The 55,634-nt window shown below is 64.6% G+C and carries 55 protein-coding genes, 1 tRNA gene and 2 pseudogenes (2 of these 58 running past the window's edge); 35 read left to right on the top strand and 23 right to left on the bottom strand.

Going from position 1 to position 55,634, the window contains the following annotated elements:
• Together cruF and CP556_RS25985 are read left to right on the top strand one after the other, a co-directional pair.
• On the top strand, nucleotides 1-565 hold the 3' portion of the coding sequence (cruF, locus tag CP556_RS12515; protein WP_098727392.1) for a bisanhydrobacterioruberin hydratase. The gene continues 278 nt to the left of window position 1, outside the view; only the last 565 of its 843 coding nucleotides appear in the window; its start codon lies off the left edge, out of view; its stop codon occupies nucleotides 563-565.
• A gap of 93 nt (nucleotides 566-658) precedes the next feature.
• On the top strand, nucleotides 659-820 hold the full coding sequence (locus CP556_RS25985) for a hypothetical protein (RefSeq protein ID WP_176548183.1): 162 nt from the start codon (nucleotides 659-661) through the stop codon (nucleotides 818-820).
• A gap of 263 nt (nucleotides 821-1,083) precedes the next feature.
• On the opposite strand, the gene CP556_RS12510 is transcribed toward CP556_RS25985, so the two are convergent.
• Nucleotides 1,084-2,034 (bottom strand): phytoene/squalene synthase family protein, encoded by a 951-nt coding sequence (locus tag CP556_RS12510; protein WP_098725925.1) that lies wholly within the window; start codon nucleotides 2,032-2,034, stop codon nucleotides 1,084-1,086.
• A gap of 406 nt (nucleotides 2,035-2,440) precedes the next feature.
• Between CP556_RS12510 and CP556_RS12500 the strand changes: the two genes are divergently transcribed.
• The 13 genes and pseudogenes from CP556_RS12500 to CP556_RS26640 all read left to right on the top strand — a co-directional run.
• Complete coding sequence (locus CP556_RS12500) at nucleotides 2,441-2,683, top strand: hypothetical protein (RefSeq protein ID WP_098725923.1); 243 nt, start codon at nucleotides 2,441-2,443, stop codon at nucleotides 2,681-2,683.
• A gap of 174 nt (nucleotides 2,684-2,857) precedes the next feature.
• On the top strand, nucleotides 2,858-3,019 hold the full coding sequence (locus CP556_RS25980; RefSeq protein ID WP_176548182.1) for a hypothetical protein: 162 nt from the start codon (nucleotides 2,858-2,860) through the stop codon (nucleotides 3,017-3,019).
• 103 nt (nucleotides 3,020-3,122) lie between these two features.
• Nucleotides 3,123-3,524: a peptide-methionine (R)-S-oxide reductase MsrB gene (gene msrB, locus CP556_RS12495; protein ID WP_098725922.1), complete on the top strand. Its 402-nt coding sequence runs from the start codon at nucleotides 3,123-3,125 to the stop codon at nucleotides 3,522-3,524.
• Nucleotides 3,525-3,681: 157 nt separating this feature from the next.
• On the top strand, nucleotides 3,682-3,888 hold the full coding sequence (locus tag CP556_RS12490) for a DUF2196 domain-containing protein (protein ID WP_098725921.1): 207 nt from the start codon (nucleotides 3,682-3,684) through the stop codon (nucleotides 3,886-3,888).
• A 147-nt stretch (nucleotides 3,889-4,035) separates the two neighbouring features.
• Entirely contained in the window at nucleotides 4,036-4,209 is a 174-nt protein-coding gene (locus CP556_RS25975; protein WP_176548181.1) for a DUF7556 family protein, read from the top strand.
• A gap of 190 nt (nucleotides 4,210-4,399) precedes the next feature.
• Nucleotides 4,400-7,450 (top strand): GAF domain-containing protein, encoded by a 3,051-nt coding sequence (locus CP556_RS12485; RefSeq protein ID WP_098725920.1) that lies wholly within the window; start codon nucleotides 4,400-4,402, stop codon nucleotides 7,448-7,450.
• 110 nt (nucleotides 7,451-7,560) lie between these two features.
• Nucleotides 7,561-7,707 carry a rubrerythrin-like domain-containing protein gene (locus CP556_RS25310; RefSeq protein ID WP_141551674.1) on the top strand — a complete coding sequence of 49 codons (147 nt, stop codon included), beginning with the start codon at nucleotides 7,561-7,563 and terminating at the stop codon, nucleotides 7,705-7,707.
• 2 nt (nucleotides 7,708-7,709) lie between these two features.
• Nucleotides 7,710-9,035, top strand: a complete 1,326-nt coding sequence (gene gdhB, locus CP556_RS12480) for a glutamate dehydrogenase GdhB (protein ID WP_098725919.1) — start codon at nucleotides 7,710-7,712, stop codon at nucleotides 9,033-9,035.
• Nucleotides 9,036-9,407: 372 nt separating this feature from the next.
• Entirely contained in the window at nucleotides 9,408-10,070 is a 663-nt protein-coding gene (locus CP556_RS12475; RefSeq protein WP_098725918.1) for a class I SAM-dependent methyltransferase, read from the top strand.
• A 104-nt stretch (nucleotides 10,071-10,174) separates the two neighbouring features.
• Entirely contained in the window at nucleotides 10,175-10,804 is a 630-nt protein-coding gene (locus tag CP556_RS12470; protein WP_098725917.1) for a phosphoribosyltransferase, read from the top strand.
• Nucleotides 10,805-11,017: 213 nt separating this feature from the next.
• Nucleotides 11,018-12,055 carry a class I SAM-dependent methyltransferase gene (locus CP556_RS12465; RefSeq protein WP_098725916.1) on the top strand — a complete coding sequence of 346 codons (1,038 nt, stop codon included), beginning with the start codon at nucleotides 11,018-11,020 and terminating at the stop codon, nucleotides 12,053-12,055.
• Nucleotides 12,056-12,215: 160 nt separating this feature from the next.
• A tRNA-Thr gene (locus CP556_RS12460) sits at nucleotides 12,216-12,289 on the top strand.
• 518 nt (nucleotides 12,290-12,807) lie between these two features.
• A pseudogene (locus CP556_RS26640) lies at nucleotides 12,808-13,155 on the top strand (hypothetical protein); the annotation flags it as partial.
• Here CP556_RS26640 and CP556_RS12450 read toward each other — a convergent pair.
• From CP556_RS12450 to CP556_RS12440, 3 genes are read right to left on the bottom strand one after another with little or no spacing between them, the layout of a single operon-like run.
• On the bottom strand, nucleotides 13,152-13,856 hold the full coding sequence (locus tag CP556_RS12450; RefSeq protein ID WP_098725915.1) for an energy-coupling factor transporter transmembrane component T family protein: 705 nt from the start codon (nucleotides 13,854-13,856) through the stop codon (nucleotides 13,152-13,154). The pseudogene CP556_RS26640 and the gene CP556_RS12450 overlap by 4 nt on opposite strands.
• 58 nt (nucleotides 13,857-13,914) lie before the next feature.
• Nucleotides 13,915-14,619: an energy-coupling factor ABC transporter ATP-binding protein gene (locus CP556_RS12445; protein ID WP_098725914.1), complete on the bottom strand. Its 705-nt coding sequence runs from the start codon at nucleotides 14,617-14,619 to the stop codon at nucleotides 13,915-13,917.
• 10 nt (nucleotides 14,620-14,629) lie between these two features.
• Nucleotides 14,630-15,217 carry a biotin transporter BioY gene (locus CP556_RS12440; protein ID WP_098725913.1) on the bottom strand — a complete coding sequence of 196 codons (588 nt, stop codon included), beginning with the start codon at nucleotides 15,215-15,217 and terminating at the stop codon, nucleotides 14,630-14,632.
• A 310-nt stretch (nucleotides 15,218-15,527) separates the two neighbouring features.
• On the opposite strand from CP556_RS12440, the gene CP556_RS12435 reads away from it, so the two are divergent.
• Nucleotides 15,528-15,749, top strand: a complete 222-nt coding sequence (locus CP556_RS12435) for a hypothetical protein (protein ID WP_098725912.1) — start codon at nucleotides 15,528-15,530, stop codon at nucleotides 15,747-15,749.
• Complete coding sequence (locus CP556_RS12430; RefSeq protein WP_098725911.1) at nucleotides 15,746-20,407, top strand: DUF7282 domain-containing protein; 4,662 nt, start codon at nucleotides 15,746-15,748, stop codon at nucleotides 20,405-20,407. Before CP556_RS12435 ends, CP556_RS12430 begins: the two co-directional genes overlap by 4 nt.
• Before the next feature lie 86 nt (nucleotides 20,408-20,493).
• Here the strand turns inward: CP556_RS12430 and CP556_RS12425 are convergent, their stop codons facing one another.
• The gene (locus CP556_RS12425) at nucleotides 20,494-20,784 is read right to left on the bottom strand and encodes a DUF7545 family protein (RefSeq protein WP_098725910.1); all 291 of its coding nucleotides are present in this window, start codon (nucleotides 20,782-20,784) and stop codon (nucleotides 20,494-20,496) included.
• A gap of 117 nt (nucleotides 20,785-20,901) precedes the next feature.
• Here CP556_RS12425 and CP556_RS25970 point away from each other — a divergent pair, with 117 nt between their 5' ends.
• Nucleotides 20,902-21,045 carry a DUF7557 family protein gene (locus CP556_RS25970; protein ID WP_176548180.1) on the top strand — a complete coding sequence of 48 codons (144 nt, stop codon included), beginning with the start codon at nucleotides 20,902-20,904 and terminating at the stop codon, nucleotides 21,043-21,045.
• 117 nt (nucleotides 21,046-21,162) lie between these two features.
• On the opposite strand, the gene CP556_RS12420 is transcribed toward CP556_RS25970, so the two are convergent.
• Nucleotides 21,163-21,630, bottom strand: a complete 468-nt coding sequence (locus CP556_RS12420) for a DUF5799 family protein (RefSeq protein ID WP_098725909.1) — start codon at nucleotides 21,628-21,630, stop codon at nucleotides 21,163-21,165.
• 170 nt (nucleotides 21,631-21,800) lie between these two features.
• On the opposite strand from CP556_RS12420, the gene CP556_RS12415 reads away from it, so the two are divergent.
• Nucleotides 21,801-22,277: a universal stress protein gene (locus CP556_RS12415; RefSeq protein ID WP_098725908.1), complete on the top strand. Its 477-nt coding sequence runs from the start codon at nucleotides 21,801-21,803 to the stop codon at nucleotides 22,275-22,277.
• Between the two features lie 86 nt (nucleotides 22,278-22,363).
• On the opposite strand, the gene CP556_RS12410 is transcribed toward CP556_RS12415, so the two are convergent.
• The 6 genes from CP556_RS12410 to CP556_RS12385 form a co-directional block, all read right to left on the bottom strand.
• Nucleotides 22,364-23,302 (bottom strand): biotin--[acetyl-CoA-carboxylase] ligase, encoded by a 939-nt coding sequence (locus CP556_RS12410; protein WP_098725907.1) that lies wholly within the window; start codon nucleotides 23,300-23,302, stop codon nucleotides 22,364-22,366.
• A 103-nt stretch (nucleotides 23,303-23,405) separates the two neighbouring features.
• Nucleotides 23,406-24,386, bottom strand: a complete 981-nt coding sequence (locus CP556_RS12405; protein ID WP_098725906.1) for a tyrosine--tRNA ligase — start codon at nucleotides 24,384-24,386, stop codon at nucleotides 23,406-23,408.
• A gap of 125 nt (nucleotides 24,387-24,511) precedes the next feature.
• Nucleotides 24,512-24,799 (bottom strand): HalOD1 output domain-containing protein, encoded by a 288-nt coding sequence (locus CP556_RS12400; RefSeq protein ID WP_098725905.1) that lies wholly within the window; start codon nucleotides 24,797-24,799, stop codon nucleotides 24,512-24,514.
• Nucleotides 24,800-25,100: 301 nt separating this feature from the next.
• Nucleotides 25,101-25,880, bottom strand: a complete 780-nt coding sequence (locus CP556_RS12395) for a 4-phosphopantoate--beta-alanine ligase (protein WP_098725904.1) — start codon at nucleotides 25,878-25,880, stop codon at nucleotides 25,101-25,103.
• A 54-nt stretch (nucleotides 25,881-25,934) separates the two neighbouring features.
• Entirely contained in the window at nucleotides 25,935-28,841 is a 2,907-nt protein-coding gene (locus CP556_RS12390; RefSeq protein ID WP_098725903.1) for a DUF1508 domain-containing protein, read from the bottom strand.
• A gap of 254 nt (nucleotides 28,842-29,095) precedes the next feature.
• On the bottom strand, nucleotides 29,096-29,923 hold the full coding sequence (locus CP556_RS12385) for a pantoate kinase (protein WP_098725902.1): 828 nt from the start codon (nucleotides 29,921-29,923) through the stop codon (nucleotides 29,096-29,098).
• Between the two features lie 335 nt (nucleotides 29,924-30,258).
• Between CP556_RS12385 and CP556_RS12375 the strand changes: the two genes are divergently transcribed.
• The 5 genes from CP556_RS12375 to CP556_RS12355 all read left to right on the top strand — a co-directional run bounded on the left by CP556_RS12375 (nucleotide 30,259) and on the right by CP556_RS12355 (nucleotide 37,054).
• Nucleotides 30,259-31,140 carry an esterase/lipase family protein gene (locus CP556_RS12375; protein WP_098725900.1) on the top strand — a complete coding sequence of 294 codons (882 nt, stop codon included), beginning with the start codon at nucleotides 30,259-30,261 and terminating at the stop codon, nucleotides 31,138-31,140.
• Nucleotides 31,141-31,422: 282 nt separating this feature from the next.
• Nucleotides 31,423-32,682: an RICIN domain-containing protein gene (locus CP556_RS26635; protein ID WP_255291451.1), complete on the top strand. Its 1,260-nt coding sequence runs from the start codon at nucleotides 31,423-31,425 to the stop codon at nucleotides 32,680-32,682.
• Nucleotides 32,683-33,104: 422 nt separating this feature from the next.
• The gene (locus tag CP556_RS12365) at nucleotides 33,105-33,989 is read left to right on the top strand and encodes an esterase/lipase family protein (protein WP_098725899.1); all 885 of its coding nucleotides are present in this window, start codon (nucleotides 33,105-33,107) and stop codon (nucleotides 33,987-33,989) included.
• Nucleotides 33,990-34,559: 570 nt separating this feature from the next.
• Nucleotides 34,560-35,792 (top strand): RICIN domain-containing protein, encoded by a 1,233-nt coding sequence (locus CP556_RS12360; protein ID WP_098725898.1) that lies wholly within the window; start codon nucleotides 34,560-34,562, stop codon nucleotides 35,790-35,792.
• 386 nt (nucleotides 35,793-36,178) lie between these two features.
• Nucleotides 36,179-37,054 (top strand): lipase/acyltransferase domain-containing protein, encoded by an 876-nt coding sequence (locus CP556_RS12355; protein WP_098725897.1) that lies wholly within the window; start codon nucleotides 36,179-36,181, stop codon nucleotides 37,052-37,054.
• A gap of 327 nt (nucleotides 37,055-37,381) precedes the next feature.
• Here CP556_RS12355 and aspS read toward each other — a convergent pair whose 3' ends face one another.
• On the bottom strand, nucleotides 37,382-38,686 hold the full coding sequence (gene aspS / locus CP556_RS12350) for an aspartate--tRNA(Asn) ligase (RefSeq protein ID WP_098725896.1): 1,305 nt from the start codon (nucleotides 38,684-38,686) through the stop codon (nucleotides 37,382-37,384).
• 86 nt (nucleotides 38,687-38,772) lie between these two features.
• On the opposite strand from aspS, the gene CP556_RS12345 reads away from it, so the two are divergent.
• The gene (locus tag CP556_RS12345) at nucleotides 38,773-39,546 is read left to right on the top strand and encodes an SIR2 family NAD-dependent protein deacylase (protein WP_098725895.1); all 774 of its coding nucleotides are present in this window, start codon (nucleotides 38,773-38,775) and stop codon (nucleotides 39,544-39,546) included.
• A 21-nt stretch (nucleotides 39,547-39,567) separates the two neighbouring features.
• Here the strand turns inward: CP556_RS12345 and CP556_RS12340 are convergent, their stop codons facing one another.
• From CP556_RS12340 to CP556_RS12315, 6 genes are all read right to left on the bottom strand, one after another.
• Complete coding sequence (locus CP556_RS12340) at nucleotides 39,568-40,221, bottom strand: helix-turn-helix domain-containing protein (RefSeq protein ID WP_098725894.1); 654 nt, start codon at nucleotides 40,219-40,221, stop codon at nucleotides 39,568-39,570.
• 65 nt (nucleotides 40,222-40,286) lie between these two features.
• Nucleotides 40,287-40,988 (bottom strand): phosphoglycerol geranylgeranyltransferase, encoded by a 702-nt coding sequence (locus tag CP556_RS12335; protein WP_098725893.1) that lies wholly within the window; start codon nucleotides 40,986-40,988, stop codon nucleotides 40,287-40,289.
• Between the two features lie 330 nt (nucleotides 40,989-41,318).
• Entirely contained in the window at nucleotides 41,319-41,492 is a 174-nt protein-coding gene (locus tag CP556_RS25965; protein ID WP_176548179.1) for a hypothetical protein, read from the bottom strand.
• 339 nt (nucleotides 41,493-41,831) lie between these two features.
• On the bottom strand, nucleotides 41,832-43,022 hold the full coding sequence (locus tag CP556_RS12325) for a threonine synthase (RefSeq protein WP_098725891.1): 1,191 nt from the start codon (nucleotides 43,020-43,022) through the stop codon (nucleotides 41,832-41,834).
• A 214-nt stretch (nucleotides 43,023-43,236) separates the two neighbouring features.
• The gene (locus CP556_RS12320) at nucleotides 43,237-43,413 is read right to left on the bottom strand and encodes a 50S ribosomal protein L37e (protein WP_098725890.1); all 177 of its coding nucleotides are present in this window, start codon (nucleotides 43,411-43,413) and stop codon (nucleotides 43,237-43,239) included.
• A complete protein-coding gene (locus tag CP556_RS12315; RefSeq protein WP_098725889.1) occupies nucleotides 43,410-43,637 on the bottom strand; it encodes an LSM domain-containing protein in 228 nt (75 codons plus the stop codon). Before CP556_RS12315 ends, CP556_RS12320 begins: the two co-directional genes overlap by 4 nt.
• 239 nt (nucleotides 43,638-43,876) lie before the next feature.
• Between CP556_RS12315 and CP556_RS12310 the strand changes: the two genes are divergently transcribed.
• Together CP556_RS12310 and CP556_RS12305 are read left to right on the top strand one after the other, a co-directional pair.
• Complete coding sequence (locus CP556_RS12310) at nucleotides 43,877-44,191, top strand: hypothetical protein (RefSeq protein WP_098725888.1); 315 nt, start codon at nucleotides 43,877-43,879, stop codon at nucleotides 44,189-44,191.
• Nucleotides 44,192-44,356: 165 nt separating this feature from the next.
• A complete protein-coding gene (locus CP556_RS12305; protein ID WP_098725887.1) occupies nucleotides 44,357-45,313 on the top strand; it encodes a zinc-dependent metalloprotease in 957 nt (318 codons plus the stop codon).
• 254 nt (nucleotides 45,314-45,567) lie between these two features.
• Here the strand turns inward: CP556_RS12305 and CP556_RS12300 are convergent, their stop codons facing one another.
• Together CP556_RS12300 and CP556_RS12295 are read right to left on the bottom strand one after the other, a co-directional pair.
• The gene (locus CP556_RS12300) at nucleotides 45,568-45,786 is read right to left on the bottom strand and encodes a hypothetical protein (RefSeq protein WP_098725886.1); all 219 of its coding nucleotides are present in this window, start codon (nucleotides 45,784-45,786) and stop codon (nucleotides 45,568-45,570) included.
• On the bottom strand, nucleotides 45,783-46,184 hold the full coding sequence (locus CP556_RS12295; protein WP_098725885.1) for a nuclear transport factor 2 family protein: 402 nt from the start codon (nucleotides 46,182-46,184) through the stop codon (nucleotides 45,783-45,785). The genes CP556_RS12300 and CP556_RS12295 overlap by 4 nt, the downstream gene beginning before the upstream one ends.
• A gap of 269 nt (nucleotides 46,185-46,453) precedes the next feature.
• On the opposite strand from CP556_RS12295, the pseudogene CP556_RS12290 reads away from it, so the two are divergent.
• The 3 genes and pseudogenes from CP556_RS12290 to CP556_RS12285 all read left to right on the top strand — a co-directional run bounded on the left by CP556_RS12290 (nucleotide 46,454) and on the right by CP556_RS12285 (nucleotide 48,879).
• A pseudogene (locus CP556_RS12290) lies at nucleotides 46,454-47,665 on the top strand (IS4 family transposase).
• 134 nt (nucleotides 47,666-47,799) lie between these two features.
• Entirely contained in the window at nucleotides 47,800-48,417 is a 618-nt protein-coding gene (locus CP556_RS25305; RefSeq protein WP_141551673.1) for a hypothetical protein, read from the top strand.
• Between the two features lie 84 nt (nucleotides 48,418-48,501).
• Nucleotides 48,502-48,879, top strand: a complete 378-nt coding sequence (locus tag CP556_RS12285; RefSeq protein WP_141551672.1) for a hypothetical protein — start codon at nucleotides 48,502-48,504, stop codon at nucleotides 48,877-48,879.
• Nucleotides 48,880-49,173: 294 nt separating this feature from the next.
• On the opposite strand, the gene CP556_RS12280 is transcribed toward CP556_RS12285, so the two are convergent.
• Nucleotides 49,174-49,725, bottom strand: a complete 552-nt coding sequence (locus CP556_RS12280; protein ID WP_098725883.1) for a hypothetical protein — start codon at nucleotides 49,723-49,725, stop codon at nucleotides 49,174-49,176.
• 146 nt (nucleotides 49,726-49,871) lie between these two features.
• On the opposite strand from CP556_RS12280, the gene CP556_RS12275 reads away from it, so the two are divergent.
• Nucleotides 49,872-50,132 (top strand): hypothetical protein, encoded by a 261-nt coding sequence (locus CP556_RS12275; RefSeq protein WP_098725882.1) that lies wholly within the window; start codon nucleotides 49,872-49,874, stop codon nucleotides 50,130-50,132.
• On the opposite strand, the gene CP556_RS12270 is transcribed toward CP556_RS12275, so the two are convergent.
• Entirely contained in the window at nucleotides 50,129-50,707 is a 579-nt protein-coding gene (locus CP556_RS12270) for an SPW repeat domain-containing protein (protein ID WP_098725881.1), read from the bottom strand. The two genes, CP556_RS12275 and CP556_RS12270, sit on opposite strands and share 4 nt — an antisense overlap.
• A gap of 594 nt (nucleotides 50,708-51,301) precedes the next feature.
• Here CP556_RS12270 and CP556_RS12265 point away from each other — a divergent pair.
• From CP556_RS12265 to CP556_RS12250, 4 genes are all read left to right on the top strand, one after another.
• A complete protein-coding gene (locus tag CP556_RS12265; RefSeq protein ID WP_098725880.1) occupies nucleotides 51,302-54,049 on the top strand; it encodes an AAA domain-containing protein in 2,748 nt (915 codons plus the stop codon).
• A gap of 96 nt (nucleotides 54,050-54,145) precedes the next feature.
• Complete coding sequence (locus CP556_RS12260; protein WP_176548178.1) at nucleotides 54,146-54,988, top strand: phosphatase PAP2 family protein; 843 nt, start codon at nucleotides 54,146-54,148, stop codon at nucleotides 54,986-54,988.
• 170 nt (nucleotides 54,989-55,158) lie between these two features.
• The gene (locus CP556_RS27135; protein WP_343124873.1) at nucleotides 55,159-55,332 is read left to right on the top strand and encodes a hypothetical protein; all 174 of its coding nucleotides are present in this window, start codon (nucleotides 55,159-55,161) and stop codon (nucleotides 55,330-55,332) included.
• 96 nt (nucleotides 55,333-55,428) lie between these two features.
• Nucleotides 55,429-55,634, top strand: the start of a protein-coding gene (locus CP556_RS12250) for an ion channel (RefSeq protein WP_098725879.1). The gene runs 958 nt beyond the window's last position; only the first 206 of its 1,164 coding nucleotides appear in the window; the start codon lies at nucleotides 55,429-55,431; the stop codon falls past the right edge of the window.

Below are 55,634 nucleotides of genomic sequence, written 5' to 3'. Positions count from 1 at the left end.
GGTACGCACGGGCTGGCCGTACGGGACCTTCGAGTACGGGATTCGGCTCGGGCCGATGGTAGGCGGCGAGGTTCCGCTCGCGCTGCCGCTGTTTTTCGTCCCGCTGGTGCTGAACGCCTTCCTGCTCGCGCTACTGGCGCTCGGCGAGCGGGCCGCGCGGGTCGTCCCGCGCGTGTTCGCGGCGATCGCGGCGGTCCTCGCCGTCGATCTGGTGCTCGATCCCGCGGCCGTCGCCATCGGGTTCTGGACGTACGTCCCGCCGGGGGACTACTACGGCGTTCCGGGCTCGAACTACCGCGGCTGGCTCCTCTCGGGGGCCGTCGCCGTCGTCCTCGTCGATCTCGCGTTCGATCGCACGGCCGTGCTCGAGCGCGTCCGTGCCTGCGAATTCGCGCTGGACGATCTGGTGAGTTTCCTCGTGCTGTGGGGAACGATCAACGCGCTCTACGGCCAGTGGCTGCCCGTCGGCGTCGCCGGCCTGTTCTGTCTCGTGCTCCTCCGGACCGATCGCTACGACCTGGAGACGGTTCGAGCGGCGCTCCCGGGCGTTCGAGACCGACGGTAGTGCCGTGCATCGATCGCGAGCGGTGAGCGGATCGATACCGACGGCGGGAAATTCCGGCCGGTACCTTTTGCGCTCGGGAGGAGTATCACCGGCATGGCGACGAAGGAGCCGGTCGAATGTCCGGTCTGTCGCGAACCGCCCGACGCGAGCCAACAGCTCGAGGACCACCTCTTCACGGAACACTCGAAACGAAAGCTAGCGAAGTTCATCGTGGCCGAAACGGCCGTACTGGCAAACGGCGACGCGGCCGAGTAGCGCCGCGGTCGTCTCGCGAGTCGAACGCGGCCCTCGCGAGCGAAACGGGTGCCGAGTGCAATCATGGTCGTTCGGGCTGTGCGTCGGCCCGCGTCGATGGCTGGCGAGCACCGGTCGACGGCCGAACGCGAACGAAGGACATCCGGTACCCGAACCGAGCGACCCCATATCGGGGCGGTTCGAAATAGAGTAGTCACTGAAACGATTTACACGCTGATCGTATCGCTAGCATGCGATCAGGTGTGCAGTGACTACGATAGCACTCAGCGCATCGGGACGGTATCCCCGCGTTCGGAGGCGCGGTGGTCCGGTTCGCCCGACGGCACCGCCGACACGCGCTGGAACACCGCCTCAGGATCGCGGTTCCAGTGCCAGTGCCACCGCGTCTTCGCGAGACACCACAGCTTTCGAGTCGTGGACAGCGACGGCTCCTGCGAGAGCACGTCGTATCCCTGGGCTCGGATGACGGCGTGGTGTTCCGCGTAGAGGACCGCCGCCAGCAACACCGGAAGCTGACAGTCCTCGGGAAGATATCGAATGCCGGCGACGCCTTCGCGGTAAAGCTCCTCCGTCCGCTGGAGTTCGGCGGCCATCGCCGCCGCGAACGAGTCGGAGAACTCGAGGCGCTCGATCTGGGCGGCGTCGACGCCGTGTTCCCGGAGCGTCTCCTGTGGAACGTAGATCCGATCCCGTTCGAGGACGTCCTCGCGGACGTCGCGGAGGAAGTTCGTCAACTGAAAGGCTTCGCCGAGTTTGATCGCGTGGGGGAGCGCGACCGCTTCGTCCTCGGACTCCATGATCGCGGTCATCATCACGCCGACCGCCGCGGCCGAGCCCCGCATGTAGGACTCGAGGTCGTCGTAGGTCTCGTAGCGCTCCGTCTCGATGTCGGTCGCCATCGCGTCGACAAAGGCGTCGATCTCGTCGTCGGCGATGCCGTACTCCGTTCGGAGTTCCTGGAAGGCCTCGAGCACGGGATCGTCGGGCTCTCGTTCGCCGAGGGCCTGTGCACGAAGTTCCTCGAGCCGAGCGCGCTGCGTTTCCGGCGGGACCCCGTCGGCGTCGTCGACGACTTCGTCGGCGATCCGGAAGAACGCGTAGAGGACGTGCGTGGCGTGTCGAACCCGCTCGGGGAGGAACCGCGTCGCGAGATAGAAGGTCTTCCCGGTTCGTTTCTGTATCGCCTTTCCTGCATCGATATGTTCCTGTTTCATTCTTTGACTCGTTGATCCCACCAGATGCGATCGGATGTTGATCTTACGACAGTTGCATATAAAGTAGCACACCCTCACTATGCTTACCGACCGCTGACCGCGGCCGGTCGGACAGTCGATACTTCGGTGAGTTCGTACCCGGAGAGCATCGGGTCGCGATTCAGCCGGAGTCGTACCCGAACTGGTCCGCGGACCGGGCCGTGAACCAGCGGTTCGAAACGTTCCAACCGCCGACGCGAGGTGAACCGGCTATCGGTGACGGACGGTCGTCCGCCCAATACCATCACCTATTAAACATGTTTGATAACGTTTTTGTAGTCGTTCGTGGACGACTTCCACGGAGATCGGGCGCGCTGGGATACAGATCCCTCAAACGACGAACAGAGCGCTGGAAACGAGCGAGCAGTTGGCGACGACGGTCGCTCGAGTACGGGCGCTCGGAGACGGTGGCCGAACTGACGAGGCGATCTCCGATTCGATCCACGCGAACGGACGGGTCGGTCCGACGACGGACGCCGTCGTCCGCCCGGCCCACCCCAGTAGCGCCGTCCACGCTCACCCCTGTCATTCGCGGTCGTCTGCACGGCCGGCCGTCTGCCGACGGTCGGTCGGGCGACCCGTTGGTACCGACGACGGAGTCGCTACGTGAAGCGACAACAGTGAAACGTTTCCGCCTCCAGCGGTTGCTCCCCGCCGAACGATCGGGATACGACATCGGTCTCACTCGACGGACGTGCAATCGACGCGGATTCCGTTTCAGCGCGTTCGACAGTCACTGTTGACTGAACAAACATCTATGGGTGCAACTAGCATAGATTGAGACATGGCCAGTAACGTAGTCACACACGAACGGTCACGGTGTCGCAACTGCGGCTTCGAAGCGCCCGGCGGGGACGACGAGTGGCAGCGAATCGAGGTCCCAAAACTGGGCCGAATGACGCAGTGTCCCGACTGCGAGAGCACGGACGTCATCACCAGCCGGTGACGACCGATCATCGAGCCGGCGAGCCCAGTAGGGCGGTACTCCGTCGCGATCCGAGACCGAGTTCGCAGACAGACTCTTGAGTGTCTCTCCCCTAGCGTTCGCCATGAGCAACGAGGCAGACCACCGGTCGAAAACCGACGACGAGTGGCGCGAGGAACTGAGCGAGGAGGAGTATCACGTCCTCCGTGAGGCGGGAACCGAATCGCCGTTCAGCGGCGAGTACGTCGATCACAAGGACGACGGCACGTACGCCTGTGCCGGCTGCGGGGCCGAACTGTTCGACTCCGAGACCAAGTTCGAGTCGGGGTGTGGCTGGCCCAGCTTCTACGACACCGACGACGACCGGATCGAGACCCGAACCGATACCAGCCACGGCATGCGCCGCACCGAGGTCCTCTGTGCCGACTGCGGCGGCCACCTCGGCCACATCTTCGACGACGGCCCCGATCCGACCGGCAAGCGCTACTGCATCAACTCCGCCGCCCTCGAGTTCGACGAGGAGTGACGAACGGATAGCGATTCGTATGCCTGATCGCGGTCCGACTGTCAGATCGTGGTTCGCGTTTCGGGTTCCGGATTGCGTTCGACGATCACCGCAACGGTCTCGGACGGCGGCGACTGCAGGCAGTGTCCTTTTCCAAATACTCGGCTCACCTCCGACCATGTCCAACGAACGACCGACCGCCGAGGAACTGCGACAGGGGATGGCTGTCGAAATCGTCCAGGACGATGCGGACCCACAATCCGAGGACACGGAGCCGATCATCGGCGAGATCGGAACGGTCTACGGTGACGAACCCGAAGGCCCACACGTGAAATTGAAAAGCGGCGTGGTCGGTCACGTTCAGTCGGTCGCCCTCGACGAGTAACACCCCGCCCGGTTCGAGTTCCGGTATTCGATCAGCGTTCCAGATTTGAATAGAGCGTAACAGAAATAGGCGCATTATTTCCGAAATTCAACCAGCAATCGGACGACTTCCGAAACATTCATGGTGTCTGTGAGAAGATACTCGAACATGGCACCCGAAGCGACGCCGGTCGGACGGCAGGTGGACGGGTCGAGCGATGTGATGGCGGCTATCGACGAGATCGACGGTCGATCGCACCTCGTCATCGCCGATATCGCTCGAGACGAGGCCTGGCTCGCCGTGTCCGAGGACGAGGCCGTCTCCCTGGACGAGAGTCGGTAGGCCGCTTCGGCTGTAACGCTTTCGAACGGGAGACTTTTTCGAGCGATAAATCGCGCCCGGCAGTCGATTCCGTTGTCGTGAAAAGCCACGCCATTCGTCGCGCGTCCTCAAGCGGTGACCGAGTATCGGTCGTCGCCGACCGCCCAACGGAGCGATAGGTTCTATCTTCAGGGGCTCATATGGGAAACGAATGGATTCTACACGGACGCTCGACGAGGCCCGACTCCTCGTCGTAGAGTCGCCCGAACCGAGAGCCGGTGTCCTCTCGGCCGCCCTCGGGGACGACGCGCTCGAGGTGGTCGCAGTGCCGACCGCGACCGCGGCGCTCGAGCGACTCGAGACGGACCACATCGACTGCCTCCTAACCGCACAGTCCCTTTCAGACGCGGAGACGTCCGGACTGGACCTCCTCGAGGCGGTTCGGGAGCGCGACCCCGATCTTCCGGTTGTGCTCGCGCCGGCCGAGGGCGACGAAGAACTGGCCAGCGAGGCGATTGCGATGGGGGTCACGGCGTACGTGCCGTGCGATCGGACCGGCGACGGCTCGAGCGACGACTGCCAAGCGGCGATCGAACGGGCGCTCTCGGAGGGGCGCGAAAGACGGCAGCAACGAGAGCGCGCGCGCCAGTTCGACGCGATCTTCGAGGGGGCGGAAACGCACTCGTGGGTGCTCGAACCGGACGGAACCGTCCGACGGGCCAACGAACCCGCGCTCGAGGCAATCGGCGCGACCGCGAGCGACGTCCGCGGCCGGCCGTTCGCGGCGCTTCCCTGGTGGCAGTGTACCGCAGACGGAAGAACAGCGCTCCGGGAAGCGATCGACCGAGCGCGGAGCGGAGAGATCGCACACCGAGAGCTGACGCAGATCCGCACCGATGGCACGGGTACAGATGACGGTGCGACCGGACGTGACGAGGGCGGCTCCGCGAGCGAGCCCACCGACCCGACCGACGGTTCCACCTTCGAGGTGACCATCCGGCCGGTCCGGGACGCGTCCGGTGACGTCGTCTCGCTGCTCGCACGGGCGAGCGACGTCACCGAGCGGGCCCGACTCGAGCGGGAGCTGCGAGCGTCGGAGGAACTCCACCGGGTGACGCTCAACAACATGACCGATACCGTCCTCATCACCGACGACGACGGTGAGTTCACCTACGTCTGTCCGAACGTCCACTTCATCTTCGGCTACTCCGACGACGAGATTCACGAGATGGGGACGATCGACGAGCTGCTCGAGCCGGACCTCTTCGATCGCGACGAACTCGAGTCGGCGAGCGCGTTGACCAACATCGAGTGTACGGCGACCGACCGCGCGGGCCGCGAGCACACCTTGCTGGTCAACGTCCGCGAAGTCTCGATTCAGGGCGGGACGACCCTCTACAGCTGCCGAGACATCACGAAGCGAAAGCGCCGCGAGGAGGCGCTGACGGCGCTCCATCGGACCGCTCGCGAACTCCTCTACGCCGAAACCGATCGCGAGATCGCCGACATCATCGTCGACGACGCAACGGACGTCCTCGACCTCGAGGCGAGCGCCGCGTACCTGTTCGATACGGACGTGAACGTGTTACGACCGGTCGCGTCCTCGTCGGGCATGGAACGGTTACACGGACCGATCCACGACCACCGGGCGACGGACGACAGCATTCCGGGTCGCGTCTTCATCGACGGCGAGAGCCAGTTCTTCGCGGACGTTCACGACGCCGCGTCGCTCTCGAATCCGGAGACCGACCTGCGAAGCGCCGCGTACGTCCCGCTCGGCGACCACGGCGTGTTCGTCGTCGGGTCGACTGCGTCGGGTGCGTTCGACGACGTCTCCCGGGAGGTGACCGACCTGCTGGCGGCGACCGCGGAAGCGGCGCTCGACCGGGTCGAACGAGAGCGAACGCTACGCGAGCGAGATCGCGAACTCAAGCGCCGAAATCGGCAGCTCACCCGACTCAACCGGATTAACGAGATTATCAGGGAACTCGATCAGGCACTGGTCGAGGCGGAAACCCGCGCCGAGATCGAACGGGCGGTCTGCGATCGGCTCACGGCCGCCGACCGGTTCTCGTTCGCCTGGATCGGGCAGCTCGATGCCGACGGCGATCGCCTCGAGCCGCGCGCTCACGGTGGCGCACGCAACGGCCGCGAGTATCTCGATAGCGTCTCGCTCTCGCTCGCGGACGCGAACGAACCCGCGGTCGGGACGGCGGCCGATCGCGAGGCGACCGTCGTCTCGAACGTCGCCGACGGACTCCGCGAGGAACCGTGGCGCTCCGAAGCGCTCGCCCGCGAGTATCAGTCGGCCGCGAGCGTCCCGCTGTCGTACGACGAGTTCACGTACGGCGTCCTGACGGTCTACGCCGACCGCCCCGACGCGTTCGACGACATGATCCGCGCCGTGCTCGCGGAACTCGGCGAGACGATCGCGTCCGCGATCGCCGCGGTCGAACGCAAGCGTGCGCTGGTCTCGGACGAGAACACGCGACTCGAGTTCGAGGTGGCCGACGAGACGTTCGTCTTCGCACGACTCGCTCGACTGGCCGACTGCGTGCTCTCCTCTGACGGCGTCGTTCGCCAGCACGAACGGGGCGCGTCGGTGGTCGCGACCGTCGACGGCGCGCCGCCGGCCGCCGTCGCGACTGCGGCCGCGGAGCTGGTCGGCGTCGAGCGCGCACAGGTCATTCACACGGACGAATACGGCGGCGGAGACGGCGACAGCGAGCCGACTGCCGATGCCGATGCTAGTGACGCCGAGACCACCGACACTGAGACCATCGACACCGACGATGGCGTCGGCGGTGGCGTCCTCTTGCATCTCTCCCGTCCGGTGCTCGCGGATCGGCTCGCGGATCACGGGGCGGTGTTACGGGGCGTCGAAGCGACCCCCTCGAGCGCCCGGGTCGTGATCGACGTTCCCCGATCGGCCGACGCGAGGGAAAGCGCCGACATCGTCTCGACGGCGTTCTCGGACGTCGAGCTCAGATCGAAACGGACCGTCGAACGTACGACGCCGCGGGACCTTCGCTCGGAGCTGCACGATCGGCTTACCGATCGCCAGCTCGAGGTCGTCACGCTCGCGTACTACGGCGGTTACTTCGAATCGCCGCGCGAGAATTCGGGCGAAGACGTCGCCGACGCCCTCGAAATTTCGCCGGCAGCGTTCTACCGGCACGTCCGGCACGTGCAGCGAACGCTCTTCGAAGTCGTGTTCGACGAAAACGGACTGCCGGAACCTCGATCGAAAGGGGTTGAATAGTGAACCCCTCTCGTTTGTCGACGCTAGTTATCTGACGGATATACTCATCCTAATATACCTTGTATTCCTTGGTGGACGAGTGCCCTGTCACCTCGTCAGTCGTCTCTCCCATGAACCACAAAGACGCTGAAGTCGACCCGCAGGCGGAATCGACCTACGAATGCTTCGACTGTGGAACCGTCGTTCGTGCGAGCGCACCGGACGCCTGTCCCGAATGCGGTGCCGAAATGCGCAATCGAGGGACACCGATCGAATAAGTATGGCCTCTCAGGACCGTTCTTCGCCGCCGACCCGAGAAGCGACGGCTGAATCGACCGACGCCGAAACCGCACTCGAGACCGCGCGCCGACAGCTGGATCGCGTCGCCGCACAGCTAGATATCGACGACGCCGTCATCGAACGTCTCTCCCACCCCACGGCGGTCCACGAGGTGACGATCCCCCTCGAACGCGACGACGGCTCGCTCGAGGTTTTCACCGGCTACAGGGCCCACCACGACAGCGTCCGCGGCCCCTACAAGGGCGGCCTGCGCTACCACCCCGGCGTGACCCGCGACGAGTGCGTCGGGCTGTCGATGTGGATGACCTGGAAATGCGCGGTGATGAATCTCCCCTTCGGCGGCGCGAAAGGCGGTATCGTCGTCGACCCGAAGTCGCTCAGCGACGACGAGAGGGAACGGCTCACGCGTCGCTTCGCACAGGAGGTCCGCGACGTGATCGGGCCGAACACGGACATCCCGGCGCCGGACATGGGCACCGACCCGCAGACGATGGCCTGGCTGATGGACGCCTACAGCATGCAGGAGGGCGAGACCATCCCCGGCGTCGTCACCGGCAAACCGCCCGTCATCGGCGGGAGTTTCGGCCGCGAGGAAGCGCCCGGCCGGAGCGTCGCCATCGTCACGCGGGAGACCTGCGAGTACTACGACTACCCGCTCGCCGAGACGACCGTCGCCGTCCAGGGCTTCGGCAGCGTCGGCGCGAACGCCGCGCGCCTGCTCGAGGCGTGGGGCGCGACGATAGTCGCCGTCAGCGACGTCAACGGCGCGGTCTACGATCCCGACGGAGTCGACGTCGACGCGATCCCGTCCCACGACGAGGAGCCGGAGGCCGTCACGCAGTTCGCGGCCACCCTCGAAGGGGGACCCGACGGACCGCGCCGGATCTCGAACGCCGAACTCCTCGAGTTGGACGTCGACGTGCTGATTCCCGCGGCCGTCGGCAACGTCATCACCGCCGACAACGCCGACGCCATCGCGGCCGACATCGTCGTCGAAGGGGCGAACGGCCCGACGACGTTCGCCGCCGACGCCATCCTCGAGGACCGCGGAATTCGCGTGATTCCAGACATCCTCGCGAACGCCGGCGGCGTCACGGTCAGCTACTTCGAGTGGCTCCAGGACATCAACCGTCGCGCGTGGTCACTCGAGCGGGTCAACGAGGAACTCGAGTCCGAGATGGTGACGGCCTGGACGACGCTCAAAGCCGAGGTCGAACGGCGGGACGTTTCCTGGCGCGACGCCGCGTACGCCGTCGCGCTCGACCGGGTTTCCGAGGCCCACGAGATGCGCGGTCTCTGGCCGTAAGTGAGCAGATGGATCGAACCCCGATTGATTTCCGTTTCCTTGTCACGGTTACTCCAACCGGCTGAGAGTGAGAAGAGTCGTCCTGCTATCGTGACAACAGGGGATCGCCACGCCCTCCCCAGCCGATTCGTTCGCTCGCAGGCTCGCTCACTCATCCCTCGCACGATTTTGGATTGCGGTTCGCTAGTCGCTCACCGCAGCCCAGCGCGCGCCACCGCCGTCGGTTGATCGATTGAGCTGAAACGTACTCACTATCCTCTCTGCCGATCAGGACACCGATCGATATCGTCCCGAAACCGATCGCGACGAGTTCGAGCACCGACGGGAAAACGAGTTTTAGTCAGGTCACCGTCCGTTAGGCCGAGTGGCACGATGACAGACAGTACTCCACGGTGCGCCGCGGGCGATCGGACGATCTCACACCCCGCGTTCGCCGCGCTGTACGATCGATTTATGCCGGATCGGTTTCTGATCGGCCCCCACCGCGAGTACCTCGCGGCCGACCTCTCCGGTCGCGTTCTCGATCTCGGCGCGGGAAACGGCGTGATGATTCCGTACGTAGCTGCTGCCGGTGACGACCTCGAGTACCACGCGATCGAACCTGATCCGAACATGCGACGCCGCGCCGCCCGCGAGGCGCGGGGAACCGGCCTGGAGGTTCACCTCCGCGGAGACCGCGCCGAGTCACTACCGTACGCCGACGACAGCTTCGACGTCGTCCTCTCGAGTCTGGTCTTCTGTACCATCGCCGACCCCGAGACGGCGCTCGAGGAGGTCGCGCGCGTCCTGCGACCGGGCGGCGAACTGCGCTTTCTCGAGCACGTCCGTAACGACGGCTGGCGGGCTCGAGCGCAGGACGCCCTCACGCCGCTGTGGGAACGCGCCGCGGGCGGCTGTCAGTTGAACCGCGAGACGGTCGAGCGCTTCGTCGGATGCGACGCGTTCGACGTCCTCGAGATCGAGCGAGTCAGCGTCGGGGTGTTCCCGGTGACGCCGATCGTTCGCGGCCGGCTTCAACGGCGACGTGACCCGTAACGCTCGATCGCTCGGCGAAATCGGCTCTGGAACGGCTATCGGATCGCGTCGGCGTGTGCGGCGCAAACGCGTAGTGCATTGATACCGTACTGCCGGCCAGAACCATGTTCGACGACAGAACTGACGCCGGCGAACGCCTCGCAGCGGAACTCGAGCGCCGCGACCTCGCGGTCGACGTCGTCCTCGGGATTCCTCGCGGTGCCCTGCCGGTCGCGCGACCGGTCGCCGACGCTCTCGAGGCCGACCTCGATGTGGTCGTCGCGCGCAAGATGGGCGCGCCGCAGAACCCCGAAGTGGCGCTCGGCGCGGTCGCCAGCGACGGCAGCGTCTGGGAGAACGACGGCCTGATCGATCGACTCGACGTTTCCGAGGAGTACCTCGAGGAGATCCGGGCCGAGGAAGCCGAAAACGCGCGCGAAAAGGCCGATCGCTACCGCGATACGGACGGGCTACCCGACCTGCAGGGGAAGCGAGTCCTGATCGTCGACGACGGCGTCGCGACCGGGGCGACCGCGACGGCCTGTCTCCGACAGGTGCGAGAGACCGGTGCTGAGTGGGTCGGCCTCGCCGTTCCCGTCGGCTCCCCGCGGGCCATCGATGACCTCGAGCGCGAGGCCGACGCGGTGATCGCCCTCCAGACGCCCGCGGATTTCCGTGCCGTCGGCCAGTACTACCGGACCTTCGGGCAGGTGAGCGACGAAGAAGCGCTCGAGTACCTCGCTCGAGAATCGTGAAATGAGATGCCGATCGATATCGAAAAACCATGGATCGCTTGGACTGACCGACTGACGTTCGGTGGCACGCGCTTCCATTCACCTACGTAGTCAATTTTCTTGGCTCCCGTGCCCAGCAGCGAGGAATTGCTATAGCGCCTTTTGGTTTATCGGGACGAATGCCGATCGACACCGAAACGTCAGCGTTACGGCGGCGCGCCGGCCAGTTCGCGTATGGAAGTGCCGTGCGTCCGCGTCGCGCGCGAAGCCGGGGAAGCGACGCGCTCGTCGCTCGCCGATGCGGACCTGATCGACGACACCTACGAGATCAGCGTCGAAGACGGCCAACTCTACATTCCGATCACCGACCCCGACGCTGCGTCAGCGGTGCTCGAGGAGTGCGAGATCGTTCCCCGGACAGTCACGGAGCGCGAGCAGCAGACGACGCCCGCGGATCTCCTTGCGTTCGACCCCACCTACGAGCGACTCGGCGAGGCCGCGCTCATCGACGAGGACGATCCCGAACGCGCACGCGAGATCGCCGATGCGATCCTCGAGTCGGATCTCCCCGCGGAAACGGTACTGAACAAGGCTTCGAAAGTCAAAGGCGAGACGCGCGTGCGCGACTGGGAATTGCTCGCCGGCGAGAACACGGAGGTCGTCCACCGCGAGTACGGCTGCGAGTTCGCACTGGATCTCGCGACGGTCTACTTCTCGCCGCGGCTCGCGACCGAGCGCCACCGCGTGGCCGAGCAGGTCAGCGAGGCCCAACGGGCCTCGGAAAGTGCGAGCGGGCAGGGCCCGCGAGCCGACGGCGAGCACGCGTTCGATATGTTCGCCGGCGTCGGCCCCTTCGTGATCCCGTTCGCGAAACGCGGCGCGACGTGCGTCGGCGTGGACATCAACGCCGAGGCGATCGACTACCTGCGCGAGAACGCCCGCCGAAACGGGGTCGCGGACCGCGTGACCGCCATTAACGACGATGTGCGCGAGGTGGCCGCCGAATACGAAAACTGGGCCGACCGGCTCGTGATGAACCTCCCCCACAGCGCCGACGACTTCCTCGAGTCGGCCGTCACTCTGGCCGGCGACGACTGTACCCTCCACTACTACGACATCCAACACGAGGACGACCCGTTCGGGCCGGGCGAACGCGCGATTCGCGCGGCCGCCGAACCCGAGTACGCGGTCACGGTCGAAACTCGCCACACCGTCCGGTCCTACGCTCCCCACGAGCTGAACGTCTGTCTGGACGTCCGCCTCGAGCGGTAATCGGGAGGGACGAAGCCAGCAATCTGACACGTACTCCCATCACACGAGCGCACCGATTCGCAATCCTTATGGCTGGTATCGGTCCTACAAATGAATGCACTCGCGCCGGTGTTGAGGCGACGGTCGTCGCCGATGCACGGGACACGAGCAAAGAGAGTGTGCCGGTGTAGCTCAGACTGGCAGAGCGAATCCTTCGTAAGGATTAGGTCAAGGGTTCAAATCCCTTCACCGGCTCTTTTGGCGACGCACATCACGAACAGAGTGACGACTCGAAGCGGCTTACTGTTCAGTGGACAACGTGAGAAGCGGATCCAGGGGGAGTAACTCGGGACGCTGGTTCGCTACGTCCAGCAATCGATTTCAACGAGGATCTTGTTGTCTTCGGGTTGACGCCTCATTCGGGCTGGGTTCCGCCGAGATCACTGTCCGGCAGCCAACGGTGGCATGAGCGTCCGATGAAGCTGTGAGCGACTCGAGGCTCGAGCTACTGCCGCGATCCGGCCGACTCAACCGGGGCTAATCGCCAGCCAGCGCCCGTGGTAAATCGCATGTTGCGATATCAAATAGAGTGTTCCCGTGATCAAGCGGCTATCGACGGAGGAGTGCGGCGAAATCTCGAGTGACGGTTCTACCGCGTGCTCGAGCGTCTCGAGGTGGTCGTGGACGGTCGCGGACCCCGTGCCGCCTCGTTCATTCGTTGGTGTATCCCTCGATCGGGCGACACAGTCGGTCCGGCGGCGGCGCGCCGGTAGACCACCGAGGTCGGGGACACGACCATCGAGACCGTCTCCACGCCCGGCCATACGACGGGCATGACCACCTACCTGACGGCACGTCCACCGCGCCGGTCAGTGACTCGTCACGACAAGTGATTACCATGGATGAAGAGGAGTTCGTCGAGCTGGTCCTCTCGGACATGCCGCCACGGTCGGCCAACTACGAGATATCATCGCGACGAGCCGCGGCGGAACGCCGTCGACGACGAGGAAGCGTTCTCGCTCGAGTTCTCGATTCCAGGTAGCGAAGATCGTCCCGTTCTCACCGCACGCGCCGTATCCGGCGTCTCTGTTGGACGTATCGTTCGAAACCGACCGAGCTAGACGAACGCCGAGAACGCGAGAGCGACGGCGATCACGAGGACGGGATAGTCAATATACGAAAAGGAGAGCGGCGGGAGCGTGGGATTCCACGCGAAACACCGCGCCTGTAGTGCAAGCGAGAGTCGGTCCGCTCGGTCGAACGCCCGCGTCAGGCCGAGGATCCCGATCGTGCTGGCGCGGTCGACCGCGCTCCGTTCGGTCCCGAGTCGGGCGGCCATCGCCTCGCGGATCGTCCGGAGATCGCCCTGCAAGACGGGCAGAAACCGAAAGACGAGCGCGACACCGATGCCGAGGAGCTGACCAGGTTTCCCGGGAATCGTCAGCTGAATCGCCGCTCGAGAGTCCCGAACCGGCGTCGAGCGGACGTAAGCCGCGCTGACGAGCAGGATGAGCAGGACGCGGTAACTCGCCAGCCCCGACGCGGTGGCGTCGGCGGTGTCGAACCAGGGAGCACCTAGGGTTACGCCCGCGATCAGCGGGGCGAGCGCGAGGATGAGCAGCGCGAATCGGTAGTCGACGAGCGTCCGTCGGATCGAAACGTGCGCGCTAAACAGGACGATCGCCGTCACTGCGGAGAGGACGGCCAGCGCTCGCGGCGTCGTGTGTGCCAGCGCAGTCGCTGCGAACCCGATCTGGACCGCCAGCTTCGTCCGGGGATCGAGTCGGTGTGCGAGCGTTGCGTCGGGTTCGTAGGTCAGCACCGCTTTCCTCCGATGTCCGTCGCGGACAGTGGCGGTCGTCTCGGGTCTGTCATCGCGATCACCGACCCGGAACCCGGATCTCGAGGCCCTGGAATTCCGCCAGCGCCGCCACAGGCGGTCCGTCAACGGCGACGCGGCCGTCCTGCATGGCGATGATGCGATCCGCGAGTCCGCAGACGTCCCGGAGGTCGTGGGTCGCGAGCAGGACGCCGGTGCCGTCGGCCGACAGCGACTCGAGGCGCTCGAGCACGGATCGGCGGGCGGGCTCGTCGAGCCCGGTGAAGGGTTCGTCGAGGACGAGGTGGGTCGGTTCCATCGCGAGCGCGCCAGCGATCGCGACGCGGGACTGTTCGCCGCCCGAGAGTGCGTCGATTCGATCGTCCTCCCGACCGGCCATGTTCACCGCCTCGAGCGCGGCGGTCACCCGGCGGTCGATCTCCCGTCGCTCAAGCCCGAGGTTCTCGGGGCCAAAGGCGACGTCCGCGCCGACGGTCGCGGCGACGAACTGATCGCGAGGGTGCTGGAAGACCATGCCCACGCTCGAGCGCGCGGCGATCAGATCCTCTGCGACGGGCGTCCCGTCGACGAGAACGTCGCCGGAATCGGGCTCGAGGAGGCCGTTGCAGTGGCGCAACAGCGTCGTCTTCCCGCTGCCGTTGCCCCCCGCCAGGATGACGAATTCGCCGTCGTCGATCGAGAGCGTGACCGCCTCGAGAACGGGAACGTCCTCGAACGCGTAGGAGACCGACTCGAACTCGATCATCGTTGCCTCGTCACGATCGAACCGGCGTGATCCGGCCGGATCTGACGATAGCGACTGCGGCGGTCATCTTGACGATCTCAGCCGGAATGAACGGGATCGCGGCGACCGTAACGGCTTCCCAGAGCGTTATTTCGGCCACCCAGGACATATACACCGATCCCATCGCGTAGATGACGATCGTCGCCGCGACGAGCGCACCCACGACGACCGTGAGCGACACGTTGCGCAGATCGCGGAGCGCCGTCCCGCGATGGACGATGACGCCGATCAGGGCTGCGGCGATCGGATACGACCACAGATAGCCGCCCGTGTTTCCCAACAGGACACCGATACCGGCGGTCATGTTCGAGAACACGGGAACCCCAGCGGCACCTGCCGTGAGATACAGCAGGAGCGAAAACGCCCCCCAGACCGGACCCAGAACGAGTCCGGCGAGAAAGACGAACAGTACCTGAAGCGTGACCGGAGCCGGCGAGAGGGGATACGGGATCCCAACCAGCGCTGTCACACCGATCAGCGCCGCGAGCACCGCCGCTCGAGCGAACTGCCGGACGACGGTGTCGTCCACGAGATCGACCGAATTCCGTTCCGTTGCCATACACTCGTTCTCTCGTAAACCGGGATCAAAACTTCGGTTTCCGAAGGCAGATGGCGTCTTATTGACGTATCTTCTCGAGTCGATATCGGTCCGGTATCGGCTCGAGGGTGGGTCGAAGAGCGATCGAAACAGCGCGCTTCCTCTCAGTTTCGGTGACGGTGGGAGCCCCCTGTGGGCTCGCCGGTGGTCGCGGTGTTCGGGCGTCGGTCCGTCGTTTCTCCTCGAGAGAACCGGGTAATAGCTGATTGTCTCGTCTCGCTAACCGAAACGACCGGCGGTCTTATGCTGTAATTCGGCCCGTGGTGGGAAAATGCGAATTGGTTGTGCTGCGGCTGGCAATCGAGGGCACTACGCGGCGAGTCCCGACGCGGCCGATTCGGGGGTTCGACGGGAAGCAGCTGGGGACGAACGGAAGCGGGGTGAGGACGGGGGCGAGTCGGAGTGGTGGCGTGCTGAATCCGGATCGCCGAAGGCGGAATCGAAACCGGCGGGCGGAACCGACCGTCCCGCTCGCGGAGTGATCGCGCGATGAGACGCGGCCGAACGACCGTTGTCGTCGCGCTGGTCGCGGCCGCGATGGTCGGAAGCGTCGTGGCGCTGCCCGCGTTGAGCGGTGGCTCGGACCCGCTCGACGTGACCGACGGTGCGACCACCGAGACGGCAAACGATCCGGCAGCCGCGGGTGAGTCACAGGCCGCGCTGGAGGCGGGCGCTGCCCAGACACAGAACGCTAGTTCGGAACTAGTGGCCTTCGAGGAGGCCGACGCGACGGATGACGACGGGACGAACGCGCAGGCGGCAATCCAGGGAGATTCCGAAGCCGCCGTCGAGAGCGGCGTCGAGGAAGGGGTCGAACTCGTCCAGTCACAGGGGATCGAGGTGACGCAGGAACAGCGAGCGGCGGCGCTCGAGGGGGCGCGGTCGTCGGTCGCACAGCACCAGTCCGTCGAGGCCGAGCAGGTGCAGGCGGCGACGAAGGGTGCGGTCCACGGCTCGCTGATCCAGTCCCAGTCGGTGAACGCCACCCAGATTCAGTACGCAGTGGGTGGGGCGACCGACGGCGGACTCTCTCAGTCCCAGTCGGCCAATGTGACCCAGCTACAGAGCGCGACCTGGGGCGCGACGCACGGCGCTCTCGCACAGAGTCAGAACGTCAGCGTCGAGCAGATTCAGGCCGCAACCAGAGGCGCGGCCGCGGGTGCCACGAAGGAAGCTGGCGCGAGCGACGTCGGCAAAGCGCCGCACGTCCAGGAGGCCGCCCAGGGCTCGGCCTACGGCGTCCTGACGCAGTATCGGTCGATCACGGTCGAACAGCGCCAGCGGGTGACGCTCGAGCACGTCCAGCACGCCGCCGCCGGCGGTGCGGCCGGGTCGCTCGCGGGGAGTTCGCCTGCGGCGCTCGAGGGAGAGCAACGAGTCGACGCGCGACAGGAACAGCGCGTCGATGTCGAGCAGCGCCAGCGGGTGACGATCAAGCAGATTCAGAAGGCCGCGGCCGGCGCGTCGAAGGGGGCACTCGTCCAGAAGCAGTCGGTGTCGGTCGAGCAGACGCAGGCGGCCGCCCGCGGAGCCAGCCGGGGCTCGTTGAAGCAGGTTCAGTCCGTCCGCCTCGAGCAGTCCCAATCGACCCGCCTCGAGCAGCGCCAGCGGATTTCGATCACGCAGGTCCAGGAGGCCACCTTCGGCGCGGCGAAAGGTGCTATTTCGCAGAGCCAGTCGGCGACCGTCGAACAGATCCAGGCAGCCGCCGACGGGAGCGCGGGCGGCGTGCTCGTCCAGCGCCAGTCGATCTCCATCACGCAGATCCAGTACGCCGCGGTCGGTGCCGCCGAGGGGGCGGTCACGTCCGCGATCCAGCGGCAGGAAGTGACGATCGAGCAGATCCAAGCGGCCGCGTTCGGTGCCGGTGAGGGCGCGGTGACGCAGACGCAACTCGTCGAGGTCACGCAAGTCCAACGACTCGCACACGGGGGTGCAAGCGGCGCTCTCGTCCAGGCGCAGTCGGCCACGGTCGCGCAGATCCAGATCGCGGCGCGATCCGCCTGTCAGGAGACGGCCCACGCCGTCCAGTCCCAGCGGATCAGCATTACGCAACTGCAGCGCCTGACCCAGGAAAGCGCGTCCGAGGCGACCGCCTACGCGGTGGGAGAAGAGACCGACGACGTGACTCAGATCACGCAGCACGTCGATATCACGGTCACCCAGCGACTCGAGACGATCGACCGGATCGAGGGGACGGCCTCGATCGATGTCCCCGATCAGGAGTCCGACGGGGAGCGGGTCACTATCGAAGACGCGTCGCTCTCCGAGGGCGGCTTCGTCGCGGTCTACGAGGGACTCGCCGTCGACGCCGATCCGGACGCCATCATCGGCGTCTCGGAGTACCTCGAGGCCGGCGACCACGAAAACGTCACGATCGAACTCGACGAGCCCCTCGAGGAGAACGGGTCGATCGTGGCGGTCACCCATCACGACACGAACGACGACGGAACGTTCCGGTACGCCGAGTCCGACGGCGACGAAGACGTGCCGTACGTCAGCGGCGCTGGCGCGCCGGTGATCGACGGCGCGTTCGTGACGGTCACGGACGAGCCGGATGAACCGGACGAGGCGACCGCGACGCTGTCGGTCGCCGATCAGCGGGGTGACGGCGAAACGCTCACCGTCGACGAAGCGAACGCCTCCGTTCCCTACGCAGTCACCGCGTCATACGACGGCGAGACGACGGAGAGCGACAGGTTCGCGGCCGGCGAGGCGGTATCGAACCTCTCGCTCGAGCTCGAGCCGCCGCTCGAGGCGAACGCGACGGTCAATGTCTCGGTCGTCGATGAGAATGGAACGGCGCTCGCGAACGACTCTCTCGAGTACACGGTGGCGAACGACACCGGGGAGAACGAGACTGACCCCGAGGCGTCCCTCTCGGTGGACAACCAGACGGGCGACGGCGGGACCCTCACGGTCGACGCGGCGAGCGCGTCGGTGCCGTACGTCCTCGCGGCCGAGTACGACGGTGAGCGAGTCGAAAGCGACGAAATCGAAGCGAACGCGACGGTTTCGGACGAGGTCCTCGACCTCGAGCCGCCGCTCGAGGAGAACGCCACGGTCGACGTGTCCGTTCGCGCCGCGGCCGACGACGCGGTGCTGGCGAACGAATCCATCGAGTACGCGGTCGAGGAACCGGATCCCGACGAGCCGACGGCGAACCTCTCGGTGGCCGACCAGACCGGTGACGGCGAGACGCTCACCGTCACGCAGGCCAACGCGTCCGTCGAGTACGCGATCACCGTTGCCGACGGGAACGGAACGCAGCTCGCGACGAGCGAGACGTTCGGCGCGAACGAGACGATCGGCCCCGAGGAGTTCGACCTCGAGCCACCCCTCGCGGAGAATACGACGCTCGAGGTGGCGGTCGTCGCGGCCGACGACGGAACGCCCATCGAGACGGCGGATGTCGACTACACGGTCGACGGCGCGCCCGCGGGATTCGACGTGGAGTTCGTGAACTGCCAGCGAGCGGTCGTCACCGCATCGCTCGAGGAGGGCGATCGGGTCGCCGCGAGCACGTGGTTCTACACGTCCGGCGGCGTCGGGGACACGATCGCGGAGGACCTCGTCACTGCCGGTGACGAGATCCCGGCCCCCTATAACGGGACGATCGTCTTCGAAATCGGCACCGAGCGCGACGTCACCACGGACGGCGAGCAGGTGATCGTCGAGGTGCCGGACTACGGCACCTTCGGCACGTACATCTCGGGAATCAGTTCGCCCGAGGCCGCCCCCGTTGGCGGTATCGACTATCCGAACCCGTCCGAGGCGTGCAATGAGGAAGTGCGCCCCGAACTGCCGTCGATCGCGCTCGAGGAGACGACCCCCACCGAGGACGGTATCGACGTGACGTTCAGTTATGAGAACCCCAACGACGCCTCGATGGGCGCGAACAGCCGGTTCGTCGAGGGGAACACGACCGATCAGCCGCCGTCCGGATTCGAACCGGGCCAGCAGACGTTCACCGTCGAGTGGACGCCCGAGAGCGACGACGAACGGCTCGTCTGGGAGGCCGACTTCTCGAACTTCGGCTACGAGGAGCCGATCACCGCCGAGACGCCGACCGCCGGCGAGATCGAGCCGTCCGACCCCGCTGCGTTCGGCGTCTCGATCGCGGGCACGAACAGCCCGGTCGAACGGGGAGAGTCGCTCGAGGTCGAGGCCGACCTCGAGAACGTCGGCGGCGAGGACGGAACGCAGACCGTCTCGCTCGCGATTGGCGACACCACCATCGACGCCACGTCGGTCTCGCTCGAGTCCGGCGAGACGGAGACTGTGTCGTTTACGGCCGAAACGGACGGTATCGAGCCCGGCGAGTACCCGCTCACGGTGTCGACCGCGAACGAGACTGCGGAGACGACGGTGACCGTCGAGGAACCCCCCGCACCCGCGGCGTTCGGCGTCTCAATCGCGGGGACCAACAGTCCGGTCGAGCAGGGTGAGCCCATCGCGGTCGAGACGGTGATCGAAAACGTCGGCGATCGAGCGGGGACACAAGCTCTCGAGGTTGCCGTCGACGGCGTTCCCAGTGACCCGATTCCCGTTACGCTCGAGTCCGGTGAGACGCAGACGGTCACGCTGAATTACGGGACGGCGGACCTCGAGCCCGGCGAATATATCCTCTCAGTGTCGACCGAGAATCAGACGGCTGAGACAACGGTGGCCGTCGATGCGGTCCCGGAGGCCGGCGCGCAAGCGGACGGAAACGGTGAGACGGGGCCAGACGGTGAAGCCGAGACGCCACCCGAGCCGGAACAGCCGACCGAACCCGAACAGCCGGTGCCACCCGAGGAGCCGGAGCCCGAACAGCCGGAGCAACCAGAACAGCCGGCACCCGAGCAGCCGAACGAACCCGGTCCAGACGCCGACTCCGAGCCGGTCACTGACGGGAACGAACCCGCGAACGAATCACCACCGGAGCCGGAAACGAATACGAGACCCGCCGAGACGACCGATGGCGGAGCGGCTGAGACGGCCGACGATGAAACGGCTGAGACGACCGACGGAGGGACGGCTGAGACGGCCAACAACGGAACAACCGAAACGACCGACGGCGGAACAACCGACGCGACCGACGGCGGAGCGCCTGAAGCCACCGAAGACGGAACTGCTGGAGCCGAAGACGAAACCGCCGGAGCCGGATAGCGGTCGCTCACTGTCCGATCGCTAGCGATTGTGCTCGAGGGGAACTGCTACGAAGAAATCGCGGCTGTGATTCGGCTCTCGGACGCTCAGTGCTGATGACCGGTCGCTTCGCCGAACGTGACGCCGAAGCGCTCCTCGAAGAGGTCCATGACTTCCGCTTCCTGCGCCTCGAGTTCCTCGTCGGCGTCCTCGCCGTGGTGGACGATGTGGTGGGCGCGGCTGGCGAAAGACAGCAGCATGACGTCGCCGATCGTCTCGGCGTCGGTCTGGTCGCCCTCGGCGACCAGGTCGACGAGACCGGACGGAATCGTGATTTCGTCGGTCGCGCCGTCTTCGGAACTGATCGAGAAGGTCGTCGTCTGGACTTCGTCGCTCATACACTGACGGTCGGGAAGCGTGCCTAAAGGTGCTGTGACTCGCGCCGGACCCGTGCGCGACGCCGACCCGTCGAGGCCCCCGTGGCGTTTTTGCCACTCGCCGACCGAATTTCGGGTATGCCATCCGTCGAACTCGACGAGGAGACGATCGAGCGGTTAGAGGCACTGCGCGTCGAGGACGAGTCCCACGACGAACTCGTCACCGAACTCATCAACATCTACGAAGCGAGCGAGTACACGATGTTTCACGCCGGGGACTGAGCAGTAGTGATCGGTGATCCGCGGTGTGTGGCGATCGGCGACGATTCGCGACAGTGATCTGTGATCGGCGATGATCTGCGCCGGTGATAGCGGCGGCCGAAACTCGACCGTCCGCCGCTACTGGCCGTCCGCGGCAGCGTGACGAGCCGTTTCCCATTTCCCCTTCGATTCGAGGTGTGACTGGAGTTCGTCGGCGTACTCCTGTGTGAGCCGTTCCGCTGCCTTCCGCTGTTTTTTCTCCGAGGAGCCACCGTCGCCTCCCATCCCGAGTGCGCCCATGATCGAGTCGAACACCCCGCCGCTTGAGGAATTCTGACCGGCGTTCCCGGCTCCCGCGCCCCCCATCGCGCCCATCCCGGCCTGGACGTTCTCGAGTTCGGGGATGACCCCGTCGAGTTTGTCCGTGTTGGCGACGATCCGCGCCCGATCGGGATCGTCTGGCTGTTCGATTTCGAACTCCGTGGCGGTCATGATCAGGCTCCACTGCTGGTTGGAGAAGCGCGACTGCTGGATCCGCTCGGAGAACTCCTGATCGACGGCCATCCGCTCGCCGACGATCCGATCCGTCCACGGGTTGTCACTCATGCCCCCCGATTTGGGCGGCGGCTGTATCAGCGTTTCCCCTCCCCGATTTCCGATCCGTCGACAGCACGGAGCGATCCGCAACTCGCTCGAAAAACGTCACTCAACCTGACCCTCTCACGTGTCAGGATAATGTTAATGTAGATTCCCGTTGTATGGTATCATATATCACTATGTACGACTCCATCCTCGTCCCGACCGACGGCTCTCGAGAGGTCGAACACGCACTCGAGTACGCGTTCGAACTCGCTCGCGCGCACGACGCAGCGATCCGCACACTGTACGTCGTCAACGCGGCCGGGTATGGCGGGCTGCCGATGGAAACTGCCCTCGACGGCGTCAGCGACGCGCTCCGCGGCGAGGGGCAAGCGGCGGTCGAGCGGGCCGAAGCACTCGCACCGGAGGACATCACCGTCGAGACCGAGGTTCGCGAGGGGGCACCGAGTCAGGTCATCGTCGACGAGGCAGATCCCGCGGAGTGCGATCTGGTGGTGATGGGAACCCACGGCCGCGGCGGGATCGACCGCCTCCTGCTCGGCAGCGTCACCGAACGGGTCGTCCGGCGCGCCTCGGTCCCGGTGCTGACGGTGCAGGTCGATCCCGACGAGGCGAGCGAACGCTCGGACGAGCGACAGCTCGCAGTCGAGTGAGAGTCGGACGCAGATGAGCTGTGACGAGGACAGTCGTCTCCCTCTTTTCCACGTAATTCGAACGCTCGAGACTGAATCGGTTTCGATCAGACGGGTCGCAAGTGTTCACAGTCTCCCGCAGCGACCGTCACTCGGCCGTCGTCGGTCTCGACCACGAGCGCCCCCGACTCGGTCACGTCGACCGCCTCACCGATGACTTCGCCCGACGCCCGATCGACACGCACGCGCTGGCCGAGCGTCAGTGCGAGGTCCCGCCACGCCGGAACGACGGCCTCGAGATCGGTCCGGTAGCGGTCGAACTCCTCGAGCAGGCGCTGGACGAATCGTCGGCGATCGACGTCGCCGGCCTCGTCACGCACGCTGGTCGCGCCCTCGGGGAGCGCGTCGGCGTCGAGGTTCGCGTTGAGCCCGATCCCGACGACGAGCCAGTCGACCCGATCCGTCTGTCCCTCCATCTCCGTGAGGATCCCCGCGAGTTTCCGATAGTCGCCGTCGTCGCTGACCGGGACGACCACGTCGTTGGGCCACTTGATCCGCGCGTCGACGCCCGCCTCTCGAGCCGCCGTCGCCGCGGCGACCGACGCCGCGAGCGTGTACAGCGGTGCCTGCGCGGGCGTGATATCGGGGCGCGTCACGACGCTCACCCAGACGCCGCCCGACGGCGCGGCCCACTCGCGCTCGAGGCGGCCGCGGCCGCCGGTCTGTTCGTCCGCGAGGACCGCCACGTCCGCCGCGCCGTCGGCGGCCAGTTCGCGCGCTCGATCGTTCGTACTGCCCACGGAGTCGTGGTACTCGATGGAGAACGGGGCCTCGAGTCCGAACTCGACTGCCGGCGCATTGTACGCCTCGACGGCCGCGAGTTCGTACCCGTTCGGGCCGCTCTCGATCTCGAAGTTCGCCTCGCGCAACGCCTCGATCTGCTTCCAGACGGCCGCCCGTGAGATATCGAGCGAGTCCGCCAGCTCCGGCCCCGATGCCGGCCCGTCCGCGAGCGCCTCGAGAACCGCTCGTCGCGTCTCGTTCATAGCCTCGCAAGGGGGCCGCCGGCACTTCAATCGGCTGGATCGTCTCCCGGCGGCGAGGGGCGGCAGAATAGCGAGCGGGTTCCGACCGAGAGATCCGTCGGTCTCAGGAGCGCAGTTCGCGCAGCTTCTCGCGGCCGGGCGCGATCAGTTCGTCGAGGGAGGCCGCGAGCGTCCCCTTCGCGTCGGCGGGGTGGAGTTCGCCCGACTCGAGGTCCGCAGCGAGCTCCTCGTACGACTCGTAGGTGAGATCGCCGCCGTACTTCTCGGGTCGCTCGACGACGACTTCGTCGAACCGCGGGAAGATGTGGTACTCGAACAGTTCGAGGACGGGGTTCTCGAGGTCGCCTTCGGGGTCCCGGGTCGGCGGGCAGAACGCCGAGTTGACCTTCTCCTCGAGGTCCGCGGTCGAGTCCTCCATCGAGATGGTGATCCCCCCGCTCGAGGACATCTTCCCCTCGCCGCTCGTGAGGTCGGCGACGATGGGGGTGTGGATCGCGGGCCGAACGTCGTACTCGAGTTCGGGCAGCTTCTCCCGCGCGAGCATGTGGACCTTGCGCTGGTCGAGCCCGCCGACCGCGAGATCGAGATCGAGATATTCGATGTCCAGGGTCTGCATCAGCGGGTAGACCAGATGGCTCACCTTCGCCGTCTCGTCGCCCTGAATCTCGGCCATCGCGCGCTGGGCGCGGTTCATCGTCGTCTCGCGCTCGAGGTGGTGCAGGTCGAGGGTGTACTCCTCCTCGAGCTGGAACTCGGAGCCGTAGACGAACTCGGTCTGGGCCTCCTCGAGGCCGTAGGCGAGGAACTGGGCTTTCATCTGCTCGGCGGTGGCTCGGATCTCCTCGAAGCTCCCCTTCTCGTTGAGGTAGGCGTGGACGTCCGCCAGCAAGACGACGACCTCCATCCCCGCTTCCTGGAGGTCGATGAGCTTGTTCGCGGTCAGGAGATGACCGAGGTGGAGCACGCCGGAGGGCTCGTAGCCGACGTAGGCCCGCTTGCCCTCGGGCTCGGCCGCGAGGTCGCGGACCTCCTCGTCGGTGACGGCCTCCTCGACGTTTCGCGTCAGTAACTCGTAGGCGTCCATGTGTGGACTGAAACCGGAGGAGGAATTTATACCTCCTGAATCCCGACTCGAGCGGCCGTCGAGGGCGGGAAGAGGGGACGGTTCCGGAACCGGCTCGACGCGGCCGCGTGCGGTTCCGGAACGCGTCAGGCTGTCAGTTCACGGACCGTCATCGTACCGTCCTGGTGGACGCGGATACGGTACCCCTCGTACGAAAACGCGACGTGCGCGTTCGCCTCGAGGGGTGACGGTGACGAGAAGAGACCGGCGATGAGGCCATCGATACGGTAGTATATCGGAGCGAGCTCCATCGGTTCGACGTCGTCGATGTCAGCGATGACTTCGACGAGTCGGGCCGCGGGATCCTCCCGGTCGGTGTCGAGCTGTCGTCGAATCACGCCGCCGTCAGCGGTAGCGTCGGTCAGTTCAGTCATCGGTATCGTGACTGTCAGTGTTCCCGACTGGTAACTATTGCACCGGCTACTGCCTGCCCGGCTACACGGCCCGCGTGGCCTGCGGCGGGTCACGTTTCGCTGGTTCGTGGATCCGCCATCCCTGCAGACACGTTCGTGGATCCGCCATCCCTGCAGACACGTTCGTGGATCCACCATCACTGCAGAGATGTTCGTCAATCCGACCAAGCGGGCCCCGATCGCGGAACGCGACGACGATCGAGGCTCCGTTCCACCGGCTATCACGGGGAACACTCCGAGAAAGAGAGAGCGAAACGGCAGTTTACAGATCGCCCGAACGGATCCGTTCCTCCGCCGCCTCGAGCGCCCGATCCCGGTCGAAACCCTCGATAACCGCTTGGAGTTCGGCCTCGTCGGCCGCCGCCAGCTCCCGCGCGTGCTCGGTGATGTTCGGCACTGCGCGGATGATGTTGTCGACGATCGGCACGTCGGCTACCTGCGGCGAGCGTGACAGCGGGTTGAGATCGATCACGATCTCGGTCTTACCCATCTCGTCTAACGCCTCGGCGCGGTCGCCGTCCTCGAGGGGGACGAGCACGACGTCGGCCTCGTAGATGCCGTCGGCGTCGACCTTCGAGCGCTCGTGGTCGAGGTTCGGAATGTGCGCGTCGGCTTCGAGCCCCTTGACCGCGTCCGCGCCGTGCTCGCGCAGGTGAGCGGCGATGGCCTCGATTCGCTCGGGCGTTCGATTGAAGAGGTTGACCTCGAGGTCGGCGTCCACGGCGTCGGCGAGGGCGGCCATCTCGCCGGGGACCAGCGCGGCGACGTTGCCGTTGATCGAGAGCACGGGACGGTCGGCGAGCAGGAGGTGTGCCGCGGCGGCCCGCTCCGCGTCGTCGGCGCTCGGAATCGTCTCCTCGCCCAGCAGATAGTCGAACGCGCTGCCCCGTCCCTCGGCGTGCATCCCCTGGAGGTGGGTGATCCCCTTCTCGACGCCCCGCTCGATCCGGTGGCGAGTAAGCAGGTCCTGGTATCTGGGGTGGTCCTCCGGGATCTCCTCCTCGTGCTCGACGTCGGCGGAGACGCTGTCGTAGTCGCTCACGAGTGGTGACTCGAGCCGTTCGATAAAAAGTCGACTGATACCGACGTCGCTCGGCTACTCCGTAAACGTGATCCAGCCGTCGGGCGCCTGCGCCTTCACATCGTTCATCGCCTCGCGGGCGTCCGTGCGGTTCGCGTAGGTCTGCGTGCTCTCCGCCATCGTCGTCCCGTACTCGTCGATCAGCTGCCAGACCCAGCCGTCGTCGGCGGTGTGCAACTCGAACGAAACGCTGTCGATCTCGAGGATGCTCGCGGACTCGATCAGGTCGCGAACGTTCTCGAGGGCATCGCGTGCGGCGTCGACCGTCTCGTGCGTTTCGGAGCCGGACGCGACGGTGCGGCCGTCCTCGTCGATGAGCCGCCAGCGCCAGCGCTCGTCGTCGTCGGCGACGAGTTCGAACGAGGCGACGTCGAAGTCGACGCGGCCGGCCATCGGCGCGAGCCGACGAACTGCTTCGATCGCGTCCAGCAGTTTGTCCTTGCTCGCAGTGGAGTCGACCGCCTCGGCGAGCACCTCGCGATCGCGGTCGACGAGTTCCCACGACCAGCCGTCGTCGCTGTCGAGGCGAATCACGGCATCTTCGATCGCGAAGATCGGCGCGTCGGGCGCGTGGGCCGTGAGGGCGTCGACGCCGTCGGTCGCCGCCTCGCGATCGGGGTAGGAGACGGTCGAGTCGGCAATCTCCGCTCGGTCGCGGTCGAGCAGCCGGAAGTGCCACTCGCCGTTGCCGTACAGCTGCACGGACACGTCGCCGATCGTGGAGCGACGAGCCGTTGCGGCGGCGTCGCGCACGTCGTCGAGACCATCGACCAGTTCGTCGCGAGTCGGATGGTCCTCGCCGTCGACGGCGACGGTGTCACCGGACGGCATGACGAACCGCCAGTGCCAGTCCTCCGTCGCGTACGTCTGGAAGATCGCCCGATCCATCGTCCGCACGTCGGAGTCGAGATACTCGAGCAGCCGATTCATCGCCTGGCGCGCGGCCCCGCGGGTGGGATGAGTCGCCGGGTCTTCGGCGACGAGCTTCCCGGACTCGTCGATGAGCCGCCAGCCCCACTCGTCGTCCTCGTCGACGAACAGCTCGAACGCTGCGGTCTCGATCTCGAGGAGTTCCGCGTTCGGTGCCTGCTCTTTCAGCGTCATCATCGCTTCGGCGGCCTCGCCGCGGGAGGTGTGTTCCTCGCCGCTGTCCGCGAGGACGTTCCCGTCCTCGTCGATGAGCCGCCAGCGCCACTCGCCGGAATCGGCTTCGTAGACCTGGAAGGCGGCGTTCTCGAACTCGATAAGCTCCGCTTCGCTGGCCTGCTGTCGAACCCGCTCGATCGCCGTCGTCGCCGTCTCGGCGTCGGCGTGTGGTTCCGTGCTCGCGGCGACGACGTCCCGGTCGTCGGTGACGAGCCGCCAGTGCCACGGACCGGTCTCGTCCGCGTCGGGCGCATCGACGGTCGTTCCGCCGTCGGCCGCGGGTTCGGGCTCTTCGACCGTCGCGGGGAGGTCGTCGTCCGGTGTGGACGCGGCACTGCCACCGGCGCTGGCTCCCGCTGCCGGATACACCTCGTACTCCGCGTCTTCGATCTCGACGACATCAGCGTCGCGGGCGTTCTCGCCGAACTGGTCGGCCCACTCCGCCGAGCCGTCGTGTTCGGGGGTCCCTTCGGGACCGCGCGCGACGACGTGCTCGCTCTCGTCGACCAGCCGGTAGCGCCACTCCTCGCCGGACTCGTAGAGCTCGTAGGTCGGTTCGCCGGCGACGGTGACCGACGCCGACTCGAGTGCCGAGAGCAACGCTTCGGCCGCCTTCTCGGCGTCGCGCCGGGAGTCGAACTCGTCTGTGCTGTTGGCGACGACCTCGTCGTCGGCGTCGACGAACCGCCAGGTCCAACCGTCGGCTCGCTCGCAGAGTTCCACGCCGATGTGCTCGACGTCGAGCACCCGCGCCTGGTCGAACCGTTCGGCGAACGTCTGGGCGGCCTCTTCGGCTCGTTCCTGCGTCGAGTGCCCCGTTTCGCTCGAGGCCAGCGGCGCGCGTTCGTCGTCGACCAGTTGCCAGTACCACTGGTCGCGTCGCTCCTCGTAGGTGAAGGCGGCACCCTCGATCTCGATCACGTCGGCGTCGGGGCCTCGATCCTTCAGGAAGCTCACCGACTGCTCGGCACCGTCGCGCTGATCGAATTCGCCGGCACAGGAGCCGACGATGGAACCGTCGTCCCGCGCGAGCGTCCATTGCCACGTGCCATCGCGGTCCTCGTAAAGCCGGAACGCCGAGGTCGTCAGCTCCATCAGCCCCGCGGAGCTGATCTGGGACTTGACGCGCTCGATGCCCTCCGTGGCGTCCGGCCGCGTCACGGCGCTCTCGTTGCTCTGGGCCAGCGCCTCGAGGTGGAGGACGTGCCACTTCCAGTCGCCGTTCTCGTCGCGGAAGACAGCGAACTGCGCGCTTTCCATCGCGTCCCCGGTGAGAATCGGCGGATCGTCGGTCTTCCCTTCCTCCTCGACGAACATCCCCTTCTGTCCCGTGAGCACGGGAACGAGCGCGGTCACGCCCGCGATGATTCCGATACCGAGCGTGTAGACCGAAATGACCTCGACGCTGTAATCGGTCCCGAGTTGTCGCCAGTTGTACGGATACGCCCACGCGAAAAAGCCGACACCCCCCAGTGAAATCAACAGTCCAACGAAACTGACCTGAATCCCCCGTCGACGGACCGGCAACATCAGGACGATTCCGAGCAGGCAGAACGCGAGCCCCGTCGCCGCCGTCACTCCGGAGATGCGGATGAGCGTGTAGGGGTTCCCTTCGCCCGCGTAGCCGACCACGAAGGTCGCAACGCCAGCGGCACCGATGATATACCCGACGATGAACAGCCAGTAGCCGTAGACGTCCTTGCTCGAGTCGGGCTCACCGACGTAGTGTTCGTACAGCTGAAATAAGCTTTGGTGAAAGTCAGTTCGTGAAGCCATTGTCAAACTTGACCGGATAACTTGAACGAACCATAATAAAGTTCTGGCTACCAATACAAAATCTGTCATGAGAAGACGGGGTCCCTCGAGTCGCACCGGCCACCGATCTGTGCCGATTCGTCGCGATCGAGTTACGCACTCTATCGTAGCGAAAACGACCACTATTCCCGATATCGGATACGTTCGGTCACCGAAACCGGGACCGAAAACGGTCACCGGACGACGAGGGGATAGCGACAGAGCGGAGCAGGTCCCTACTTGAGCACTGCACCGGCTGGATGCGTGGCACAGACCGAGGGCTCGTAGCCCGCATCGGATAGCCCCGTCCCGAGCGCGAAGACGGTTTCGCCGAGCATGGCCATCGACGCCTGTCCGCCGGCCGTCGAGACATCGGTGATCGCCTCCGAGACCTGTGTTGTCAGCAGCCCTGCATCGCGCGCGAACAGCCTCGAGGCGTACAGGAAGGAGAGCAACGTCGGCTCTTCGACGACCCGCGCGAGCGCTGCCTTCCCGGCGGCGGTCAGCGCCTCCGTATCGCCGGAGAGCACGTCGGCCGTCGAGCGTTCGCCGAACGAGATATATTCGACCCGTGCGCGGGCGGGAATCGCATCGAGTTCGTTGTGATGGGGTCCGCCGGGCTCGAGGCGGATCGGGACGCCACCGTGGGCCTGGGCAACCACGTCTCCGAGTCCCGTCCCGGCCTGGACCTCGGCACCGTGGGCGATCGTGACGAGTTCGTTCATCGAGAGCTTGCGATCGAAGACGCGGTTGGCCGCGAGCGCCGTCCCGAGTGCCATCGCTCCCGAGACACCGAACCCCGCTCCGAGCGGGAGTTGGGAGTTCGCCTCGACTCGAGCGGTCGCGTCGAGCGTCTCGAGGACGGTCGCTACCGGGTCGACATCGATTTCTGTCCCGTCGAGTACGACGGTCGTCTCCGTCGCTGGCTCGAGCGTTACGTCGACACCGTCCGTCAGCGTCAGTCCCGCGCCTCGTGAGCCGGCTTTCGTCGGATCGTCGTCTGGATGGGCACTGAAAAAGCCCGTGACGTGGCCGGGGACGAACGCCGTCGCCTCCTCGCGCATTACGCCTCCGCTTTCGGCCGGAACGATATAACGTTGAAGATTCCGTGATCGCCGACGGACTCGCGGTGCGAGTCGGTTCGATGTCCCGATCCGCAGCAAGCCGATCGATAGCCGGTCGCGCGTACCACGCGGGTAGGTGCGAAAGCGCGCACCGGAAACGCGACACATTTCGACGCGACGCGTTCCGCCGAGAGCGGTCGGGATCGGATCGTTCCGAAACGCGTTCGCCTGAACGGTACCATTCCAGCCATAGACCGCTCTCGGTATTGTTTTAAACACGCTCCATATAGAAGAGAAAATTGCATCATCTATCATGTGATACCACTGCACGTCGCATGACAGACAACGACAACCTCGGCGAACAGCCGGCAACCGACGAATCGACGACCGACCGACGAACCCTCCTGAAGGCCACCGGAACGACCATCGTCGGCGGCGCGGGTCTCGCCGCGGCGTCCGGCTCTGCGTCCGCACAGTTCCTTGGCGGCCCCGAAGTGATCGAAGTCGACGACGGCCTCTTCGGCTGGAGCGCCGACGGCAGCATCCCCGTCGCGGACGAAGTGCTCGTGTTCATTCACGGCTGGTTTGGCGATAGCACCGTCGAGAGCCAGACCACCGACGTGCAAGACTCCCTCGAGTCCGGCGGCTATTCACCGGACGAGACCGTGGCCATCGAGTGGCCCGGGACCACGCTCAACTTCATCGGTGCCGAGGCCGATACCGAGGACGTCGGCGAGGTCGTCGCCGGCCTCGTCGAGGAGTTCTACGACGCCGGCGGCGGGAACATCCGCCTCGTCGGTCACTCGCTGGGTGGGCGCTGTGTCTACTGGACCGCGACAAAGCTCAGTAGCGGCTACGAAATCGAGACCGTCGCGGGACTCGGCGCGGCCGCCGACGGCTCCGAGATCTGTGGCGACCCGTGGAACCCGGGGCTCAGCAACGCCTGCGAGGTTCGCAACTACCACTCCCAGAGCGACTCGACCGTCGGCTCCGCCTACGGCGGCTGGGGCGATACCGCTCTCGGGACCGAGGGTGCGGGCTGCAATCCTGGGGCGAACTACAGCGACATCGACGTAACCTATAGCGTCGGCAGCCACCTCGCGTATCTGGGTGACGATGCCGTCGGTTCGGACCTCGCCGATGCGATCAACGCCGGTTCCTGTTCCAGCAGCGGCGGTGGCGACGGCGGCGATGACGGCGGCTGGTTCGACTTCTAACTCCCGGTAGACTGCACTGATTTCAGGGCGTACCGACCAACTGCTTGAACTTGACACACTCGTTTTTCCGGTAGCCGACGGCGAGCAGCCGTCAGTTTCGGTCATTCAGGTACGCCGACCAGCAGCGATGCTCACCCGTCGCTCCTGCTCGACCGGCAACTGGTAATCGGAGGTGTTGATAGAGGGGGACCAATCCCTAATATTTCATCATATGGGCCTTGAATGTGCTCAGAAGAGCGGGGGAAGAACCAATCGGCTCGTACCGAAATGAGAAAGCGTCGCATGTCAGACAAGCACACCCCCGACGAATCGCATTCGATCGATCGACGAACGCTCCTCAAGTCCACCGCAACGACCGCCATCGCGGCCGTAGGGGTCGGCACCACAGCGGGGTCGGCCGCCGCGGACACCGACAACATCATGGAGGTCGACCTGCGGGGCGGAATCCCGCCGGTGTCGGCGGCACCGCAGGGCGAGGACGAGGTGATCTTCAACGTCCACGGCTACACCGGGTCGTCGGCCAGCGTCAGCCAGTCGCAGACGCTTCAGGACACGCTCCGCCAACTGGGCAACACCGAGACGGTGACCGCGGTCACCTGGGACGACAGCGGGCTCCCCAGTTCGGCCGAGTCCAGCGCCCGCCAGCAGGGCGCGGACTTCGCCGACTGGATGGAGGGGTACATCCAGGCGAACCCCGGCACGACGATCCGGATCCTCGGCCACTCGATGGGCGGGATCGTCACGTTCGAGTTCCTGGCCGCAGCCGAGGGTCGCTTCCGGGTGGCAAACGCCGACACGATCGGCTCCTACGAGGTCACCGACGCGCCCTGCGAAGGGTCCGCGTTCCACACGGCGATCGAGAACGTGGCGAACTTCTCCGGGAACTACTACTCGACGAACGACTCCATTGCACGACTCGGTAGCGGGCCGGCCGACTGTGGCTGGGGCGGCGGCTCGCTGCCCTCGAACTACGCGGACGTCGACGTCAGTGGCTCCGTCGGCAGCCACACCACCTACAAGGCGAGTACCGGCTTCGGGCAGGCGTACCTCAGTAACTTCGCACCCGCCGTCGACCGCGGCGGCAGTGGCGGCGGTGGCGGGTCGGGCGCGGAAATCTCCGAGGGGACCTACCGGCTCACGAACGTCAACAGCGGAAAGCTGCTGGAAGTCGCGAACGCGGAGACGAGCGACGGCGCGAACGTCCAGCAGTACGCCGACACCGGCCACCCGACCCAGGAGTGGGTGGTGAGCGACAACGGCGACGGCACCTACACGTTCGAAAACGCCAACAGCGGGAAGTTCCTCGAGGTCGCGAACGCGGAAACGAGCGACGGCGCGAACGTCCAGCAGTACGTCGACACCGGCCACCCGACTCAGGACTGGATCGTTCTCGACAACGGCGACGGGACGTACACCATAGAGAACGCCAACAGCGGCAAGGTAGCCGATGTCTTCGAGTCAAGCACGGCCGACGGTGCCAACGTGGTCCAGTGGTCCTCGAACGGCGGTCCACAGCAGCGCTGGACCCTCGAGCAGATCTGATCCATCGACCGTAACGGACGCGCTCTCTGATCCATCGATCGGATAGTCGAACACGCGGGAGTCGCCAGCGCCACCGAGCGACTCCCCGTCGAGCACCGAGAGGGGGTATCGTCACCACCCGGACAGTTCACAATTCTCGACTCGGTCGCATCCCTCGGTCCCATATTCCGATGCTCTGAACGGCACCAATACTCCATCCGAAACAGGAGATCCATCGGTAGCGATTCGGTGACAGCCGTGCTCGAGTCGCCGTTCCGGCCGATCAGAACCGTTCGAACGGCCGCTCCAGTGTGAATAATCGTAGCAAAAATAGTTGTTTTTCCAATTAATAGTATCTAATTGCTATATCGCCCATGTATTAAACACACTTCGTATAGAAGAATTAAACCCAACCATCGCGCATCCAAACGAGTGGGTGTCGTATGACAGACACCGACCGTCCTGCCGAGGAGAAAACGACCGACGAATCGCAAATGACCGACCGGCGAACGCTCCTAAAGGCCACTGGAACGACCATCGTTGGCGGAGCGGGGCTGGCCGCCACGTCCGGCTCTGCATCCGCACAGTTCGGCGGCCCCACCGTGATCGGAGTCGACGACGGGCTCCTCGGCTGGAGCGCCGACGGCAGCATCCCCGTCGCGGACGAAGTGCTCGTGTTCATTCACGGCTGGTTTGGCGATAGCACCGTCGAGAGCCAGACCACCGACGTGCAAGACTCCCTCGAGTCCGGCGGCTATACGCCCGACGAGACCGTCGCGATCGAGTGGCCCGGGACTACGCTCAACTTCGTCGGTGCCGAGGCCGACACCGAGGACGTCGGCGAGGTCGTCGCCGGTCTCATCGAGGAGTTCTACGATGCCGGCGGCGGGAACATCCGCCTCGTCGGTCACTCGCTCGGTGGCCGCTGCGTTTACTGGACCGCGACAAAGCTCAGTAGCGGCTACGAGATCGAGACCGTCGCGGGACTCGGCGCGGCCGCCGACGGTTCCGAGATCTGTGACGACCCGTGGAACCCCGGTCTCAGCAACGCCTGCGAGGTCCGGAACTATCACTCCGAGAACGACTCGACCGTCGGCGGCGCGTACGGCGGCTTCGGCGACACCGCCCTCGGGACGGAGGGCGCGGGCTGTACCCCCGGGGCGAACTACACTGACGTCGACGTGACCTACAGCGTCGGGAGCCACCTCGCGTATCTGGGTGACACTACCGTCGGTTCGGACCTCGCCGCGGCCATCAACAGCGGCTCCTGTACCAGCGGCAGCGGTGGCGACGACGGGGACGACGACGGTAGCTGGTGGAGCTTGTAATCGCGGCCGATCCCATCCACCCGTCCCGGTAGCGATCCGAAACCAGTGAGAGTCGTCCGAATCGTTTTTCTTCGCCAACGCGTCTCTTCGGAACCCCGTTACGGTATCCACTCTCGTGTCCGAAATCAGGAGCCGCTTCGGGTATCCGGACGATGGCTCGAACTGGTTCTCCCGTTCGGCATCCGGCCGTCCCGACCGTGTTCCGGTTCCGATCGCATCGTCCGGGAGTGAATGCACTCGAGCGTCTCTCGGCGAGTGCCCCGTTCTGTCCCGGTAGCGGGCCCGCCTCCCAGCACCCGACGGACGCGTTCTTCGTTCTACAGAACGGTATAACGGCATGAACGTATTACGCCCCTACCGCCGGCAGCACCGCGGTTGACGCTGTTCGCCGTGAACGGTCACTCGAGTTGTGCGGGCCACGGCGATCACGACTGCAATCTTCGACACCGATCCGTACCGCTCCTCGATTCGCGAATCCAATCGAGTCAACGGACGAACCGGATAGTTATAAATAAATTCAATATTGAATGATAAGGAAAAATACCGAAGACGATAGCGGATTACTCGAAGATGAGTCACGACAACGACCGAGTCGGCTCGACTGGCGAATCGATCGAGACAAACCGACGGACGATGCTGCGCCTCAGCGGCGCGGCCGCTGCCAGCGCGACCGGACTCGCGGCGACGAGCGGGGCGGCGAGCGCCCAGTGGTCCTCGAGCGGCGTCGACGAGTTCGATCTCGACGGCGTCGGGGCCGCGGATGAACTTCCCAACAGCGACGAATCCGAGCTGGTGATTTACCTGCACGGCGGCGGCGTCAGCGATAGCGCCGGCGATCAGGGCCAAAGTCTCCAGGACGGCCTCGCCGACGCCGGCTACGACACGACCGTCATCGCGGGCGTCTTCAGTACGGATGCGGTCGGTATCGGCGAGGAGAGCTCCGAGGCGTCCGAGAATCTGGCCGACCTCATCGAGGACTACGACGATTCAACGGGCGGAACCATCCGGATCGTCGGCTACTCACTGGGCGGCATCGTCACGATGCAGACGCTCAACGCCCTCGAGGACGGGTCCGCGGTCGAGACGGCCGCGTCGTTTGGGACGGGGACGCCGGATTCCACCGTCTGCGAGGGCGGTGTCTACCACGACGGGATCGCCGCCAGCGCCGCGGCGTTCCGGGCGTACGTCTCCGAGAACGACTCCGCCGTCCAGTCGATGAATGCCCTGTATCCGGACTGTGCCGGCAGTTCACCGCCGGCCAATCTCACGCGCATCGACGTGACCAACGACGTCAGCGACCACCTCAGCTACCTCGATTCCACCGTCGTTATGGACGATCTGGCGGCCAGTTTCGCCGGCGGAACGTCCGCACAGATCGCTGAGGGGACCTACCGACTCACCAACGCCAACAGCGGGAAATTCCTCGAGGTCGCGAACGCGAACACGAGCGACGGCGCGAACGTCCAGCAGTACGCCGACACCGGCCACCCATGCCAGCAGTGGGTCGTCAGCGACAACGGCGACGGCACGTACACGTTCACGAACGACAACAGCGGGAAGCTGCTGGAAGTCGCGAACGCGGAGACGACCGACGGCGCGAACGTCCAGCAGTGGGGCGATACCGGCCACCCGACTCAGGACTGGATCGTCCTCGATAACGGCGATGGGACCTACACCCTGGAGAACGCCAACAGCGGCAAGGTCGCCGAGGTCTACGAGGGGAGCACGGCGGACGGTGCCAACGTGAACCAGTGGTCCTCGAACGGCGGTGCGTGGCAGCGCTGGACCCTCGAGCAGGTCTGATCCGGAACCCGACCACGCTGCACGGACGCGGATAGTTCGGACGGTGGCTGGAGGTAGTCGGATGATCCACCGCGGTCCGTCGGCGAATCCAGCCGGCCGGACTTGCGTATCCGTCGGCAGCCTCCTTTCGTCAGGCTCGTCGATCCATCGACGTATCGTACGCGCTCTATGAACGATCTATCGGATGTTCGAACGACTGGATATCGCAGAAGCGACCACTGTCAGGCGTCGGCGCGCATTGCTAACGGCCGGGATCGGCCGTCGATTGATGCGGACGGGCGACTGCCGTCGAAAGGTCGGTCGATTCACATCTTGGCCCCATATTAATACATTCATATTATAGTGGAAAATAATATCTTCGCAGGCGGGGTCGTATTCACCGCATCATGGCAGATACCGATAGTAATAGAACGTCGGAATCGGACGGTTTGACCACGTCAACGCGACGAGCGCTATTGAAGGCGACCGGAACGACGATCGTCGGTGCGACGGGACTGGCAGCGACGACGGGGTCGGCGTCGGCACAGTTGCTCGGTCCCGACATCGAAGTGATCGACGTCGGAAGTAGCATATTCGGTTCGGGCGCCTTTCAGTCCCTTCCCGTCGAAGACGAACTGTTCATCTTCGTCCACGGCTGGTTCGGCGATACGACCGTCGAAAGCCAAGCCGAGGACGTCGCCGAGTCGATGATCGACGCCGGCTACGAAGCGGACACCTACGTCGCGATCGAATGGGACGCCACGACAATTAATTTCGCGGGTGCGACCGCCGAGACGGAAGACGTCGGCGAGGAACTCGCCGAAATGCTCGAAGGTTTCTACGACTACGGCGGCGGCAACGTCCGTCTCATCGGACACTCGCTGGGCGGTCGCGTCGTCCTCGAGACGATAAACGAGATCGGTCCCGGCTATACGGTCGAGACCGTCGCACCCATCGGTGCTGCTGCAGACGGAGACATGGTCTGTAGTGGTGGAATCGGTGGTGGTGAGTGGTACGACGGTATCGAGGACAACGCCGAGGAAGTCCGTAACTACCACTCCGAGAACGACACGACCGTCGGATCGGCCTACGGCGGTCTCTTCGGTGCCGCGCTCGGTAACGACGGTGCGGGCTGCCCATTCGACACCCCAGACAATTACACCGACGTCGATGTCACCTTTAGCGTCCTCAGTCACCTGGGCTACCTCGGAGACGACGAAGTCGGTTCCGACCTCGCCGAGGCAATCGAGGACCAGGACAGCGGTCTGGGCTGGTTCAGCTAGTCACCCCCGCGATCGGGGTCGAACCGCTGTGCGCCGCGACGGCGGAACCCCCTCTCGGCGGTGCCGGCTCGGTGTCTGTACAGTTGTTCAGCGACATCGACATCACCTCGAGCGGTTACAGTCACTTCGGGTTCCTCGCGAGTGGTTACAGTCACCTCGAGAATCCGACGTGCTGGGCCGCTGGCGATCGGGCGAGACGAACGAAGTGAGTCTCGCCGGCTCTCAGATTTGTCGCCTCCGGCGACAAACGCTGCCGATCTCTCGGGAACACAGGTGGACTCCCTCCGGTCGTCCAACGAGCTCCCGATCGGCGAACAGCGACTTCGCCTATGGCGAGAGTCGCTGCCGATCTCTCGGGAACAACACGGCCTCCCGAATGTTATCCAATCCGAGAAGCGTCATGACGAGCCGCTCGCCGCCGAGCCCGAAGCCGGCGTGGGGCGGCATGCCGTACTTGAACATCTTGGTGTAGTACTCGAACTGATCGGGGTCGAGTCCCTGCTGTTCGAAGCCCTCGATGAGCTTCTCGTGGCGGTGTTCGCGCTGGCCGCCCGACACCAGTTCCATCCGCGGGTGCATCAGGTCGAAGCCGGTCGACAGCTGCGGATCGTCGTCGTGATCCTTGATGTAGAACGGCTTGATCTCGCTGGGCCAATCGGTGATGAAGTAGTGGCCGCCGACGTCGTCACCGAGGGCCTTCTCGGCCTCCGTCGAGAGGTCGTCGCCCCAGACGAGCTGCTCGTCGAGTTCGCCGGTCGCGTTGATGCGCTCGAGGGCGTCCTCGTAGCTGATACGCGGGAACGCCTCGTCGGGTGCGCCGAACTCCTCGGTGAGATCGAGCGCCTCGAGTTCGTCGGCGCAGTTTTCTTCGACGGCTTCGTACGCGGCGCGGACGACGCCCTCGACGACGTCCATCGCGTCGTTCTGATCGCAAAAGGCGCCCTCGAAGTCGATCGAAGTGGCCTCGTTGAGGTGTCGCGGCGTGTTGTGTTCCTCGGCGCGGAAGATCGGGCCGATCTCGAAGACGCGCTCGACGTTCGAGCCGGCGATGAGCTGCTTGAACAGCTGTGGCGACTGGTTCATGAACGCCTCCTCGCCGAAGTACGTGATCGGGAAGAGTTCGGTGCCGCCCTCGGTGCCGGTCGCGACGATCTTCGGCGTGTTGATCTCCGTACAGCGGAACTCGCGGAACTGCTCGCGGACCGCGCGCAGGATCTCCGAGCGGATCTCGAAGACGGCCTGCACCTCGTCCTTTCGCAGGTCGAGGGTGCGGTTGTCAAGTCGTGTCGAGAGATCAGCGTCGACCTTGCCGGAGGGATCGAGCGGCAGTTCCGGATCGGCAGGCGCGACGACCTCGACGGACTCGGGCGTGATCTCGACGCCCGTCGGCGCGCGCGGTTCCTCCTCGACCGCACCGGAGACTTCGACGACGCTCTCGCGGGAGACGCCCAGTCCCGTCTCGACGAGGTCCTCGTCCATCTCGTCTTTCTCGAACTTGATCTGGATCTTGCCCGTCGTATCTCGAAGGATCAGGAATGCGATGCCCCCGAGATCACGGATCTCGTGGACCCAGCCGGCGACCGTCGCGTCGTCGCCCGGCTCGGCGTCGGCAGTGTAGGTTCTGTCCTGCATATCACCTGATTCACGCAGGCGGAACTTAAGCGCAGTCGTTCGCACCGAGGTGAATCGTTTTGGCGGGTCGGCACGACGACCGATGTATGAACGACCTCGAGCGACTCGCCGCCGACGTCCGAAGTGCAGACACGGTCGTCGCCTTCACCGGCGCGGGGATCTCGGCCCCCTCCGGCGTACCGACGTTCCGGGGTAACGACGGCGTCTGGGACCGGTTCGACGAGGGACAGTTCGCCTACGGTCGGTTTCAGCGCGATCCCAAGGGGTTCTGGCAGGACCGCGTCGAACTCCAGCGAGTGATGTTCGACGAGGAGTACGAGCCGAACGCGGCCCACGAGGCGCTGGCCGAGATGGGGCGAGACGGCGACCTCGAGGCGATCCTCACCCAGAACACGGACGGGCTCCACGGCGACGCGGCCGCGGCGATCGACGACGGCGCGGAAATTGGCGAACCGACCGTCCTCGAGTTACACGGCAACTCACAGCGGGTCCGCTGTACGGACTGTGGGAAACGCAGGGACGGCGATCCAATCTTCGAGCGCGCCACGAATGGCGAACTACCGCCGACCTGTGACTGCGGCGGCGTGTTTAAACCCGACGTCGTCCTCTTCGGCGAGCAGCTCCCGGGCGCGGTCATCCAGCGAGCGCGGTCGCTCGCTCGCGAGAGCGACGTCTTCCTCGCGATCGGCTCCTCGCTGGTCGTCGAACCCGCCGCCTCGCTCCCCCGAACGGCCGCCTCGACCGGTGCGACGGTTGGGATCGTCAACCTCGAGTCGACGCCCTGTGACGACATCGCGGACGAAGTCTATCGCGAGAACGTGACGGATACGCTTCCTCGGCTCCAAGAACTCGTCGGCTGAGACTCCCCAAGACCCAGCGGCTCACTCGACGACCCGGTCCGCGATCAACTGCGCCTGCCCGCGGCGGAGCCGTTCGCTGACGGCCTGATTCGAGATGCCGAGCTGGGCGGCGATCTCGGACAGCCCCGTCTCGCGGGGAACCTCAAAGAACCCGTATTCGTAGGCCAGCGCGAGTGCCTCCCGCTGGGCGTCGGTCAGCGTGGCTCCGCGGTCGCGACCCCGGTGCTGACGGTCGTCGTCGGCGAGTCGCTGTAACTCGAGGGAGACGCCCTCGTTCGCGAGGAACTCGTGATAGCGACCGAACGAGTCTCGATCGGGAAAGCGCATTTCGACCTCCCAGCGCCCGTCCGACCCCCGACAGTCGAGTAATTCGCCGCCGGCGTCGACCCAGGCACGATACGCACCGATGACATCCGTCTCGCTCCGTTGCAACCGGTATCGGCTCTCGCCGTCGGCACCGCTGATCCGCTCGAACTCGGCGATCGTCCCGTCGGCCGCGAGCGCTCGGTCGAGTCCGTCGCGATCGCGACAGCGAACCCGACAGAACGCGATGGGGCGGTCAGGATCGAGGGCGTACTGGCGCTCGAGTTCCACGTCGATCGACGGCAGGGCCTCGAGTGTCGGCCCGAGGAGGAGCCCCGACGACGACGCCTCGAACGCGGCGAGGAGACTCATGCAGGGTCGTCTGATACGGAGAGACAAAACAGTTGAGGCTACTTTGACGGGGGAAAGGGGGACAGTTACGTGTCGTTCGCCGCCGCGACGGTTTCCCGAACCGCCTCGATTCCCTCGTCGTGTGCGAGGTCGCCGACGACGATCACGTCGGCGTACTGGGCCATCGAGTACGCGGAGTCGTAGTCGTGGATGCCACCGCCGTAGAACAGCGTCGACTCGTCGGTGGCCTCGGCGGCGGCTTCGACGACGCTTTCGTCGCCAAGCTTACCGGAGTACTCGACGTAGACGATTTCCTGGCCGAACATGTGTTCCGCGACCGTCGCGTAGGCGGCAACGTCGTCGGCGCCGAGATCGCAATTGGCCTCCGTCAGCTCCGCGACATCGGCCTCGGGGTTCATCACGACGTAGGCCTCCGTCGTCGTCCGGTCCCAGTCGAGTTCCCCCTCGAGTCGGACCCACTCCTTGTGAGCTTCGGTGATCCAGAACGGCGACCCGGCGTTGAAGACGGTCGGGATGAGGTAGCCGTCCAGCGCGTCGTCCTCGAGGACGACCTCGGGGTTCGACGGCTCCTGGTAGAGCGCGACGTCGTGTTCGGCACAGGCCTCGATGACCGCGCTCATGTTCTCCTCGGTGATTCCCATGGTGCCGCCGACTTCGATCGCGTCGGTCCCGGTCGCACAGAGATCGCCGTAGGTCACGCCCGCCGGTAACTCCTTGTCCGGATCGAGCTTGAGAATATGGTTCCAGTCGTCCCAGGGGGTAGTCATACTGCGTCGTTTCCCGACAACCAGCAAAAGCGCTACGAAACGACCCCCGTCTCGAGTTCGACTGTGAGACCCTCGAGACGGGGTCGAAACCGGATTCGACCTGTCGGTCCGCTCGCGCGCCACACGACGAGGCCGGTCGCGTTCGGTGGCGGTTTCCGGTACCGGGCGATCGGTTCGTGACGCGGCGGTGAATCGGCGATCTCGAGGCGGCTGCAAGTGCTCGGCGCACTCGGCGCGATGACGCCGGCATCATACGGTCTGGTGTGCCGACGTATCGGCGCAACCACAGGAGTTCTCGGTTGCGCCCGAAATGACTGGCACCAGTCCGTATTACAGTTTCTCAGCGCTGACGGCTCGCATCGAGCTGTCGTTCTCGACTTCCCAGATTCGCAGTACGAGGTGTGCCTTACAGTAATATTCGGCGGTCTCGAGACCGGTCTCTCCGTTCTCGAGGACGAGCTGGCACGTGTCCCCGTTCGAACACTCTGGTGAATGTTCACACATTGGTACTCGTCTCGTCTACACCCCTCGCAGGCAAGACCTTGTCGGTGAAAGAGTTCGGCTTTCTTGGCCGGGCCGCTTTCCGCTACCGGTTCGATCGACTCTACTCGGCGGTATCACTCGTTACTGCACGGTCGTGGGTGGGTCGACAGCCGATGACGAGTCCCAGCGCGGAGACCGCCCAGCGTTCCCAGTCGAAGTGCGAGACAGCGTTCCCAGTCGAAGTGCGAGACAGCGTTCCCAGTCGAAGTGTGAGAGAGCATTCCCGATCGGGGTGCGAGATCGCATTCCCGGTTACGGCAGGAGAGTGCGCTCCAGATTGTAGTGCAAGATCGGATCGACCTAGACACCTTGACTCATCAGGTGGCTGCGCAACACGTCGGCCTCCTTGTTCCCGGATCCCGTGTTGACGATGACGACCGTCTCGTCGCCGTCGAACGCGCCGCGCTCCGCGAGCTCCCACGCGCCGCTTGCGGCCGCCGCCGCGCTCGGGATGAGTTCGAGTCCCGTCGTCTGGGCCACCCGGACGGCGGCCTCGAGGATGTCCGGGTCCTCCGTCGCGACTGCACCGCCGCCGCTCTCGCTGAGCGCCTCGAGGACTCGCGGACTCGCCGCGGGATCGGGAATCTCGAGTTCGCCGCAGATCGTGTCGGGGTGTTCGACCGGCTCGTGCTCGTCACGGTCGTCGTCGAACGCCTCGACGATCGGCGCACAGCCCGACGCCTGGGCGGCGTAGAGAGCGGGCAGATCGTCGATCAGACCCAGTTCCCGAAACTCGCGTGCGGCCTTGGCGAGCCCGACGAGCCCGGTGCCGGCTCCCGTGGGATAACAGATCGCGTCGGGAACGTCCCACTCGAGTTGTTCTGCAATCTCGTAGAACAGCGTCTTCGCGCCCTCGTGGCGGTAGGGCGTGTCGAACGATCGGAGGGAGTACCAGTCGTCGTGTTCGGCGAGCGCCTCTTCGAACGCGCCGGCGGCGTCGCCGAACCGGCCGCCGACGACGTTCATGTCGCCGCCGTGGACGTTGACCATCGCCTTGTTCGTAAAGCCGGATCGGGATGGGAGATACGCGTGCGAATCGAGCCCTGCTCGGCCCGCGTAGGCCGCGACAGCCTGTCCGCCGTTGCCCGTCGAGGGGAGCGCAACGTCGCTCGCGCCGTGGTGGACGGCCGCGGTGACGGCCACCGATGCGCCGCGATCCGTGCTCGAGCCGGTTGGGTTCCGTCCATCGTCCTTGATCAGCACGCGCCCGACCCCGAGTTCGTCGGCCAGATCGGGACAGTCGACCAGCGGCGTCGCTCCCTCCGCGGTCGTCACCGCCGACTCGCGAGCGAACGGGAGCAGTTCCGCGTAGCGCCACTGGGAGTCGAACGGGCGGTCGACGAGCATCTCGCGATCGAGGTCGATCGCGTCGTAGTCGTAGGTCGACTCGAGCGCGCCGCCGCAGTCCGGGCAGCGGTGGGACTCGGAAGCGTCGACGGCGGCCCCGCAATCGATGCACTCGAGTCCGGTAAAGGCGTCTGTCGTCTCCATACGCGACTGTTCGCGGCTCCGAACTAAGGGCTGTTCATCGGCGACTCGGTCCCAGCGAGAGGGAACCGAGTGACGGGGGTGAGAAGTGAAATCGAGAGGTGGGGCCGAGGGACAGAGCGAGAGACGGACTCAAGGGATCGGGGCGCGGTCGAGAATAGCAGTGACTACGCTGTGATTCGAGAAAACGGCAGAATCGAAGGGGAGAACGGAAAGTTCAGTTGTCGCCGGTCTTCGACTGCCACTCGTAGCTGCGGCGTTTGGCGGACGTGCCGAAGCCACACGACGAGCACTTTTTCTTTTTGGTATGGTAAGACTTCTCTCCGCAGCGACGACATTTGGTGTGAGTCGTCTTGTTCTTCTTTCCTTGGCTCGGGGTTCCTGCACCAGTCATGGAGTTATCGAAACGACGTTGTCGCCGCGTATAATGGTTGTGTCTTCGACCGGCGCCTCGTCGTCGACTCCGCCCTCGACGGGAACCGTCACATCCTCGAGCACCAGATTCATGTGCTGATCGTAGCCGGCGAGTTCGCCGACGTGTTCGTCGCCACTCTTGAGTCGCACCGTCACGCGTTCGCCGAGCGACGCCTCGAGGACGTCCAGCGGTCGTCCACTCATACGCAACACCGCTGGTGACGGACACTTAATCGTACCGGTCCGGAGCCCGATTCCGGTCGGACGAACGACGCTACCGTCTGTCGCGGGAACCGACGGCACAGCACGCCTGTTCCATCCGGCGATTTTGTGGCCGATACGGGCGAGTGTAAAAGACGGCGAACACCGTAACAGCTCCTTACACACCTCACTAACGTATACCTAACCAAACGTCTAAGTGTGCACTCGTGGACCGTCCACTCATGGGAGACAAGAAATTCACCTTCGTAGAGTTGCATTTCGACGGCGAAGCACAGTTCGGACTCGGACCGATCGGCGAGGCGTTGCCGATCGGCAGCACCGAATCGACAGCAGAGACAGACCTCGAGACAGAGACCGAAACCGACGAGGGCGCGGCCACGGGAGACGAGTCGGGCGGTAAGGGCAAAAGCGCCGCCGGCGCGCTGGTCGCGCTCGTCGTCCTCGTCGGCATCGCCGTCGCCGCCAGAAAGTTCCGCGGCGGCGACGAGGAATCGGACCTCGAGACCGAACCGGAACCCGACGTCATCGTCAACTGATCGTCGGCGTCCGAAGCGGGCCGTCGGCTGATCAGTGATCGCCGATCGCCGATCGGTTGGCAGTCGCAATCGCCGACCTGTCCGTCTCCGGCCGACGGCGTCGAGTTTTCGCACCGACGCGAACCGAGCCGAACGCTTTTGCGCGTCCTCGTCCTAGCCGGAGTTGTGAATCTCTATCGTAGCGCCCGGGCCGTCGCCGGGGCGTCCGGTGACGACGCGATCGACTGGCGGTCGGCCGCCGATGCCGCCAAGGCGGCGACCGATCCGGGCTCGCTCGACCTCGAGCCCGGCGAGCGCGAGGCGTACGCTCGCGACGTCCGGGACGCGCGGGCCGCCGTGCGGTCGGTTTCCGGCGTCGAGTTCGACGTGCCAGAGACCGTCGAGATCCAGAACCGCCACCACTGGATCGACGCGAACGTCGCCACCTTCGAGCGGGTCATGCAGACGCTCGAGACCCACACCGGCGCGTTCCCGGGCGTCGCCCGGACGATCAATACGGGGACGATGACCGTCCTGCTCTCCTTCCTCGGACGGAACGTCCTCGGCCAGTACGACCCCCTCCTGCTCGCCGACGCCCCCACGGACGACCACGCACTGTACTTCGTCCGGCCGAACATCCTCAACGCCGCCGCGAAACTCGACGTCGACGCCGACCGGTTCCGCCGCTGGATCGCCTTCCACGAGGTGACCCACGCCGCCGAGTTCGGGGCCGCGCCGTGGCTCTCCGACCACCTCGAGGCCCGCATGGAAGACGGGATCGCGACGCTCTCGGAGGGATCGTTCGACCGGGACGCGTTCCGCGATCTAGACGCCGCGATGACCGTCGTCGAGGGCTACGCCGAACTCCTGATGGACCACGCGTTCGACGAGGAGTACGAGGACCTGCGGCGCAAGCTGGACGAACGGCGTCAGGGGCGGGGTCCCCTGCAGAAGCTCTTCCGTCGTTTGCTCGGCCTCGGACTGAAGGAACGCCAGTACGAGCGCGGCAAGAACTTCTTCGAGCACGTCCTCGCCGTCCGCGACCTCGAGACGGCGAGTCTCGTCTGGGAGCAGCCCGAGAACCTGCCCAGCCACGACGAGCTCGACGCGCCGGGGACGTGGATCCAGCGCGTCGATCGCTAGGATCGATCGTTTCTCGAGGTGTTGTGTCTCAGCTCGAGGGAGAAATCGCTACTCTGCTGGTGATACGAGATCGTAGCATTGCCGGAGTCAAGCGTCCTGCTATCGTGGCAACAGGGAATCGCCACGCCCTCCCCAACCGATTCGTTCGTTCCCGTTGGTCACTCACTCATCCCTCGCACGGCTTCAGATCACGGTTCCCTCCACGGTCACCGTGATCCAGCGCGCGCCACCGCCTGCGGATTCGGCATCGTGGTTCAGTCAGTCGTTATCCAAATCAAGTACCAGAGCAACGCGCCGCCGGCGACGATACCGCCGAGTATCGCCGCGCCGATCACCGGCAACGGGGCGTTGCTCTGGAGGGCGACCAGCCCGCCGGAGAGCCCGACCAATAGGACGAAGACGGCTTTGAGCTGATCGCCCCCGTTCGTCAGGTCGCTCGAGCGCGACGAGCCCCGCCTAGGACCCCGACTCACAGTTCCCGGGGTGCGCTGACGTGCATCGCGACGAACCGCCAGTCGCTCGCGCTCGAGCCGTCGTCCGAATCCCGTTCGACCAGCGCTCCGCTCCAGCGGCTGTCGAACCGGAACCGTTCGCCGGTCGTCGTCTTCGTCCAGGCCATCGTCACCTCGTCGGCGACCGTCGCGACTCCGTCCCGTTCGGTGACGAGGAGATTGTGGCTCTCGACCGTCCACTCGTCGGTCGTCTCGGTCTGTTCCTCGAGGGCCGCGGCGATCTCGCTCCCGCCGAACAGGGACTCGCCGATCCCGAACTTGACGGTCCGCTCGTCGTCGGCGAAATAGGGGGCGAGGGGATCGCCGTGCCGGAGTGCATCGTAGTACTCGCGAACGACGGCCTCGGCGTGGTCGCTCATAGAGGATCCGTTGACGTCCGGTTCCAAAGGCCCACCGGCCGCAGTCGCAGGCGCGTCCGTGGGACTCGAGTGAGCATCCATCTGTAGTTAGTCGAGGAACCGCGTGACAGCCACGGCTTATCGAGGCATCTTTTCGGAAGAGTGAAGAAGTCGAGTCCGTGTACAACTATTGTAGCCGCTGAAAGTCAATTCCCACCCGGTCATACGACGGCTGTGCGATCGGTGTGTGAATCGTTTCAGTTGTTACTATCGACTTCCTCACTCGAAGTATGAGTCGGCTCGCTACACTGTTTCCCCTGAGTTCCTTGAAGAGTACGCCGAAGAACTCGGCGTGGTCGAACGTGACCGTGATCTTCGAATCCCGTTTTCGTTTGCGTGTTCGTGTTCGGCTTCGCCGCAGGTGAGAGCCGAACACTCGCTGGTTTCCGACGTAGCGACAACGCTACTGCCGATGAGACGCTCTCTCCCGGCGGCTTCTATCAGCGGTTGGCTCCTTGCCCGCGGAGTCTCTCCGCGACCTCGTCGAAGTCGAACTCAACGAGGTCGTTGTCCCGGATACAATTAATACAGATTTTGACCGATTCCGTGACGTGATGGTCGCTGACAAGACGATCCTGCGGTTACATCGTTTCTCGCTGATACGCATGGCCCACGGAAAGGGGAGCAGGGTGGAGCCCGGCTCCACCTGTTCCACAACAGCACTGATCGGACGGCTGACCAGTTCAGTGTCACTGACGAAAGAGTACACGACAGCACGGAGTTTGACACAGGCCCGTGGTTCAAAGACCTGTTAGTACTGTCGATCAAGCGTACTCCAAGTATCGCCGGTTCGCACTGATTGACGAGAATGACGGCTACTTGGTGAGTCGGCTCAAATCAAACGTGAACCCCAAGATGACGGAGAATTACCGGAATGGCGTGGCGATGTCATTCCCTTGGAGGGTGAGAAAACCGACGACGTAGTCGATAACCTCTATCGGCAGTATATCGATTTTGAGGTCGAAGCAAAATTCCAGCGGAGAGAATATGCAGGGACGCAGTCGTAGGACACGAAGACGTTCCACGTCGTTAGCGGCCTCGTTGCGGACGCTAACAACAAATATCTGTGTATCATGAATTTCCGGCGAAGAGAGCTCTTGCCGGCAAATCTGGCGACGAACTACCGCTATAGGCGGGAAGTTGAGTTGTTGTTCCGCGAACTCAAGACGCAATACTCGTTAGACGAGTTTACCACGAACAAGAAGCACATCGTTGAGATACTGCCGTACACGGCGTTGCTGTCACTGCTGGTCAGCCGTGATCTGTTGGATCGGGTCACTGAGTAGGCAGACTATAAATTCGTGTTTCTACCAGAGCGCTGAGCGGTGACCTTCCGGTCGCACACCCAGTTAATTCTTCACAAACTAGGTGAACACCTCGGCTACTCTCCGCCACCGTTGCCGGGACAGCTGATCAACGACGCTCAGAAGACACACGAATAACGACCGATACTCCAAGAGACTCGCTACCGCTACACAGCCAAGTATTGGGCCTTAAAAAATACTATCAACATAGTATATTTATGTCTTTAGAATAATACGAAAAGTATATATTAAAAGAGATTTATTATCCAGACATGGTAAATAAAAAATGCCATGATAGTAAAAGGAAGGAAGGGATTGGTAGAACTATTGATTGTGCACGAACACGCCGGTCTCTATTACGAACAGGCTCTATCATCGGCGCGACTTCTCTTGTCGTACCTGGAATAGCTGCCGCAAATCCTGACTCAGATGAAGTTGATTCTATAGAAGAACCCTCTAATGAAGAGGAAGGCTTTAGACCAGGTATTGAAACAAACCTTACCGAACTGGTCAAAGAATCAGAGGGACAGGCCAAAGTTCAGGGAGGTCAGGTTGGAACTCAGGACCACGACGTAGACCCAGGTGTCCGGACTTGGGGTGGTACGAGGGAAGTTATGGGAGTTGAAGTTACATTTGAGCTAGCAGTTGGGGAAAGTGTAGGATGGTTTGAAGTTGGTGCTTTAGGCCAGAGTATGAAAGAAGAATTTAATCGTGCAGATGGAAATTACCATTGTTCAAGCAGAAAATTCGATGGACTAGTCGCATATGTTGATTTCGACTACTGCTATAATTTTAGTGATAATTCCACCACAATCGAACTTGAAGGATGTCGTCCATCCTTCTCAGGGTGGAAGTGTACACACATCAAGGACTCCGGCCATCCTGTTTAGGCGATCTGTTTAACAGAGAGTGGCCGTTCACGGATCCCTATAGGTATAGCAAAGTTTATCTGCAATAAGATTCTTGGTGAAAACATGAGTTGGCTAGAGAACCTTTCACCAACAATTTGGACGTACATGATTATGGGAGTAGTAGTCGCTCCGATAGTTCTTCTGCCAACTATTTATGGAAGTTTACTCATCATCGAGAGTGATATCAGGCTACTTACTGAAACGGCACTGTTATTTCTTAGTCTGTTAGGGTTTGTTGGAATCACTTTGATATTCATTTTCCCAATCGTGGTGTATAAGGATGCGAAGAGCGTTCTGGGAACAGATTCAGAATGGCATCCTCTCCCACTTCTATACACTCTCGGGGGTATTTTTGGATTTTTCATCCCACTTCTCCAACAGATGGTTGGGATTATTTTTCTATACAAGCGGTATAACTCGTCAAGCGCCACCCATCTTTAGCTACGAGACGAACAACGTGACAGGACGGCTTATCAAGGCTTCTTTTCGAGAGGAATGAGAGGGCAAGAGCTGTGTCTAACAGCGCCTCCTCGTCGAGCGACGAGCGGCCGACACAAGCAGTCGCGAACGAAGTGAGCGATTTGCGACGAGAGAGCGCTGCTCTCTCGGCATCAAGCGAAGTCGAAGACTTCGCGGACCTCGCGAATCTCAGATTCGCTCAGTCACGAAAGAGCGCTGAGCGCTCTTTGGAACGACACCGCCGGAGTGGGGCAACACCCCACGGAGGCGGCCTTTTTACATAAAGCCGCGATCGACCTCGTCAGTCTCGATAAGGTCCTCGAGTTCGCTGCTCAGCAACTCGTCGGCCTCGTCGAACCGGTCCGCGAGGTCCTCGAGTTCGTCGGGCCGATCGTACTGGTCGTACGACATCGGACCGAACGCGGGGCTCTCGAGGGCCTCCATCACGTCGTCAAAGAGGTCCTGCGGACTGGTCGGCGCGTCCGCGTGCGTCTCGAGGACGGTCTCGAGGCGCTTCCCGACGGTTTCGGCCTGCTCCTCGTCTTCGGGCGGGGATTGCACTGCGAACCGGCCGCCCGAATCCCGCTCGGGGAGGAACGAACCGATCTCGTCGTCGAGGTTTCGGGCGACCCGCGCGCCGACGCCGCGAACCTCGAAGGGATTCTTCGCGTACGTTTTCAGGAAGAAGACGCCGGCTCGGGGATGTGCGAGGTACATATCCTCGCCGACGCCGCCGGCGCGGTCACCGGCGACGGCGCGCCAGTCCTCCGGATCGACGGTCCGTTCGGTGGCGTCCTCGAGTACGTCCTGCCACTCGCGAATCCGCATACTAGACGAGTCGGTCGCCGGCAGAATGAACGTATCGGTTCCACCGAAAGACGCCGCAGAGAGAGTATCGGGGTCGCTAGCGGCCGATCCGAACCAAAAAGAATACGAGTGGGTCCCCGAAGATAGCGGTAACAGACGCTTTCCCTATGTCCGGCCGCCACTCACTCTCGTTCGTCGAACTGTTTCGCGCGACGCCGGCGAAGAGCGCGTTGTTGACCTTCGCACCGCTGGCGCTGGCGCTGGGTCAGTTATGGAATAGTTACGTCAACGGCGTCTCGCCCGCCGTCTCGATCACCTTCGCCGTCGTCATGGTCGGTTTCGCCGTCGTCGCGATGGGTCACCACGCCGCCGAACACCGCATCCGCCGGCTCGAGGCCGAGTACGGCCCGGATCGGGCGAAACTTTAGGTCCCAGCCCCGGACTCGGTCGTCACCGACCGCGCCTCGCGAGCCTCGTATACGTTGTACCCCGCCAGTCCGGCGATCACCAGTCCGGCGGCGAGCGTACTCCAGAACAGGCCGCCGATCATCTCGAGCAGCGCAGCCGAGACGATCAGCCAGATCCCAAGGACGGCGATCAGGGACGCGATGGCGGTGCTGAGCGGAATGTCGTTCGTCAGTCGGTAGTAGTTGTAGCCCGCAGCAATGGAGATCACGAGTCCGACCAGCACGTCGTTCCACAGCGGTGCTGCCGCGGTCTCGAAGACGAGCACCGACAGCGCGACCCACGCACCGAGGACGGCGACGAGCAGGCTGAGTACCGATGTCTTTCGCCGCCGTTCCTCGTTCGCGACCTGCGTCGACTCGTCGCGCGGGTCCCGTCCAGCGGAGTGCTCCCCGTCACCGACACCGGTGCCTGAGTCGATGTCGTCGGACGCCGCTTCCGCACGGTTGGTCGGCCCGTCGCCGGTTCCGGCCCCGGCGTCGGTCTCGGTGTCGGACCCCCCGTTCGTCCGACGATCGTCGCCGTTGGGATCACTCATGGAACCGAGGTTCGCGTCCCGCTCGCAAAAACGGCACGTCCGTTCCGCTCGTTCCCTTCCCGTCACTATCCCATTGATATCGAAGACGGACTCGAGTCCCAGTGGGAACGGCGTTGACATCCTCCCCAACCTGATGGGTGAGGATTCCCGACCGCGTTTGGGATGGTTACGGTTTGTAGCTGCCCGGCATGGACAACTACTGGCTGTGCCAACCAGCCGTTACTCCCATCCTCTCGAGGAGGATTCAGCGGGGCTTGTACTGTCGCACCCCGCCTCACTACGGAAGAGGGTATCTTCCGCTGAGAGACAGGGAATCCGATACTGTCCAATTACGTGGGCGAGTAGACCGGCTCGGGAAGATAATAGCACGTTGATAGGTGCTTAAAACAGAAGTTTTGTTGCGATTTATATATTCCGATTCATCCCTCAACGGCGTGTATCCCCGCCGTAAACGGCGAGGCTTTACGCCTGTTCTGCCCGGTAACATCGAATTACCGCCGTATGAGATCGACGGTTCGTGGGATCAGGAGCGGGAGGGCGAGTGCGGTCCGGCGACCGATAGCGTTTTTGATCGCTCGATCCTGATGGAACACTGTGCACGTACGCGGAACCGTCGCGGGCGAGGTCGACGTGCGGTCGGTGTCCACGAGCTACGGCGAGAGCGAACTCGCGGAGGTGCCGCTCCGGCCGGCCGAGGACGCGTCGAACGGCGCGGCGACCGATGACGAGACGCCACGCCCTCGAGGCGACGGCGGGACGGTGACCGTCGCGGACGGCCGCGAAACCACGACGGTCACGCTCTGGAACAAGTGGACCGAGTCGGCGGAGTTGCTCGAGCCGGGGATGGAACTGCTCGTGACGAACGCGAAAGAAGAGGAGTACAACGGGGAGATGCAGTACGCGACGACGGGCGACTCCTACGTCGTCGTCGAGCCGTCCTTCCTCGTCAGCGTGACGTCGATCCGCAACTGGGTCCAGTGTCCCCGGCTGTATTACCTGAACAAGCTCTCCGGGGTGCCGCTGAACTACCCCGTCGTGAAGGGGACGCTCGTCCACGAGGTCTTCGGCGACCTACTCCGCGGGCGCGACCTCGAGGAGTCGATCGACGCCCGCGTCGAGGAGCGGGGGCTCCAGCTCGGCTTGCTCGGTGAAACGCCCGAGGCCGTCACCGAGGAGATCCGAGAGAACGCGAAAGCGATCGAGGGCTGGCTCGAGCAGGGCCGGCTGACAGACGACGACAGCTGGCGCTCGGAGCAACTGCTCATCAGCGAAACGTTCGGTATCCGCGGGCGGGCCGACGCCGTCCGCCGCGGTGCCCCGGTCGAACTCAAGACGGGCAAGAACCTCAAGAAGGAGCCCCGGTTCAAGGACAAGGTGCAGGCAGCCTGTTACGCGCTCTTGCTCGAGGAACACGGCGGCGACGTCGATATCGGAACCTTACTTTACACGAAGAACTCGGCGCTGGATCGCAACGAGGAGACCGGCGATCTCACGCCCGCGAAGGAGTTCACGATGGGGGACGGTCTCCTGAAGTACGTCGTTCGTCTGCGCAACGAGATCGCGGCGAAGGAGACCGCCGGCGATATTCCGACCGGCTATGAGGCCGACGCGAAGTGCGAGTACTGCTTCGAACAGGACACCTGCATGGTCGTCTCTGGCCGCCTCGATCAGGAGTCGAAAGCCGGCCAGATCGGCCAGTCGCTGCCCGAGGAAGAACTCGAGTACTTCGACCGATTTTACCGCGCGATCGAGGAAGAACGCCGCGAGGTCCACCGCGAGTACGCAAAGCTCTGGGAACAGACGGCCGAAGAGCGGGCCGACGACGACCGCGCGCTGATCAATCTCGAGTTCGTCGAGAAGCGGCCGCTCGAGGAAGGACGCTGGGAACTGCGGGCCGAGCGGACCGGCGGCGCGACCTCGAAGCTCCGCGAGGGCGATCTGGTGCTCGCGAGCGACGGCCATCCGGTTCGCGGCGATTCGGAGTTAGCGTGGGTCAAGCGGTTAGACGACGAGGTCGTGCTCACGGCGGACGAGCCGGTCGAGGTGACGCGGCTCGACGTCTACCCCTCCGAACTGACGACCGACCGGCTGCTCGTCGCGATGCACGACGCGCTCCTCAAAGGCGACGAGCAGCGCAAGGACATCCTGTTCGGGAGAGTGGATCCCGAATTCGAGACCATCGAGGAAACGTTCATCGACAACAACGAACGCCAGAACGAGGCCGTGACGAAGGCGGTTGGAGCGGAAGACTGCGCGCTGATCCACGGGCCGCCGGGCACCGGGAAGACGTATACTATCGCCCGCGCCATCCGCGCGATGGTCGAGCGCGGCGAGCGCGTCCTGCTCTCTGCCTTCACGAATCGGGCGGTGGATAACGCGCTCGAGGCCCTGCTCGAGCAACTCGAGGACGTGATCGACGAGGATCGCGTGGTTCGCGTCGGCTCCGAGAGCGGGATCCGCGACGACATGGAGCCCTACCGCCTCGAGCGTTCGGGGAATCCCGAGGACCGCGTCGCGAAACTCCAGAACGCGCAGGTGGTGGCAGCGACGACGTCGACCTGCGGCTCGCGGATCATGAAAGAGCAGGCCTTCGACGTCGCGCTGGTCGACGAGGCCGCACAGCTCACCGAACCCGGAACCTGCGCGGCGATCAATCTGGCCGAGCGGTTCGTACTGGTCGGCGACCACGAGCAACTCCCGCCGGTCGTTCGGGCCGAAAACGACCTCACTGAGTCGCTGTTCGAGCGGCTCGTCGATCTCCACCCCGAGGCCGGCGTCATGTTGACCCACCAGTACCGGATGAATCAACGCATTCAGGTCTTCGCCTCGAACGAGTTCTACGACGGCCGGCTTCGACCCGCGACGCCCGAGGTCGCGGGCCGGACCCTGGACGACCTCGAGGGCGTCTCCCGCAATGGACTGCCCGAGAACCTTCGGGATCCGGTCTCGTTCGTCGATGTCGAGGGCGACCGGAGCCAGTACACCGACAGCGAGGAGGCCGCACGGATCGCGGACCTGATCGAGACCTACGAGGCCGCGGGCCTCGAGCGCACCGACATCGGCGTCATCGCCCCGTTCCGGGCGCAGGTCTCGGAGATTTCCAAGCACGTCCCCGACGACGTGGCCGTCGACACCGTCGACCGCTTCCAGGGCTCGAGCCAGGAGGTCATCATCGTCTCCTTTACCGCGACCGGCTCGCTCGAGGGACCGATCTTCGAGGACTACCGGCGGATCAACGTCGCCCTTACCCGGCCGAAGCGCGCGCTGGTGCTGGTCGGCGACGCGAGTGCGCTCGCATCAGATCCGGTCTACGAGCGGATGCTCGAGTGGGCGCGGCGGTAAGCCGTCACGTCACGACGCGGACCGATCACGGAACCGACTTGGCCACCGACCGATACTCCCTCCATTTATGCCCCGGTGAGAGTAACGACCGATGACATGCGACTCAGGGAGCAAAGCACCGCCGTCCGTAATATCGTGCCGACCGAATACGCGGAGGTCGTCGTGTTTATCACGGAACTCGGCGGAACGACGCTCCTCATGTTCTTACTCGCCGTGCTGTTTTGGTGCGCGGATCGCCGCCGGAGCGCGCTCGTGATCAGCTACGCGGTCGCCGGCCTGGCGCTCTTGCTCTCGCTCAAGGCCGCCTTCGAACTCCCGCGACCACCGGCGGACGCCATGTTGCTCCCGCTCGAGGGAGAGCGCGAGGGGTACGGCTTCCCGAGCGGTCACGCGTTCGCGGCGGCGGTCGTCTACGGCGGACTCGTCTCGGTGTACGATCGGGGCGACGACTGGCGGGCCGTCGCCGGTGCGAGCACGCTCGTCGTCGCAGTCTCGCTCTCGCGGGTCGCCCTCGGGGTCCACTACCTGGGCGACGTGATCGTCGGCGCAGTCCTCGGAATCGCCTTCATCGGGGTCATGAACCGCCTCACACGCGGCGATCCGACGATCGGGTTCGGCATCGCGCTCGCCCTCGCCGTTCCCGCCGCTGCGGTCGTCGGAACGACGGACGCGCTGCTCGGACTCGGCGGCTCGATCGGCGGGCTACTCGCCACGCGGCGGCTCGAGGCCCTGCCAGCACTGCGATCCCGACTCGAGGGCGTCGTCCTCACCGGTCTCGGCGGCGGATTCGTGGCCCTCATCACGAGTGTCGAACCCGTCGTCGCAGCGGTCGAGCCCCTGCTCGTCGTCCTCTACGCGATTCTCCTCGCCGGTATTGTTCTCGCTCCGGCCGCCGTCGGCCGTCTCGAGGTCGGCGCGCTCGAGTCGCGGCGGGCGTAGGAGCGCTACCGGCGACCGGTCGTTCGACCGCCGAGCGCTCCCAATGACGATTGCAGACGCAGGGCCCGCGTTTAGTGCCGCCTTGCGTGTGGATTACGACCGGATTTGATACTGAGCGGGATAACGAGCGCGCGTCGGCCGAGTCGACTCGCGGAACGGAGGACGAACCGATGAGGACGCTCACCTGGCGCGGCGAACAGGACGTCCGTATCGACGACGTTCCCGAACCGGAGATCGTCAACCCGACAGACGCGATAATCGAAAGTAGCTCCTCCGAGGCCGTTCCGTCGGGGTTCCCGTCTGTGATCTTCGCCTTGACTCTCGGAGGAAATCCCCACCAATAAGTCAGTGCCAAGAACGCTCACAGTCCACAATTCGTGTGCCCCGTCGGGTGGCGGACTCGACCGGGGGTTTACCGCCGCCGTCGGTGTGGAATCGCTATGTTCGAGGCGCTTCACCCGCGTCGACCCGGCGGTCGCGTCGCTGTCTGGATCGTCGCCGCAATCGCCCTCACGTCGATCGCGACCGGCGTCGGCGCGATTCTCACTCGGCCGGCCCTCGAGACCGGCGGCACGCTCGGCGATCTTCAGGCCGTCGCGGAGTTCAGCGGGACCATCGTCGGCTTTGCCCTGCTCGTCACCGCCTG

The organism is Natrinema sp. CBA1119 (assembly GCF_002572525.1).
Classification (GTDB): Archaea; Halobacteriota; Halobacteria; order Halobacteriales; family Natrialbaceae; genus Natrinema.
Note: the sequence above shows the minus strand (reverse complement) of the source record. Positions and strands in the feature narration are given on the sequence as shown.

What these genes read in the sequence shown, in the direction of transcription:
- CP556_RS25985 (WP_176548183.1), top strand. Translation starts at nt 659, where the DNA reads ATGGCGACGAAGGAGCCGGTCGAATGTCCGGTCTGTCGCGAACCGCCC.
- CP556_RS12510 (WP_098725925.1), bottom strand. Translation starts at nt 2,034, where the DNA reads ATGAAACAGGAACATATCGATGCAGGAAAGGCGATACAGAAACGAACC.
- CP556_RS25980 (WP_176548182.1), top strand. Translation starts at nt 2,858, where the DNA reads ATGGCCAGTAACGTAGTCACACACGAACGGTCACGGTGTCGCAACTGC.
- msrB (WP_098725922.1), top strand. Translation starts at nt 3,123, where the DNA reads ATGAGCAACGAGGCAGACCACCGGTCGAAAACCGACGACGAGTGGCGC.
- CP556_RS12490 (WP_098725921.1), top strand. Translation starts at nt 3,682, where the DNA reads ATGTCCAACGAACGACCGACCGCCGAGGAACTGCGACAGGGGATGGCT.
- CP556_RS25975 (WP_176548181.1), top strand. Translation starts at nt 4,036, where the DNA reads ATGGCACCCGAAGCGACGCCGGTCGGACGGCAGGTGGACGGGTCGAGC.
- CP556_RS12485 (WP_098725920.1), top strand. Translation starts at nt 4,400, where the DNA reads ATGGATTCTACACGGACGCTCGACGAGGCCCGACTCCTCGTCGTAGAG.
- CP556_RS25310 (WP_141551674.1), top strand. Translation starts at nt 7,561, where the DNA reads ATGAACCACAAAGACGCTGAAGTCGACCCGCAGGCGGAATCGACCTAC.
- gdhB (WP_098725919.1), top strand. Translation starts at nt 7,710, where the DNA reads ATGGCCTCTCAGGACCGTTCTTCGCCGCCGACCCGAGAAGCGACGGCT.
- CP556_RS12475 (WP_098725918.1), top strand. Translation starts at nt 9,408, where the DNA reads ATGACAGACAGTACTCCACGGTGCGCCGCGGGCGATCGGACGATCTCA.
- CP556_RS12470 (WP_098725917.1), top strand. Translation starts at nt 10,175, where the DNA reads ATGTTCGACGACAGAACTGACGCCGGCGAACGCCTCGCAGCGGAACTC.
- CP556_RS12465 (WP_098725916.1), top strand. Translation starts at nt 11,018, where the DNA reads ATGGAAGTGCCGTGCGTCCGCGTCGCGCGCGAAGCCGGGGAAGCGACG.
- CP556_RS12445 (WP_098725914.1), bottom strand. Translation starts at nt 14,619, where the DNA reads ATGATCGAGTTCGAGTCGGTCTCCTACGCGTTCGAGGACGTTCCCGTT.
- CP556_RS12440 (WP_098725913.1), bottom strand. Translation starts at nt 15,217, where the DNA reads ATGGCAACGGAACGGAATTCGGTCGATCTCGTGGACGACACCGTCGTC.
- CP556_RS12435 (WP_098725912.1), top strand. Translation starts at nt 15,528, where the DNA reads ATGCGAATTGGTTGTGCTGCGGCTGGCAATCGAGGGCACTACGCGGCG.
- CP556_RS12430 (WP_098725911.1), top strand. Translation starts at nt 15,746, where the DNA reads ATGAGACGCGGCCGAACGACCGTTGTCGTCGCGCTGGTCGCGGCCGCG.
- CP556_RS12425 (WP_098725910.1), bottom strand. Translation starts at nt 20,784, where the DNA reads ATGAGCGACGAAGTCCAGACGACGACCTTCTCGATCAGTTCCGAAGAC.
- CP556_RS25970 (WP_176548180.1), top strand. Translation starts at nt 20,902, where the DNA reads ATGCCATCCGTCGAACTCGACGAGGAGACGATCGAGCGGTTAGAGGCA.
- CP556_RS12420 (WP_098725909.1), bottom strand. Translation starts at nt 21,630, where the DNA reads ATGAGTGACAACCCGTGGACGGATCGGATCGTCGGCGAGCGGATGGCC.
- CP556_RS12415 (WP_098725908.1), top strand. Translation starts at nt 21,801, where the DNA reads ATGTACGACTCCATCCTCGTCCCGACCGACGGCTCTCGAGAGGTCGAA.
- CP556_RS12410 (WP_098725907.1), bottom strand. Translation starts at nt 23,302, where the DNA reads ATGAACGAGACGCGACGAGCGGTTCTCGAGGCGCTCGCGGACGGGCCG.
- CP556_RS12405 (WP_098725906.1), bottom strand. Translation starts at nt 24,386, where the DNA reads ATGGACGCCTACGAGTTACTGACGCGAAACGTCGAGGAGGCCGTCACC.
- CP556_RS12400 (WP_098725905.1), bottom strand. Translation starts at nt 24,799, where the DNA reads ATGACTGAACTGACCGACGCTACCGCTGACGGCGGCGTGATTCGACGA.
- CP556_RS12390 (WP_098725903.1), bottom strand. Translation starts at nt 28,841, where the DNA reads ATGGCTTCACGAACTGACTTTCACCAAAGCTTATTTCAGCTGTACGAA.
- CP556_RS12385 (WP_098725902.1), bottom strand. Translation starts at nt 29,923, where the DNA reads ATGCGCGAGGAGGCGACGGCGTTCGTCCCCGGCCACGTCACGGGCTTT.
- CP556_RS12375 (WP_098725900.1), top strand. Translation starts at nt 30,259, where the DNA reads ATGACAGACAACGACAACCTCGGCGAACAGCCGGCAACCGACGAATCG.
- CP556_RS26635 (WP_255291451.1), top strand. Translation starts at nt 31,423, where the DNA reads ATGTCAGACAAGCACACCCCCGACGAATCGCATTCGATCGATCGACGA.
- CP556_RS12365 (WP_098725899.1), top strand. Translation starts at nt 33,105, where the DNA reads ATGACAGACACCGACCGTCCTGCCGAGGAGAAAACGACCGACGAATCG.
- CP556_RS12360 (WP_098725898.1), top strand. Translation starts at nt 34,560, where the DNA reads ATGAGTCACGACAACGACCGAGTCGGCTCGACTGGCGAATCGATCGAG.
- CP556_RS12355 (WP_098725897.1), top strand. Translation starts at nt 36,179, where the DNA reads ATGGCAGATACCGATAGTAATAGAACGTCGGAATCGGACGGTTTGACC.
- aspS (WP_098725896.1), bottom strand. Translation starts at nt 38,686, where the DNA reads ATGCAGGACAGAACCTACACTGCCGACGCCGAGCCGGGCGACGACGCG.
- CP556_RS12345 (WP_098725895.1), top strand. Translation starts at nt 38,773, where the DNA reads ATGAACGACCTCGAGCGACTCGCCGCCGACGTCCGAAGTGCAGACACG.
- CP556_RS12340 (WP_098725894.1), bottom strand. Translation starts at nt 40,221, where the DNA reads ATGAGTCTCCTCGCCGCGTTCGAGGCGTCGTCGTCGGGGCTCCTCCTC.
- CP556_RS12335 (WP_098725893.1), bottom strand. Translation starts at nt 40,988, where the DNA reads ATGACTACCCCCTGGGACGACTGGAACCATATTCTCAAGCTCGATCCG.
- CP556_RS25965 (WP_176548179.1), bottom strand. Translation starts at nt 41,492, where the DNA reads ATGTGTGAACATTCACCAGAGTGTTCGAACGGGGACACGTGCCAGCTC.
- CP556_RS12325 (WP_098725891.1), bottom strand. Translation starts at nt 43,022, where the DNA reads ATGGAGACGACAGACGCCTTTACCGGACTCGAGTGCATCGATTGCGGG.
- CP556_RS12320 (WP_098725890.1), bottom strand. Translation starts at nt 43,413, where the DNA reads ATGACTGGTGCAGGAACCCCGAGCCAAGGAAAGAAGAACAAGACGACT.
- CP556_RS12315 (WP_098725889.1), bottom strand. Translation starts at nt 43,637, where the DNA reads ATGAGTGGACGACCGCTGGACGTCCTCGAGGCGTCGCTCGGCGAACGC.
- CP556_RS12310 (WP_098725888.1), top strand. Translation starts at nt 43,877, where the DNA reads ATGGGAGACAAGAAATTCACCTTCGTAGAGTTGCATTTCGACGGCGAA.
- CP556_RS12295 (WP_098725885.1), bottom strand. Translation starts at nt 46,184, where the DNA reads ATGAGCGACCACGCCGAGGCCGTCGTTCGCGAGTACTACGATGCACTC.
- CP556_RS25305 (WP_141551673.1), top strand. Translation starts at nt 47,800, where the DNA reads ATGGTAAATAAAAAATGCCATGATAGTAAAAGGAAGGAAGGGATTGGT.
- CP556_RS12285 (WP_141551672.1), top strand. Translation starts at nt 48,502, where the DNA reads ATGAGTTGGCTAGAGAACCTTTCACCAACAATTTGGACGTACATGATT.
- CP556_RS12280 (WP_098725883.1), bottom strand. Translation starts at nt 49,725, where the DNA reads ATGCGGATTCGCGAGTGGCAGGACGTACTCGAGGACGCCACCGAACGG.
- CP556_RS12275 (WP_098725882.1), top strand. Translation starts at nt 49,872, where the DNA reads ATGTCCGGCCGCCACTCACTCTCGTTCGTCGAACTGTTTCGCGCGACG.
- CP556_RS12270 (WP_098725881.1), bottom strand. Translation starts at nt 50,707, where the DNA reads ATGAGTGATCCCAACGGCGACGATCGTCGGACGAACGGGGGGTCCGAC.
- CP556_RS12260 (WP_176548178.1), top strand. Translation starts at nt 54,146, where the DNA reads ATGCGACTCAGGGAGCAAAGCACCGCCGTCCGTAATATCGTGCCGACC.
- CP556_RS27135 (WP_343124873.1), top strand. Translation starts at nt 55,159, where the DNA reads ATGAGGACGCTCACCTGGCGCGGCGAACAGGACGTCCGTATCGACGAC.